General features: G+C 68.0%; 54 protein-coding genes and 1 tRNA gene (1 of these 55 only partly in view). 30 read left to right on the forward strand and 25 right to left on the reverse strand.

Annotated elements, in window-relative coordinates; genetic code table 11:
• The first annotated feature begins 166 nt into the window (after positions 1-166).
• Positions 167-1,063: an alpha/beta fold hydrolase gene (locus ACFV2O_RS18795; RefSeq protein ID WP_379252901.1), complete on the forward strand. Its 897-nt coding sequence runs from the start codon at positions 167-169 to the stop codon at positions 1,061-1,063.
• 46 nt (positions 1,064-1,109) lie between these two features.
• Here the strand turns inward: ACFV2O_RS18795 and ACFV2O_RS18800 are convergent, their stop codons facing one another.
• A complete protein-coding gene (locus ACFV2O_RS18800; protein WP_379252902.1) occupies positions 1,110-2,501 on the reverse strand; it encodes a wax ester/triacylglycerol synthase family O-acyltransferase in 1,392 nt (463 codons plus the stop codon).
• Between the two features lie 196 nt (positions 2,502-2,697).
• Here ACFV2O_RS18800 and ACFV2O_RS18805 point away from each other — a divergent pair, with 196 nt between their 5' ends.
• Genes ACFV2O_RS18805 through ACFV2O_RS18815 form a run of 3 tightly spaced genes read left to right on the forward strand, consistent with a single transcriptional unit; the run spans position 2,698 to position 6,511 of the window.
• The gene (locus tag ACFV2O_RS18805; RefSeq protein ID WP_379252903.1) at positions 2,698-3,600 is read left to right on the forward strand and encodes a metal-dependent hydrolase; all 903 of its coding nucleotides are present in this window, start codon (positions 2,698-2,700) and stop codon (positions 3,598-3,600) included.
• The gene (locus ACFV2O_RS18810; RefSeq protein WP_379252904.1) at positions 3,597-4,700 is read left to right on the forward strand and encodes a PDR/VanB family oxidoreductase; all 1,104 of its coding nucleotides are present in this window, start codon (positions 3,597-3,599) and stop codon (positions 4,698-4,700) included. The genes ACFV2O_RS18805 and ACFV2O_RS18810 overlap by 4 nt, the downstream gene beginning before the upstream one ends.
• Before the next feature lie 32 nt (positions 4,701-4,732).
• Positions 4,733-6,511: an SDR family oxidoreductase gene (locus ACFV2O_RS18815; RefSeq protein WP_379252905.1), complete on the forward strand. Its 1,779-nt coding sequence runs from the start codon at positions 4,733-4,735 to the stop codon at positions 6,509-6,511.
• Positions 6,512-6,513: 2 nt separating this feature from the next.
• Here the strand turns inward: ACFV2O_RS18815 and ACFV2O_RS18820 are convergent, their stop codons facing one another.
• Together ACFV2O_RS18820 and ACFV2O_RS18825 are read right to left on the reverse strand one after the other, a co-directional pair.
• The gene (locus ACFV2O_RS18820) at positions 6,514-7,026 is read right to left on the reverse strand and encodes a hypothetical protein (RefSeq protein ID WP_379252906.1); all 513 of its coding nucleotides are present in this window, start codon (positions 7,024-7,026) and stop codon (positions 6,514-6,516) included.
• A gap of 315 nt (positions 7,027-7,341) precedes the next feature.
• Positions 7,342-7,521, reverse strand: coding sequence for a hypothetical protein (locus ACFV2O_RS18825; RefSeq protein WP_379252907.1), 180 nt, complete (start codon positions 7,519-7,521; stop codon positions 7,342-7,344).
• A 75-nt stretch (positions 7,522-7,596) separates the two neighbouring features.
• Here ACFV2O_RS18825 and ACFV2O_RS18830 point away from each other — a divergent pair, with 75 nt between their 5' ends.
• Both ACFV2O_RS18830 and ACFV2O_RS18835 read left to right on the forward strand, forming a co-directional pair.
• Positions 7,597-8,592, forward strand: coding sequence for a zinc-binding dehydrogenase (locus ACFV2O_RS18830; protein ID WP_379252908.1), 996 nt, complete (start codon positions 7,597-7,599; stop codon positions 8,590-8,592).
• A gap of 64 nt (positions 8,593-8,656) precedes the next feature.
• Positions 8,657-8,821: a hypothetical protein gene (locus ACFV2O_RS18835; RefSeq protein ID WP_355072572.1), complete on the forward strand. Its 165-nt coding sequence runs from the start codon at positions 8,657-8,659 to the stop codon at positions 8,819-8,821.
• Positions 8,822-8,826: 5 nt separating this feature from the next.
• Here the strand turns inward: ACFV2O_RS18835 and ACFV2O_RS18840 are convergent, their stop codons facing one another.
• Positions 8,827-9,255, reverse strand: a complete 429-nt coding sequence (locus ACFV2O_RS18840) for a nitroreductase/quinone reductase family protein (protein ID WP_379252909.1) — start codon at positions 9,253-9,255, stop codon at positions 8,827-8,829.
• A gap of 111 nt (positions 9,256-9,366) precedes the next feature.
• On the opposite strand from ACFV2O_RS18840, the gene ACFV2O_RS18845 reads away from it, so the two are divergent.
• A tRNA-Ile gene (locus ACFV2O_RS18845) sits at positions 9,367-9,440 on the forward strand.
• Positions 9,441-9,518: 78 nt separating this feature from the next.
• Here ACFV2O_RS18845 and ACFV2O_RS18850 read toward each other — a convergent pair.
• The 4 genes from ACFV2O_RS18850 to ACFV2O_RS18865 all read right to left on the reverse strand — a co-directional run bounded on the left by ACFV2O_RS18850 (position 9,519) and on the right by ACFV2O_RS18865 (position 13,941).
• Positions 9,519-10,166: a hypothetical protein gene (locus ACFV2O_RS18850; protein ID WP_379252910.1), complete on the reverse strand. Its 648-nt coding sequence runs from the start codon at positions 10,164-10,166 to the stop codon at positions 9,519-9,521.
• 832 nt (positions 10,167-10,998) lie between these two features.
• Positions 10,999-11,313, reverse strand: a complete 315-nt coding sequence (locus ACFV2O_RS18855) for a hypothetical protein (protein ID WP_379252911.1) — start codon at positions 11,311-11,313, stop codon at positions 10,999-11,001.
• Positions 11,314-11,452: 139 nt separating this feature from the next.
• A complete protein-coding gene (locus ACFV2O_RS18860) occupies positions 11,453-11,950 on the reverse strand; it encodes a toll/interleukin-1 receptor domain-containing protein (protein ID WP_379252912.1) in 498 nt (165 codons plus the stop codon).
• A gap of 875 nt (positions 11,951-12,825) precedes the next feature.
• On the reverse strand, positions 12,826-13,941 hold the full coding sequence (locus ACFV2O_RS18865) for a hypothetical protein (RefSeq protein WP_379252913.1): 1,116 nt from the start codon (positions 13,939-13,941) through the stop codon (positions 12,826-12,828).
• A gap of 497 nt (positions 13,942-14,438) precedes the next feature.
• Between ACFV2O_RS18865 and ACFV2O_RS18870 the strand changes: the two genes are divergently transcribed.
• Positions 14,439-14,684 (forward strand): hypothetical protein, encoded by a 246-nt coding sequence (locus ACFV2O_RS18870; RefSeq protein ID WP_379252914.1) that lies wholly within the window; start codon positions 14,439-14,441, stop codon positions 14,682-14,684.
• A gap of 233 nt (positions 14,685-14,917) precedes the next feature.
• On the forward strand, positions 14,918-15,577 hold the full coding sequence (locus ACFV2O_RS18875) for a serine protease (RefSeq protein ID WP_379252915.1): 660 nt from the start codon (positions 14,918-14,920) through the stop codon (positions 15,575-15,577).
• A gap of 100 nt (positions 15,578-15,677) precedes the next feature.
• On the opposite strand, the gene ACFV2O_RS18880 is transcribed toward ACFV2O_RS18875, so the two are convergent.
• From ACFV2O_RS18880 to ACFV2O_RS18890, 3 genes are all read right to left on the reverse strand, one after another.
• The gene (locus tag ACFV2O_RS18880; RefSeq protein WP_356964971.1) at positions 15,678-15,914 is read right to left on the reverse strand and encodes a DUF6374 family protein; all 237 of its coding nucleotides are present in this window, start codon (positions 15,912-15,914) and stop codon (positions 15,678-15,680) included.
• A gap of 277 nt (positions 15,915-16,191) precedes the next feature.
• Positions 16,192-16,995 (reverse strand): LLM class flavin-dependent oxidoreductase, encoded by an 804-nt coding sequence (locus ACFV2O_RS18885; RefSeq protein WP_379252916.1) that lies wholly within the window; start codon positions 16,993-16,995, stop codon positions 16,192-16,194.
• Between the two features lie 55 nt (positions 16,996-17,050).
• Positions 17,051-17,632, reverse strand: coding sequence for a TetR/AcrR family transcriptional regulator (locus ACFV2O_RS18890; protein ID WP_379252917.1), 582 nt, complete (start codon positions 17,630-17,632; stop codon positions 17,051-17,053).
• 72 nt (positions 17,633-17,704) lie between these two features.
• On the opposite strand from ACFV2O_RS18890, the gene ACFV2O_RS18895 reads away from it, so the two are divergent.
• The 5 genes from ACFV2O_RS18895 to ACFV2O_RS18915 all read left to right on the forward strand — a co-directional run bounded on the left by ACFV2O_RS18895 (position 17,705) and on the right by ACFV2O_RS18915 (position 22,691).
• Entirely contained in the window at positions 17,705-18,280 is a 576-nt protein-coding gene (locus tag ACFV2O_RS18895) for a dihydrofolate reductase family protein (protein WP_379252918.1), read from the forward strand.
• Positions 18,281-18,553: 273 nt separating this feature from the next.
• A complete protein-coding gene (locus ACFV2O_RS18900; RefSeq protein ID WP_379252919.1) occupies positions 18,554-20,107 on the forward strand; it encodes an FAD-dependent monooxygenase in 1,554 nt (517 codons plus the stop codon).
• Between the two features lie 182 nt (positions 20,108-20,289).
• Positions 20,290-21,234, forward strand: a complete 945-nt coding sequence (locus ACFV2O_RS18905) for an ATP-binding cassette domain-containing protein (RefSeq protein ID WP_379252920.1) — start codon at positions 20,290-20,292, stop codon at positions 21,232-21,234.
• A complete protein-coding gene (locus ACFV2O_RS18910; protein ID WP_356964977.1) occupies positions 21,231-21,992 on the forward strand; it encodes an ABC transporter permease in 762 nt (253 codons plus the stop codon). The genes ACFV2O_RS18905 and ACFV2O_RS18910 overlap by 4 nt, the downstream gene beginning before the upstream one ends.
• Positions 21,993-22,046: 54 nt before the next feature.
• Complete coding sequence (locus tag ACFV2O_RS18915; RefSeq protein ID WP_379252921.1) at positions 22,047-22,691, forward strand: DUF4097 family beta strand repeat-containing protein; 645 nt, start codon at positions 22,047-22,049, stop codon at positions 22,689-22,691.
• An 87-nt stretch (positions 22,692-22,778) separates the two neighbouring features.
• Here the strand turns inward: ACFV2O_RS18915 and ACFV2O_RS18920 are convergent, their stop codons facing one another.
• On the reverse strand, positions 22,779-25,928 hold the full coding sequence (locus ACFV2O_RS18920) for a BTAD domain-containing putative transcriptional regulator (RefSeq protein ID WP_379252922.1): 3,150 nt from the start codon (positions 25,926-25,928) through the stop codon (positions 22,779-22,781).
• 467 nt (positions 25,929-26,395) lie between these two features.
• Here ACFV2O_RS18920 and ACFV2O_RS18925 point away from each other — a divergent pair, with 467 nt between their 5' ends.
• The 3 genes from ACFV2O_RS18925 to ACFV2O_RS18935 all read left to right on the forward strand — a co-directional run bounded on the left by ACFV2O_RS18925 (position 26,396) and on the right by ACFV2O_RS18935 (position 28,755).
• On the forward strand, positions 26,396-26,614 hold the full coding sequence (locus ACFV2O_RS18925; RefSeq protein WP_379252923.1) for a ferredoxin: 219 nt from the start codon (positions 26,396-26,398) through the stop codon (positions 26,612-26,614).
• The gene (locus ACFV2O_RS18930) at positions 26,611-27,837 is read left to right on the forward strand and encodes a cytochrome P450 (RefSeq protein ID WP_379252924.1); all 1,227 of its coding nucleotides are present in this window, start codon (positions 26,611-26,613) and stop codon (positions 27,835-27,837) included. Before ACFV2O_RS18925 ends, ACFV2O_RS18930 begins: the two co-directional genes overlap by 4 nt.
• Before the next feature lie 459 nt (positions 27,838-28,296).
• Positions 28,297-28,755 carry a hypothetical protein gene (locus ACFV2O_RS18935; protein ID WP_379252925.1) on the forward strand — a complete coding sequence of 153 codons (459 nt, stop codon included), beginning with the start codon at positions 28,297-28,299 and terminating at the stop codon, positions 28,753-28,755.
• A gap of 11 nt (positions 28,756-28,766) precedes the next feature.
• Here the strand turns inward: ACFV2O_RS18935 and ACFV2O_RS18940 are convergent, their stop codons facing one another.
• A complete protein-coding gene (locus ACFV2O_RS18940; RefSeq protein ID WP_379252926.1) occupies positions 28,767-30,623 on the reverse strand; it encodes a DNA/RNA non-specific endonuclease in 1,857 nt (618 codons plus the stop codon).
• Between the two features lie 202 nt (positions 30,624-30,825).
• Positions 30,826-31,248, reverse strand: a complete 423-nt coding sequence (locus tag ACFV2O_RS18945) for a MarR family winged helix-turn-helix transcriptional regulator (RefSeq protein WP_379252927.1) — start codon at positions 31,246-31,248, stop codon at positions 30,826-30,828.
• Between the two features lie 88 nt (positions 31,249-31,336).
• On the opposite strand from ACFV2O_RS18945, the gene ACFV2O_RS18950 reads away from it, so the two are divergent.
• The gene (locus ACFV2O_RS18950) at positions 31,337-32,062 is read left to right on the forward strand and encodes a glucose 1-dehydrogenase (protein WP_379252928.1); all 726 of its coding nucleotides are present in this window, start codon (positions 31,337-31,339) and stop codon (positions 32,060-32,062) included.
• Positions 32,063-32,116: 54 nt separating this feature from the next.
• On the opposite strand, the gene ACFV2O_RS18955 is transcribed toward ACFV2O_RS18950, so the two are convergent.
• On the reverse strand, positions 32,117-33,985 hold the full coding sequence (locus tag ACFV2O_RS18955) for a potassium transporter Kup (protein ID WP_379253112.1): 1,869 nt from the start codon (positions 33,983-33,985) through the stop codon (positions 32,117-32,119).
• 205 nt (positions 33,986-34,190) lie between these two features.
• Positions 34,191-35,165, reverse strand: coding sequence for a GlxA family transcriptional regulator (locus ACFV2O_RS18960; protein WP_379252929.1), 975 nt, complete (start codon positions 35,163-35,165; stop codon positions 34,191-34,193).
• A gap of 139 nt (positions 35,166-35,304) precedes the next feature.
• Here ACFV2O_RS18960 and ACFV2O_RS18965 point away from each other — a divergent pair, with 139 nt between their 5' ends.
• From ACFV2O_RS18965 to ACFV2O_RS18985, 5 genes are all read left to right on the forward strand, one after another.
• Complete coding sequence (locus tag ACFV2O_RS18965) at positions 35,305-35,730, forward strand: VOC family protein (protein WP_356964988.1); 426 nt, start codon at positions 35,305-35,307, stop codon at positions 35,728-35,730.
• Positions 35,731-35,840: 110 nt separating this feature from the next.
• A complete protein-coding gene (locus ACFV2O_RS18970) occupies positions 35,841-36,320 on the forward strand; it encodes a DUF4254 domain-containing protein (protein WP_379252930.1) in 480 nt (159 codons plus the stop codon).
• A gap of 237 nt (positions 36,321-36,557) precedes the next feature.
• Positions 36,558-36,995: an anti-sigma factor gene (locus ACFV2O_RS18975; protein WP_355072666.1), complete on the forward strand. Its 438-nt coding sequence runs from the start codon at positions 36,558-36,560 to the stop codon at positions 36,993-36,995.
• On the forward strand, positions 36,988-37,797 hold the full coding sequence (locus tag ACFV2O_RS18980; protein WP_379252931.1) for an RNA polymerase sigma factor SigF: 810 nt from the start codon (positions 36,988-36,990) through the stop codon (positions 37,795-37,797). The genes ACFV2O_RS18975 and ACFV2O_RS18980 overlap by 8 nt, the downstream gene beginning before the upstream one ends.
• A 153-nt stretch (positions 37,798-37,950) precedes the next feature.
• Positions 37,951-40,068 (forward strand): MMPL family transporter, encoded by a 2,118-nt coding sequence (locus tag ACFV2O_RS18985; RefSeq protein ID WP_379252932.1) that lies wholly within the window; start codon positions 37,951-37,953, stop codon positions 40,066-40,068.
• Here the strand turns inward: ACFV2O_RS18985 and ACFV2O_RS18990 are convergent.
• From ACFV2O_RS18990 to ACFV2O_RS19020, 7 genes are all read right to left on the reverse strand, one after another.
• Positions 40,029-40,856 carry a sterol desaturase family protein gene (locus tag ACFV2O_RS18990; protein ID WP_379252933.1) on the reverse strand — a complete coding sequence of 276 codons (828 nt, stop codon included), beginning with the start codon at positions 40,854-40,856 and terminating at the stop codon, positions 40,029-40,031. The two genes, ACFV2O_RS18985 and ACFV2O_RS18990, sit on opposite strands and share 40 nt — an antisense overlap.
• Before the next feature lie 4 nt (positions 40,857-40,860).
• Positions 40,861-41,574, reverse strand: coding sequence for a FadR/GntR family transcriptional regulator (locus tag ACFV2O_RS18995; RefSeq protein WP_379252934.1), 714 nt, complete (start codon positions 41,572-41,574; stop codon positions 40,861-40,863).
• Between the two features lie 204 nt (positions 41,575-41,778).
• Positions 41,779-41,952 carry a CsbD family protein gene (locus ACFV2O_RS19000; RefSeq protein ID WP_379252935.1) on the reverse strand — a complete coding sequence of 58 codons (174 nt, stop codon included), beginning with the start codon at positions 41,950-41,952 and terminating at the stop codon, positions 41,779-41,781.
• Positions 41,953-42,152: 200 nt separating this feature from the next.
• Positions 42,153-42,980, reverse strand: a complete 828-nt coding sequence (locus ACFV2O_RS19005; protein WP_379252936.1) for a hypothetical protein — start codon at positions 42,978-42,980, stop codon at positions 42,153-42,155.
• Positions 42,981-43,654: 674 nt separating this feature from the next.
• The gene (locus ACFV2O_RS19010) at positions 43,655-44,950 is read right to left on the reverse strand and encodes a bifunctional o-acetylhomoserine/o-acetylserine sulfhydrylase (protein WP_379252937.1); all 1,296 of its coding nucleotides are present in this window, start codon (positions 44,948-44,950) and stop codon (positions 43,655-43,657) included.
• 48 nt (positions 44,951-44,998) lie between these two features.
• Positions 44,999-45,514 carry an OsmC family protein gene (locus ACFV2O_RS19015; RefSeq protein ID WP_379252938.1) on the reverse strand — a complete coding sequence of 172 codons (516 nt, stop codon included), beginning with the start codon at positions 45,512-45,514 and terminating at the stop codon, positions 44,999-45,001.
• Positions 45,515-45,595: 81 nt separating this feature from the next.
• Positions 45,596-46,735 carry an AI-2E family transporter gene (locus ACFV2O_RS19020; protein WP_379252939.1) on the reverse strand — a complete coding sequence of 380 codons (1,140 nt, stop codon included), beginning with the start codon at positions 46,733-46,735 and terminating at the stop codon, positions 45,596-45,598.
• A gap of 147 nt (positions 46,736-46,882) precedes the next feature.
• Here ACFV2O_RS19020 and ACFV2O_RS19025 point away from each other — a divergent pair, with 147 nt between their 5' ends.
• Entirely contained in the window at positions 46,883-48,343 is a 1,461-nt protein-coding gene (locus ACFV2O_RS19025) for an SDR family oxidoreductase (RefSeq protein WP_379252940.1), read from the forward strand.
• 18 nt (positions 48,344-48,361) lie between these two features.
• On the opposite strand, the gene ACFV2O_RS19030 is transcribed toward ACFV2O_RS19025, so the two are convergent.
• Positions 48,362-49,423 carry an alpha/beta hydrolase gene (locus ACFV2O_RS19030; RefSeq protein ID WP_379252941.1) on the reverse strand — a complete coding sequence of 354 codons (1,062 nt, stop codon included), beginning with the start codon at positions 49,421-49,423 and terminating at the stop codon, positions 48,362-48,364.
• 235 nt (positions 49,424-49,658) lie between these two features.
• Here ACFV2O_RS19030 and ACFV2O_RS19035 point away from each other — a divergent pair, with 235 nt between their 5' ends.
• The 4 genes from ACFV2O_RS19035 to ACFV2O_RS19050 all read left to right on the forward strand — a co-directional run bounded on the left by ACFV2O_RS19035 (position 49,659) and on the right by ACFV2O_RS19050 (position 55,024).
• Positions 49,659-51,080 (forward strand): condensation domain-containing protein, encoded by a 1,422-nt coding sequence (locus ACFV2O_RS19035; protein ID WP_379252942.1) that lies wholly within the window; start codon positions 49,659-49,661, stop codon positions 51,078-51,080.
• A complete protein-coding gene (locus ACFV2O_RS19040) occupies positions 51,077-52,717 on the forward strand; it encodes an MFS transporter (protein WP_379252943.1) in 1,641 nt (546 codons plus the stop codon). Before ACFV2O_RS19035 ends, ACFV2O_RS19040 begins: the two co-directional genes overlap by 4 nt.
• Positions 52,714-53,613: a glucosyl-3-phosphoglycerate synthase gene (locus tag ACFV2O_RS19045; protein WP_379252944.1), complete on the forward strand. Its 900-nt coding sequence runs from the start codon at positions 52,714-52,716 to the stop codon at positions 53,611-53,613. Before ACFV2O_RS19040 ends, ACFV2O_RS19045 begins: the two co-directional genes overlap by 4 nt.
• 124 nt (positions 53,614-53,737) lie before the next feature.
• The gene (locus ACFV2O_RS19050; RefSeq protein ID WP_379252945.1) at positions 53,738-55,024 is read left to right on the forward strand and encodes a VWA domain-containing protein; all 1,287 of its coding nucleotides are present in this window, start codon (positions 53,738-53,740) and stop codon (positions 55,022-55,024) included.
• Positions 55,025-55,108: 84 nt separating this feature from the next.
• Here the strand turns inward: ACFV2O_RS19050 and ACFV2O_RS19055 are convergent, their stop codons facing one another.
• Entirely contained in the window at positions 55,109-55,384 is a 276-nt protein-coding gene (locus ACFV2O_RS19055) for a hypothetical protein (RefSeq protein WP_355072692.1), read from the reverse strand.
• 316 nt (positions 55,385-55,700) lie between these two features.
• On the opposite strand from ACFV2O_RS19055, the gene ACFV2O_RS19060 reads away from it, so the two are divergent.
• Both ACFV2O_RS19060 and ACFV2O_RS19065 read left to right on the forward strand, forming a co-directional pair.
• Positions 55,701-55,994 (forward strand): hypothetical protein, encoded by a 294-nt coding sequence (locus tag ACFV2O_RS19060; protein ID WP_195077704.1) that lies wholly within the window; start codon positions 55,701-55,703, stop codon positions 55,992-55,994.
• A gap of 129 nt (positions 55,995-56,123) precedes the next feature.
• Positions 56,124-56,345: the beginning of a DUF1254 domain-containing protein gene (locus tag ACFV2O_RS19065; protein WP_379252946.1), read on the forward strand. The gene runs 1,200 nt beyond the window's last position; 222 of the gene's 1,422 nt are visible here — the first part of the coding sequence; the start codon lies at positions 56,124-56,126; its stop codon lies off the right edge, out of view.

A 56,345-nucleotide genomic window follows, 5' to 3' on the forward strand; every position in this document is an offset into this window, starting at 1 on the left:
ATGCGCCTGGTGTCGACGCGTCTCGCGACAGTAGCCCAGGCGGTCGGCGGTTACGGCGTGATCGACCACGCGTCCCGGTGAGCGGGCCGTCGATGCCATTCCTGTGCGCCGCAGATGTGGAACGTGTTCTAGAATTGCGGAGGTGTGACCACTCGGGAGGTGCGCTATGACGAACCCCGGCCGAAGCGTGACGCGGTTCGGCGGACGTTTGCGGGTGCCGGATATCGCCGAGGTGCCCGGTGGCCGCCTGGTCGAGCTGGCGGGTCGAGGCCGGACCTACGTGGTCGACATCCCGGGGCCCGAGCACGCGCCCGCGCTGGTGCTCCTGCACGCCACCGCCTGCACCGCGTACCTCACCTGGTTCCCCTCGCTGGCGGAGCTGGCCCGGCGGTACCGGGTCATCCTGTTCGACCAGCGGTGGCACGGGCGCGGCATCCGCTCCGAGCGGTTCACCCTGGAGGACTGCGCCGACGACGTGGCGGCCGTACTCGACGCGTTGCAGATCGACCGAGCCATCTGCGCAGGGTTTTCGCTGGGCGGAATCGTCAGCCTGCTGGCGGGACGACGCCATCCGGACCGAGTGAGCGGGCTGGTGCTGTGCGCGACGCCCTATCGGTTCCGCGAGAAATGGCGCGAGCACGCTTTTCACCGGACGTTCGGCGCTGTCGCCGCCGCTGTGGAGCAATACTCCTACCGTCGTGCCGAGAAGCTCGCGGGCCGTCTGCCCGAGCTTCCCGAGATCACGTGGGCGCAGGGACGCTTGGATCGCTGGGCGCTCGGCGAGTTCCGCAGCACCAGCGGGTGGGCGCTCACCCAGGTGCTCGCCGCGGTGGGGCGCTTCGACGCGACCGCGTGGTTGCCGGAGCTGACGATGCCGACGGCGGTGGTGATCACGACCCGAGATCGCGCGATTCCCGTCTATCGGCAGATGGAGTTGGCGACGATGATTCCAGGGGCGAGCAAGCATCTGGTCGCGGCCGGGCACGCGTCCTGTGTGCTGGAAGCCGATCGTTTCGTACCGGTGCTGCTCGAAGCCTGTGCGGCCGTCGCCGCGAAGATGTGACTCGGCAGGTCCCGTCCGGCGGCGGTGGCGGAACGGGACCCGGCGCTCAGCCCGAGGTGCGTGCCGCGGCGAGCAATTCGGCGACCACGCCGGGAACAGCGTCAGCCAGCGCGGCGATGTCGGGCACCAATTCCTTGCAGGCGATGAATCCGAAATTCAGCTTGTCGTTGTTCGACAGCACGGTCACCGTCAGGCCCGCGCCGTGGAACACCGGTCCGAACGGGTACATCCCGTCCACCCGGATGCCGAGGAAGTACAGCGGCATCGGCGGACCGGGCACGTTGGACACCACCAAGTTGTGCACCACCGGGTGCTTCTCCGCCAGCTTGAGCGAGGAGTACATCCGTGCGGCGAGCCGGAAGGTGTTCGGCGGGGCGTATTTGGACCAGTCCTGCAGGAAGTCGGCGCCCATCACCTCGTGCTCTTCCTTGGCTCCCCGGTTGGCCTCGGCCACCTCGCGCAGGCGTTCCACCGGGTCGGCGAGGTCGGTGCCCAGCCGCGCGAATAGCGTGGACACCTTGTTGATCCCGGCCTTGTGCCGGGTCGACTCGTGCACGGACACGGGTACGGACGCGATGAGCGAGCGGTCCGGCAACTCGTCGCGCCCGGCCAGATAGGTGCGCAGCGCACCGGCGACGACGGTCAGCACCACGTCGTTCACCTTGACGCCGAACGCGGAGCGGATCTCCTTGACGGCGTCGAGTTCGGTCTCGGTGAACGCGACGGCGCGGTGCGGGGTGATGGCGAGATTGAACGGCGTGCGTGGAGCGGAGAACGGGATGGCCATGCCCGTCTTGTTCTGGCGACGGCGCTGCGCGAAACCGGCGACTACGCCGACCGTTTTCGGCAGCATCCCGACGATGCCCGCTCGGGTCGGGAACTTCACTACCGCCTCGGCCAGTAATTGCCAGTCATTCGGTTTCGGCTCGGGGCGCCACTCCTTGTCGGGTACCTCCTTGGCGGCACCCGGCTCCGGATCGCACAGGTGCATCATCAGGTCGGCTCCGGTGACGCCGTCCACGGCGGCGTGGTGGTATTTGCAGATCACCGCGACCTTCCCGTCGTCGAGACCCTCCACCACGGACATCTCCCACAACGGGCGGTCGCGATCCATGGGGCGGCTGGCGATGTCCCCGACGAGTTCGGCCAGTTCGCGGCGTCCGGCCGGCGCCGCGATCGCGATGCGGCGGAGGTGGTAGTCGAGGTCGAAATTCTCGTCCTCCACCCACACGGGATGGTCGAGGTTCAACGGCACCTCGTACACGCGGCGGCGCATCTGCGGAATCAGGGGAAGTCGCCGAGCCAGTTCGGCTTTGAAGCCGTCGAACGAGTAGCCGCCCGACGACGGGTCGAGGATCAGCAGCGCGCAGACGTGCAGATGCTGGGTCCCGGTTTCCAAGTAGAGAAAGCTGGCATCCAATCCGGTCAATCGTTCCATAGCAAAAGACTACTAGAACACGTTCTAATTTTGGGCCGGAAACGGCAGGTGTGACGACTGTCGCGGGTGGTGCCACCGTACAGCGGTGCGTGACGCTTTTGTGTGTTACTGGAAGTTCCATGTATGTGTATGATCCTTGCTACGGATATGTAGGAATCGCGCGGCGACGCGTGCGCGTGAGGATCGAGGAGTATCGATGAAGCTACTTCGCAGGGCCGGGCGGCGGCCCGACGCCGACCCGGGCGCCGTGGCGCTGCACGCCCGCAACGTGCGCTTCGACTGGTCGGACACGCCGCTACGCTGGATGCCCGCCGAACCCATCGCCTCGCATCTGATCAACTCGCTGAATCTCCTGCTGCCCGAAGGGGAGCGCATGTTCTGCGCCGCCTACGCCGAGGCGCTGCCGTACGTGCGGGACGAGCGGCTGCGGGAGGCGATGCTCGGGTTCATCGGTCAGGAATCGATGCACGCCGAGACGCACGACAAGGTGTTGCACGAGGTGCTCGCCGCGCACGGCATCGATCCCGAGCCCTATCTGCGGCACGCCGAGTATCTGTTCCGCCGCACGCTCGGGCCGAGAGATGTCGAAGGCGTCGCCGAACGGCAGGTGATGGTGGAGCGGCTGGCCTTCATCGCGTGCCTGGAGCACTTCTTCGCCTACCTCGGCGACTGGGTGCTCAACGCGGATCTGGAGCGGTTCGGCGCCGACCCGCGCATGGCGGACCTGTTCCGCTGGCACGGGGCGGAGGAGGTCGAGCACCGGCACGTCGCGCACGACGTGGCCGTGTACTTCGGGGCCGGATACGTGCGGCGCGCGGCCCTCATGCTGCTGGTGTTCCCCATCTTCCTGACGTTGGTGGTGCGCGGCACCAAGTTCCTCGTCCACCAGGACCGCGACCTGCCCGATCACGGCTATCCGGGGCTGCTGATGCGGGTCTTCGGTGCGATGTGGCGCGGCGCGTTGCCCGGCGTCCCCTCGCTGCTGTGGAGTGCGTTGAGCACGTTCAGGCCCGGCTACAACCCGGAGACGGTCGGCTCCACCGCTCAGGCGGTGGCCTATCTGGCAAAGTCCCCGGCGGCGCGAGCGATCGCCTCGTGAGATCGCCGGTTCCCGACCAATTGCCCGCAGACCTGTTCGGCAGACGCGAGCGCGACCGCACCGTGCGGGTGCTCGACGCGGTGGCCTCGGCGCGACTGCGCTGGACCGCTCTGATCAATCGGCGCGATCCGCGGCCGAAGACGGACGATCGGCGGCTCGCGCTGGTGGTCACCGAGCGGCGGATCGAGGCGCACGACCAAGACGTGGTGAGCCTGCGGCTGGCCGCCCCCGACGGGCGCGCGTTGCCGCCCTGGCGTCCCGGCGCGCATCTCGACCTCGAGCTGCCTTCCGGCCGTTTGCGGCAGTACTCGCTGTGCGGCGACCCCGCGGACGTCCGCGCCTACCGGGTGGCGGTGCGCCGGATCCCCGAAGGCGGCGGTGGATCTGTCGAGGTGCACGACTGTCTTCCGGTGGGTTCGGCGATCGTGGTGCGCGGTCCGCGCAACGCCTTCCCGTTCGCCGTGCCCGGTCACGGATCGCCCGCCGCGCGTTTGCATTTCGTTGCGGGCGGCATCGGTGTCACGCCGATCCTGCCCATGGTCAGGTTGGCGCACCGGCTGGGTATCGAGTGGTCGATGGTGTACACGGGGCGCAGCCGGGATACCTTGCCCTTCCTCGACGAGTTGTCGGGATTCGGCGACCGGGTCGTGGTCCGCACCGACGACGAACACGGTCTCCCCGATGCGGGCGCCCTGCTGCCCGGCGTCGGACCCGACACCGCCGTCTATTGCTGCGGTCCGGTGCCGATGATCACCGTCGTTGCCGATGCGGTGCGGGAAATCCCCCAGGTGGAACTGCATTTCGAGCGGTTCTCGCCACCACCGATCGTGAACGGTAAGCCGTTCGAGATCGAATTCGCTTCCACGGGGGAGGTCGTCGAGGTCGCCGCGGACCGCACCGCGCTCGACGCCATCCTCGCTTCCCGGCCCGACCGCCCGTACTCGTGCAGACAGGGATTCTGCCGCACCTGCAAGGTCCGGGTACTGGCCGGCGAACCCGACCATCGCGACAGCGTGCTCACCGACGCCGAGCACGAGGCGGGCGCGATGCTCGTCTGCGTCTCGCGCGCCGACGGTGGCCGCCTCGTGCTCGATCTGTGATCCGACCCGCCATTCGGCTGAGGAGAAACTCGATGACCACCACCGAAATCGCCGAACTCCCCGCGGTGGGACGCAGCGTGCGCAGCGGCGAATTCGACCTCGCCGTCTACGAATACGGCGACCCGGCCGCGGAAACCATTGTGCTGGTGCACGGTTGGCCGGACACCCATCACCTGTGGGACGCCGTTGTGCCGCGCCTGGCTCGACGGTTCCACGTCGTCGCCTACGACACCCGCGGGCACGGACGCTCCACCCGCACCAGGCGCACCGCCGACTTCCGGCTCGACCGCCTGGCCGCGGACTTCTACGCGGTCGCCGACGCGGTCAGCCCCGATCGGCCCGTACATGTGCTCGCCCACGACTGGGGTTCGGTGCAGGTATGGGAAGCGGTGTGCGAGCCCGGCGCGGCGGCCCGGATCGCGTCGTTCACCTCCGTCTCGGGACCGAACCTGGACCACGTCGGCAAATGGATCCGCGACCGGCTGACGCGTCCGACACCGCGCAACGTGTGGCAGCCGTTCACCCAACTGCTGTCCTCGGCTTACACCTTCTTCTTCATGACCCCCGGGCTGCCGCGCGCCACCTTCGGACTGGTAGGGACCGAACGCCTCTGGCGGCGGGTCGTCGCGCTGATGAACGAGACCGAGCCGTCGAGCGTGCGTCTCGGCCCCACCTTTCGCGCCGACATCGTCGACGGCCTGCTGATCTACCGTGCGAACATCGTGCAGCGCATGCTCGCCCCGCGCGAGCGGCGCACCGAGGTGCCGGTGCAGCTGATCGTCGCCGGACGCGACGTCGCCGTGCGACCCGCCGGATTCGACGACGAACACAAGTGGACCGAGCGGCTGTGGCGGCGGGACGTCCCCGCCGGGCACTGGATGCCGTTCTCTCATCCGGAGTTGCTGGCCACCGCGACCACCGAACTGATCGACACCCTCGGCGGCTCACCGGCGCCCCGGACCCTGCGCCGCGCCGAGGTGGGGCGGACCGCGCGGCCGTTCGATGATCAACTCGTGGTCATCACCGGCGGTGGCAGCGGCATCGGGCGCGCGACCGCGCTCGCCTTGGCCCGTCGCGGCGCGGAGATCGTCGTCTCCGACATCGATCCGGCGGCGGCGAAGGAGACCGCCGAGCTGATCGCCGCCGAACACGGTCTGGCGCACGCCTATCCGCTCGACGTCGCCGATGAAGGCGCGATGCGCGCGCACGCCGAGGCGGTGCTGGCGACCCACGGCGTCCCGGACATCCTGATCAACAACGCGGGGATCGGTCAGGCCGGTGGATTCTTCGAGACGTCGGCGGAGGAATTCGACCGGGTACTGCGGATCAACCTAGGCGGGGTGGTGAACGGCTGCCGCGCGTTCGGTCCGGCCATGGCCGAGCGCGGTCTCGGTGGACACATCGTGAACCTGTCGAGCATGGCGGCCTACAGTCCGCAGCAGGGGTTCAGCGCCTACGCAACCAGCAAGTCGGCGGTCTTCATGTTCTCCGACTGCCTGCGCGCCGAAGTGGCCGGTCGCGGCATCTCGGTGCACACCATCTGCCCCGGCATCGTGCACACCGACATCGTGCGGCGCACTCGGTTCTCCGGCGTCAGCGCGGAGGAGGAGAAGCGCAAGCAGGAGCGTTACGACAACCTGTACCGGATGCGGCGCTACGGGCCGGAGAAGGTGGCCGAGCGGATCGTGCGCGCGGTGCAGCGGGATCGCGGCATCGTGCCGGTGACGCCGGAAGCCCACTTGCAGTACCACTTCGGCCGGTTCGCGCCCGGCGTCGTCCGATTCCTGGCGGCGCGGGTGAAGCTGACCTGAGATCAGGAGGCGAGAGTGCGGGCCAGCTCCGCCTCGACGGCCACGACCCGATCGGCGTCGATGCCCCACGGGTGCTCGACACCGACTCGCCGGTCCAGATCCCACAGCACGCATTCCTCGCCGGGAGCCGCCACGAACGACCACGCGACCACGGTGCGGCCGAGCTGTTCGTCCATGGTTCCGTGCGCGGGATTCGGCGGCCCGGCGCCTTCCGGGAAGTGGTGCAGGAAGCGGCCGTATGCCCTCGCGCAGAAATCGGCGTAGCGCGTGGTGCACAGGATGAATCCGTGCCATGCCTCGTCGACCGCGTGTGACGGCATGCCGATCACCTGGTTGTCACGCATGGCCGCGCCGCAGCACAGCAGCCACTGGCGCAATCCTTTGTCCACCAATTCCCGTGGCTGCCAAGGGCAGGTCTTGTAGACTGCCTCGGGCAGTTCCAGCGCGTCGACGGCGGCGCGTACGGTCGCCAGGTCGACCTCGCGCACCGGGTTTCGACGGAACCTGAAGTTCACCACAGTTCACTGTACGTGCGCGCCGATGTGCCGCTACCGTTCTGACATGAGCGCACTCATCTTTCTGATCATCCTGTTGATGGTGCTGCTCCTCGTGGCGGCTCCGATCATCGCCGTAGTCGCCATCATCCGTTCGCAGCGCAACCGCTATCAGCCGCCGCCGTACGGTGCGTGGCGCGGTGGGAACCGAAGCGGCGGATATTACGAGGGGGGTTCCACAGATCCGTTCTGGGCGGCCGGCGGAGCCGGTTTGATCGGGGGGTCCGACCAGCCGAGCGGCTGTGGCGGCGGGCATCTGCACCACCACGGCCATCATCACCACGGCAGCAGTTGCGGCGGGGGAAGCGGTTGCGGCGGCGGGGGTAGTTCCAGTTGCGGCGGCGGCAGTAGTTCCAGTTGCGGCGGGGGCAGCAGTTCCAGCTGTGGTGGTGGCAGTAGCTCCAGCTGTGGTGGTGGCAGTAGCTCCAGTTGCGGCGGCGGTTCCTGACGCACCATTTGACCTCAACACGACTTCAGGTTCCATGCTGATCTTCGTCCGAAGACGGCAAGGAACGACGAAGGGTGTGTGACATGCGGGCTGTGCAAGCCGGTGAGTTCGGTGGACCGGAAGTGCTCGTGGTTCGGGAGCTGCCGGATCCGGTGGCGGGACCAGGGGAGGTGGTCGTCGACGTGGCCGCCGCGGATGTGATGTTCCTGGACACCAGGCTGCGGAGCGGTTGGGGAACCGACTTCTTCGCGATCGAGTTGCCCTATGTGCCCGGCGGCGCGGTCGCCGGGGTGGTGGCGTCGGTCGGTTCCGGCGTCGATTCGTCCTGGATCGGCAAGCGGGTGTCGACGCCCACCGCGGCCAGCGGCATCGGCGGCGGCCTGCCGATCGGCGGATATGCCGAGAAAGCGCTGGCCAAGGCGGATACGCTGACTGCCTTGCCGAAGGGGCTGACCGCGACGCAGGCCGTCGCGCTGGCCCACGACGGTCGAACCGCGCTCGCGGTGTTCGACCATGCCGCCGTCCAGCCGGGGGAATGGGTCCTGATCACCGCCGCCGCCGGTGGGCTGGGTGTGCTGCTGATCCAGCTCGCCCGCGCGGCGGGCGCGAATGTCGTCGCCGCCGCACGGGGCGCCGCCAAGCTGGAACTCGCCGAGCGGCTCGGCGCGACCGCGGTGGTCGACTACTCCGCGCCCGACTGGGCGGCGAAGGCGCGCGCCGCGACCGAGGGGGCGGGCGCGCACGTAGTGTTCGACGGCGCGGGCGGCGCGCTCGGCGAGGCTGCGCTCACGGTCGCCGCGGATGGCGGGCGTTTTTTCGGATACGGAGCCGCCGCAGGCCAATTCGCCGTACTGAACCAGGAAACCGCCGCGGCGCGCGGCATCAGCGTCTACGGGCTGTTCGACATCACCGGCGCGGACATCGATTGGCAGGCGATCGCCCGGCGCGCTCAGGAGGAGGTAGTCGCGGGCCGCCTCGAGGTCGTCATCGGTCAGACCTTCCCGCTCGATCAGGCCGACCGGGCGCATGCCGCCATCGAGTCGCGGGCGGCGCTGGGGCGCACTTTGTTAACAGTGTGAACAAACCGGCGAACTGGACAATCGACGTAGTGCGCTGCCCCGGCGACGGCGCTAGGGTGCCGGGGTGGAAACTGTGCTCGTCGTCGCAATCGTCATCGTGGTCCTCGGCTTCGTGGTAGCTGTCGTCCAGTTCGCCAGCAGGCCGCCGAAGGAAGCCGAGCCATGGGACGACCATGACGACGCCGAGGACTACGAGGACGACTGGGACGAGGACTACCGCGAGGGCTGACCCCGCTACGCCGGGGTCAGCACCACGACCGCGATAGGCCGCTTCGTCAGCTTCTGATAGGCGCTGTAGCGACCCTTGTTCACCTCGTCGACGAGCGCCCACCGCCGCGCGTACTCGGGATCATCCGGCAGTGTCGCCCGGGCCCGCACCGTCAGTTTCCGCCGACCGACCTGGATTTCGCACTCCGGTCGGGCCTTCACGTTCGCCAGCCATCCCGGCGGCCGCGGCGATCCGCCGTTGGACGCCGTCACCAGATAGTCCGCACCGTCGCGCGCGTACGTCAGCGCCGAGGTCCGTTCCTTGCCGGACTTGCGTCCCACCGTCCGCAGCAGCAGCGTCGGATTCCCCAGCAGCAGCCGATGCCCCACCAGCCCACCGCTGTTCTCGTACACCCACTGATGCGCCTTCAGCACCTTCGTGAACAGACCGGCCATACCTGACCCTCCAGTAAGTTTCCGACCCACCCACCCTAGGTCATCCCCAGCCGACTGGTCCGCACCCCACCGGACCCGGTAGCATCCCCAACGCTCGCGGTTTCGCGGCACGGGGCGGTAGCTCAGTCGGTTAGAGCCGTGGACTCATAATCCATTGGTCGCGGGTTCGAGCCCCGCCCGCCCCACAAATACCCTCTGATCTGCGGAAACGTCGAACTCGACAGTAGAGTTGATCCAGAACGGCGCTGCGACAGCAATAGATTTCATCTCATCGAGCACCCTGCGGCCGAAGGGCTCATGGATGCGAATCCGCTCTGCAGATGGGCGTGTGTCGCCTCGCGCGCCGCTTCGCAATGGCGTCCGAGCAGTGCAAGAACCCCGCCGCGCCGCACGGCGCCGAACCCGGGAGTCCACCAGTACATCGCCTCGGGTGGTTCGACGCCGTCCGCCGTTTCCGTCGCGGCGTCGGCGTCGGCCATGGCGCGTTGTGTCTCGCGTGTTTCTCCGCGCGGCCAGTAATTCGGCCCGCCGCATCTGTGCGTAGGCGACGAGCACGGGATGCGCACATCGCACGCCGAGTGCGGCGTCGATAGGGCGACGACCTCGCCGTAATCCCCGGTCGCGATCCAGGTGACGTAACCGGAGAATCCCGGGCTGTGCACAAGGCGGTCCGGGTCAAGGGAGTCTGCCGCCAGACCTACCGCCGTGGCCAGGCTGCGCCGGGCGGCGGTGTCGGCTCCGACCGCGTGCTCCAGCCAACCTCGATATTGCGTTACCTCGGACGCGAGCGCAGCCGCATCGGCTCGTGCCGTGCGCGCTTCACGGGCGAAGGTTTCGACCATGGTGGACATGCCGCGCAGCGAGATTCCCGCCGCCTCCCTGGCGGCGCGCAACAGCACCCCAGGTTCCACAACTCCAGCCTAGCCCGGGTGTGGACGCCTGATGACGGCGAAATCGTCGGCCCGAGAACGCAGCTCACTTAACTTCGATTCAGCCCCGCCACTGGGTCGACGGTGTTCCTCGGCGGCGGGAACTCACCAACGCCGAGGGGACGAGGGGCAAAAGGGGAATGGACGCGCTCGGTTGGATCGACCCGTCGTCACCGACGGCGGAAATGGGACTCTGCTCAGGTCCGCCGCTTGGCGCGGCGGCTCGGATGCGAGCTGCACTGGGCGAATATGGATACGGTGCTCGGCCTGGTCGGACAGGTCGAGTCATCCGGGGGTAGACGTGGTGTTACTACCATCGTCCGCGCACGTGGACGCGGTGACGATGGATCGGGCAATGGCTATCGTCGACGTCGAATGTGCCTCGCCACGGGCCTCATTCGGCCGCTGGCCCATTTTCGACGGGGTGCGCCGGTGAGCGCGGCTCGGATCTCGCGTGGCTCGGATCTCGTTCGTGATCGGCCTACCCCTCGCGGTGGTCGTCGCAATGATCGTGTGGCCGTCCGACTACGACGAATGAGAGAAGGACGCGTTATGAGGCTCACGCTGCGCGGGAGAGCCGAATCCGGGAGGGCGTATCCCGTGCGCCGCGAGTTCGGAGGTTGGGCGATCCGCCCCGGTCGTGGCTGGCGTCGGCATCGGTGGGTGACTCCGCCGATTCACGTTACGTGGTCCGTCCCGGCTGACGACGTAGAAGCCGCGACGGATTGGGCGCTGGAACGCATGGGCATGTGACCAGGTAGAGACAGCGCAAAACCCCTCAGATTCGACGCTGAGGGGTTCAGGTGGCTTGCGGTCAGGCGGCGCAGACGCGGTTGAGATCGTCGGTGTAGGGGTCGAGGTCGGTGACGTTGGCATCTACCAGTGCGTCGGCGTAGGCGGTGATGACGTCCTTCTCCGCGCCCTGGGCCAGAAGGGCCAGGCCGCCCAGGCGGTCGGACAGCGCTGTCGCCGTCGCCGTGTCCATGGTGCCGCCGCTCGTGTCGATCGCGATGTTGATCAGCTCGATGGCCTTGGCGCAGAAGGGGGACTGGGCTTGCGCGGGTGCGGCGGGCAGGAAGAGTAGAGCGGCGGCGGCCGCAGCGAGCACGGCGGCGAAGGGCTTGGTCATGATTTTCCTCTCAGAACGTTGGGCTGATCGTAACCAGGCGGGAGAGCCCCTATTTCTGGTGGCTCGGTAGGTATCCGGACGCGGGTGGACACGTCGATTCGACGAAGCTGGTGTGTCGCAGCCGGGTGTGGGGCAGATGTTATTGCTCGCCGAGCTTCGCATCACCGAGTAATTCGATCAGTTCCTGCACCGCCGCTTCGACATCGGACTCGGTGTTGCCGGGCAGCCTGCGGTACTGGACCCCTTTGAGGAACTCGGGTAGCTCCACATGCTGAAGTCGGACGGGTAGCAGTGTCGCGCGGCCTTCGATGCTGGCCTGGTACAGGCGTTGAGCCTCGGTCACGCAATACGGGCTGGCGACGTAGCTGGGCGAGAGCAGCAGGACGCCGACCGCTGTCTTCGCCAAGCTGTCCATGAGTTCGTCCAGCCAGTTCTGCCCGGTGCGTATGGATCCGGTCTTCCGATAGTCGAAGACTTCCTGGAACCTGGCGTGCAGCGCCCGGCTGAACAGTTCCGCCGTGTCCCTGTCCTCGTTGGCGTAGCTGAGAAATACGACTTCTTTGCGAAGCGCGGCCGTGGTGAAATATCGGCTGGCCTGATCGGCGTCGTGGAAAAGCCGGGGCTGATGCCCGATCACAGTGAGGGTTTCCTCGAAAGAGCTTCCGAGGTCGTCGCGATCCTGCCAGGAACAACACCCGCCTACTGTGGCGCGGCTGGACATCCTCGAACAACGCTCCGGAGAGTTGGTCGGGCACTCTATCGGCAGGAGTGTGCGACAGGGGCAGCGTAGGCACGCCGTGGCCTGCGGCAAAGCTCGCCGCGATATATGCCGCCGGGTCGTCGAGTGCGACCACCAGCCAATCCAATTCGCGCAGCCGGCTGACGAACGTCAAATCGAGTCGAGGCGGCCAGGCCAGGTTCACCGGCTGCCACACCGCTTCCTCGAGGCTGCTTTCCAACACATCGCCGATCTCCGCCCTGGTGCTCCGGTTCAGCAGCAGGCCTACTTCTCTTCGGCGGTACGAGCGTGTTCCGGCGCGTGCGGAGATATGCGCCCGCAAACCGTCGGCGAAAGTCTCGAATGCTTTGGTGACGCGCGCGATCAGCGGCGAATAGCGTTCGTCGGTGATCTCCTGGGGGTCGTACTCCACGACTCGTATCTCCGGAGGGCACCGCAACAGGGCGCCGTACCGGTGGTCGCAGAAAACGATGCTGGGATACCGCAGGCGTGCGGCGATGCTCAACTCGAGCAGGAAGTACCGCGCTTCGTGCTGGAGCGTGCGCAGATCCCACGCCGTCTGCGCGTCTCCTGGTAGCGGGTATATGCCCACGAACCCGTCCGCGTCTCGCATCATCCGTTCCAGCCGCGTCGGGCTGGTGAAGGTCAGCCCTTCGTCCACGCGGAAGGCGACCGGTTGCACCTTCCGGATGATTCGCCAGAAGAACAGGTTGACATCGGGTGATCGGTACCGGTGACTGAGAAAGACGTTCGGCCTGCTGGAAGAGTCTGTCTCAGTTGCCATTCTGATCCGCCTGCGGCTCGGGAAGGACCGAACGCAGGCCGGATGTGTCGACGACCTGCTGTTGGCGGATCTTGGCGTACACCGCGTCGAAGGTGTAGCCCGCGATGAAACCGACGGACAGCACGAAGAACAGGAGCCGTCGCGCGCCGGGGCCCGTCAACAGATCGGGCGAGGTCGCCAGTTGTGCCGAGATGAACAAGAGGACCGCGATCGCACCTGCCGACATCCCCAGTACCGAACTTCGCGCCCAGTCCTCCCTGCGGTCGACGGCAGTGCGGATTATCGCCCCTGACGTCGCCGCCAGCAGGGAGCCCGCGATCAGCCCGACCAGGGTGAGCGATGCGTTGCCGTCCACCGCGTAAACCAGCGGGATCATCGCGAACCCGCCGATCAGCAAGAGCGCGCCGAAGAGCAACCCGATTCCGGACTTGTACTCGGCATGCCGCTCGGCGCGCGACCGCATCGTCTCCGCTGATTGTTTGCGTTCCTGCTGAGTGCGCAGGATCGCGACGACATTCTCAGCGGCGCCGGCGTTCCACTCCCCGCCCAGGATCGAAAGCTCCTCCGGCGTGGCGAGATTGCCGGTGCGTCCCATCGATACCCATGCCTTACGCGCGGCACCACCGAAAGCGGCGACGGGCGCGAGGGGAATATCGAACGCCATCGCCACCATCGCGGTGATCAATGTGGTGCGGCCGCCACCGATGAGTACGACACCGTCGGCTTCACGCAGCGAACGGTAATAAGAGACTTCCCAGTCGTCTTCCGCTTCATGACGAATTTCGAAGGCGCCGGACTTATGTGGTGGATGCGGGAAACTGGTTTCGGAAGATCCGTACGGTGGCCGGACATGGATGGAACCGGCTCTGCACGGCTCGACGGAAAGGTATCCGGCTACCACATCGCGTTCGACGAATCGCGGCGCGCTGGAATAGACGAAGAGGTCGTAGCCTGCCCTTGCCAGTTCGGCGCCGACCTCCCGCGCGGCTCGGGCGCCGTTGTCCTCGGTCCACGACGGACGGTCCTCCACCCCGCAAGGGCGTATCCCGCCGACGATCGCGATCGTGCGGCGCTCGCCGATCGAGCCGTTTCTGCCTGACTGCACCGAACATCCCCTCGTTGATCAGGTAACAGTAGGTTGGATAGTAGCGACCGGGCGGCCGTTCCCGCCGAAAATCGTTGTGCCGTAATCCGGTGCAGCGAGATTCCCGCCGCCTCAACAGCATCCGGTTTGCTCGGAATCTGCCCCCTACCGCGGAAGACCGGCTATCACACATGATCTGGCACGGACAAGAGAAACGCCTCTGTTTCGACGCTGAGTGTTCCCGGTGCGGTCGGCACGGTGCTGCCGACTGGGCAATTCGGGCCCATCTTTCGCAGGCGTCGGGTCGGCGAAGTCGACGTGCGGACGAGATTTCGACCAGTAGTGCACGGGGGTGGTACGCGAACCCCGTACTCACCTCGGGATTCACACCGAGGGGTGAGTGTTTCCGACCCGTGGGACGATGATCTTGCGAGCTTCCTGAGAGAAGAGTTAGAGGGGTCATAAGAGGGAGCCTTCAACGGGCGAAGGCATCCCAACCGTCAGTTGAAGGAAGCACAATGACCAAAAACAAGATTATCGCAGCCGCAGCTGCGGCAGCCTGTGTGCCAATGATCGCTTTCGGTTCGGGTGTTGCTACCGGGTCCCCGGACGTAGCGCCTGTGCCTGCCCCTCCTGCAGCCGTAGATGTCTCCCAGCACGGGCAATTGCAGACCGATGACGCCGTTCTGTTCTGGGCTCCGTTCTTCTGGCCGGTCTGCTTCATCCCGCCGCTGCTCTTCGTCTTCCCGATCTGCATCGCATGATCTGCTGGACGGCATCGCTGAGGAAACGACGAACGCCGCGCGTCACGCACCCTCGCCAGATCGTGGCGTGACCGTCGGCGTTTCGTCACCTAGGAGGCGCACTCGACCAGGCTCGATCCCGCAAGATTGGTGACGACGTCTGGATGCCTGGTCTTCGAGTTCTTCAAGTAAACAGCAGTACTGTTCGCGCGGCATGGGGGGACGATTTTCCCCTTCGACCGATTGGATGCGGCATGTTCGAGAAACTTGCGGGAACAGCTGCTGCGCTCGCGGCATGCGCAACGCTGATCGGGGCGCACGCGGGCATGGTGCGCGCCGCCGCTCCGGTCGTGCTGGGCGGCGGCTCCGGCATCGTCGTCAACGATCAGGGCATCTGTACGCTCACCACGATCGGGCACGATGGCGCAGGCCGGTTGGTCGGATTCACCGCGGCTCATTGTGGTGGTGCGGGTACCACCGTCGCCGCGGCGGCCGATCGCGACGCCGGCGTGGTCGGCACCATCGCCCAGGCCAACAACGACATGGACTACGCCGTCATCGTGTTCGAACCGGACAAAGTCGTACCGGTGAGCCGCGTCGGCAACACGACGATCGCCCAGGTGGGCGGTCCCGCGCAGTTCCCGGATATCGCGTGCAAGGAAGGCTATAGCACCGGCCACACCTGCGGACTGACCTACGGAGACGTGCTGGAGTCCGGGTGGACCTGGACGCAGATATGTGTCGTCCCTGGTGACTCCGGTGGGCCGGTCGTGGTCGGAACGACACTCGTCAGCATGGTGAACGCATACGTGACGGTGCCCTGCCTCGGACCTCAGCTCGGGACGAAGATGACCGCCATCATCGACGACGTCGACGCGCGCGGTGGTCCCGGAGCCGGTTTCCGTCCGATCTAGCCGGCCTATCGACCGAGCGGGACCGCCGACATCCCCGCTCGCCGCCGGATCCGTCCGGTCCCGCGCTCGGGATGAATACGGAATTCGCGGACACCGACCGTCATCGGAGACGGCCGCGGTAGTCGAGGCAGGCGCGCCCGTCGGTGGGCGGGGTCGCGGGTGGGGTCGCGGCCGTGATGGCCTCGGTGTAAGCGCGCAAACCCTCGGCCAGCCTGCCCGCCATGTTCTCCAGCTGTTCGGGTCGCAGATGCTTGCCGAACGCGGCCGCATCCAGCAGCTGCCTGCGCACCTGGTCGATCTGCGTTCCTGCGAAGGGGATGGGCTCGTGGTCCGGCATACTCCGGCACCTTACCTCGAGTCGAACGTATGTTCCCATCGGTCTGGCTGGGTGTCCTTGATGTAGTCGACGCCAGAATCGGCTGCCAAGTCCGGCTCGGGCACGCATCGCCGTCCCCTCCGAGTCAGCGCCGCACCAGCCACCTCAGGATTCGCCGATCAGGCCCGGTCAACGGGTCCGTACCGGGCTGCAACGACATGGTGAACCCGCGGTCCACCGACATCGACGCCCTGCCTTGGTGCCGCGTAGTCAGTGGTGGGAGTGACCTTTTGCTCGGCTACCGTCCGGCGAGCTCGGCGACGACCGGAGCGAACCGGTCGGCGAAGTCGGCGCCGAAGATGAAGTAGGAGAAGCCGATCTCCTCTCGGCGCCGCTGGATTTCCTCGGCGGCGGCCGCCGGATCATCCGGAAGTACGGCCAGTGCGTCCGCCGCGCGAAGCGCGGCAGGGTCGGTGTCGGGTGGCGCCATGTGCGGCGCGACAGTGTCGCCGATGACCGGCACGGCGAGCGCGAGCTCGACGTTCCCGATGGTGCGGAAGTCGCGTGCCAGCCGCTCTACTTCGCCCCGAGACTGATCCCCCAGTGCGAACGTGACCGTGTCCGCGACCTCCGCCGCCAACGACCGGGCCTTTGGACCCAGTACGGCCATCGCCACGGGCGTGTGCAGGTCGGGGCCGTCGAGTTCGCGCAGCGTTTCGACGGTCTCACGTACCTGCGCCAGCCGCTCGTTCGGTGGCACGACGGGCAGTCCCTTGTCGCGGAGTTCGTCCTCGATTCCCGGTCTGCCGGTGCCGATGCCCATCTCGAAGCGTCCGTCGGTGAGTAGCGACAGCGAGTGCGCTTCCCACGCTGTCAGCCAAGGCGGGCGTAGCGGAGAGGCGTACACCCAGGTGCCCACGCGCAGGTCGGTCAGGGCCGCGGCGGTGGCCAGCATGGGGCCGGGCGCCGGTTGCGTCTGCGGGAAGTCGGGCACCAGCAGCGTCGAGTAGCCGCTGTCGGCGATGCGGCGCACGCGATCTCGCCACGTCGGCAGGTCGGTCCTGAGCGGGGCGACGACCCCGAATCGAAACGGTCTCGTCATGCCTGACTTCCTCTCGGAGAGCGTCGGTTCGAACAATGGATGGATCGTTCCGGGTTTACCTGACCTGGGCGGGTATTGCCCGGTCCACGATCGTCCGCACCAGTTCGGCGGCCCGCTGCTCGTCGAAAATGCCGGGCAGGGTGAGTCGTTCGAGGATGAGCCAGTTCAGAGCGAGGTAGAGCAGCACAACGGCGTCCTCGTCGCCGGGCAGCTCCGACTCCCGATAGTTGCTGATATTGAAGTCGAGATCCGCGCGTACCCGCTCGGTGAGCAGCGCCTGCAGTTCGGGCCGCCGGGTGGCCTCCAGTCGCAGTTCGAGGATCGCGAGATAGCCGGTGCGGAAATGGGAGACCCGGTCGACCACCTCGGTCATGAGTTCGGTCATGGATTCGCGGGTCTGTGGGCTGCGGGATTTCGCCATGGCGGCGTCGCTGGGGATCAGCCGCTCGTAATAGCGGTGTCCGACCTGGACGAGCAGTGCGTCCCGGTTGGGGAAGTAATTGGAGGCGGTTCCGGCGGGCACTCTCGCCTCCTGATCGACCGCCCTGAAGGTCAGGCCACGTGCCCCTTCGCGGGCCAGGACCTCGATTGACGCATCCAGCAGAGCCTGCCGGCGTTCCGGATTCGTGCGCACCACTTGACACCACTCCATCTGTAGTACTACGGTTCAAATCACTTCGCACAGAGTACTACAGTTGAGGCGGTTAAGATGCGAAAGCTTGTCTACTACGTGGCGGTCTCCCTCGACGGCTACATCGCGGGGCCGCAGGGGGAATTCGACTTCTATCCGATGTGTGAGGACATGACGGCGTGGATCAACGAGCGCTATCCGGAGACGGTGCCGACGCCTCTGCGCGAGTCCGTCGGCATGCCCCTCGACACGCCGAACAAGACCCTGGACACCCTGGTCATGGGTCGCGGCACCTACGAACCGGGCCTCGCGATCGGCTGCACCAGCCCGTACAACCACTTGAGGCAGTACGTCTTCTCGAGCACCCTCGCGCCGGTGGACAACCCGCAGGTGGAGGTCGTCGACGCCGATCCGGTCGAGCTGGTCCGGCAACTGAAGAAGGAAGCGGGCCTGGATATTTGGCTCTGCGGCGGCGGCAATCTGGCCGGACAGCTCCTCGGCGAGGTCGACCAGCTGATCATCAAGAGCTACCCCGTGATCGCGGGCGACGGCATCAGGGCATTCACGGGCAATTTCGAGCCGACGCGATTCGAGGTCACCCAGCGCCAAGAGTTCAGCACCGGCGCGCAGGTCACCTGGTTCGACCGCGCCTGATCCGGCGCCAGACCCGCCGGAGTTCCGGCATCCCGTGGCTTCACATGAGTATTCGAAAAGGCGGAACCGATATGCGAAAGCAACGCAGCACCTTCCCGACCGAGACCAACCAGCAGCGCTTCGTGACTCGCCCCGTGCCTCCGCGCGCGGTCACCAATTCCAAGGGCGGGTGGCCCCGGCACGGCAGGTACGGGGCGCGGTAGCGCCCGATCGGCGACCTGGGCTGTCCGAAATCGTTTGCCGCGGCCAGAATCGGCTGGGATGGGAGTAACAATGCATACCGACGTGATCATCGTGGGCGCGGGCCCGACCGGCCTGATGCTGGCCGCCGAGCTGCGCTCGGCCGGAGTGCGGCCGCTGGTGCTGGAGCGGCAGTCGCAGCCGCGGGACACCCCGAAAGCCGGTGGTCTCGGCGGGCAGATCCTGGAGTTGTTGCGCTACCGGGGCTTGCTGGATCGGTTCGAAGCGGCCTGCACCGATCCGATTCCGGCTCCCCGGTTCCCGTTCGGCGGTGTGCACGTGGACCTCACCCAGCTGGACGAATCCCCGATGCATGCGCTGCCGCTGCCGCAACAGCAGCTGGAGCGACTACTCGGCGAATACGTCGGCGAACTCGGCGTCGATATCCGTCGCGGACACCAGGTGCTCGATGTGCGGCAGGACGCCGACGCGGTCACCGGGGAGGTCAACGGGCCGGTCGGGCCGTACCGGGTGACCGCCCGCTACCTGGTGGGCTGCGACGGTGCGCGCAGCCGGGTTCGTGACCTGGCCGGCATTCCGTTCCCCGGCACCGTATATCCGGAGGTGAATCGGCTGGCCCAGATCACCGTGCCCGATTCGGTCACCCGGCTCGACAACGGCGACCTCGAGGTTCCCGGGTTCGACGCCATCCGTGCGGGTTTCACGCGGACGGATCGCGGTCTGTTCGGGATGGGTGTGTCACCCGCCTCGGAGGCGTTGTCCGTCTACACGATCGAGGACGAGACCGTCGAATACGACGATGACGTGCCGATGACCGTGGCAGAGTTGCGCGACAGCATCCGTCGCGTGCTGGGAGTGGATCTGCCTGTGGCGGAGACGTTCCGGCTGTCGCGATTCACCTTCAAGGCCCGCCACGCCGAACGCTATCGCGCGGGCCGGGTCCTGCTCGCCGGTGACGCGGCCCATCTGTTTCCCGCCACGGGCGTGGCGCTCAACGCCGGAATGCTGGATGCGGTCAACCTGGCCTGGAAGCTGGCCGCCGAGGTCAACGGGTGGGCGCCAGCCGGCCTGTTGGACACCTATCACGAGGAACGCCATCTCGCCGGGGAGCGCACCATGCTGCACACCCGGGCACAGGTCGCGCTGCGGCGCGGGCACGACCCGGCCTCCGAAGCGCTGCGGGCGGTCTTCCAGGAACTTCTCACCGACGAACAGCCCCTGCGGCGCATGGCGGCCCTCATCGCCGGCGCCGATATCCGCTATCGACTGCCCAATCCCAACGACCACATCTCGACCGGAACCTTCGCGCCCGACCTCACCCTGCACACCGACGACGGGACGACCAGCGTCGCCGAAGTCATGCACGCCGCACGGCCCGTCCTGCTCGACCTCGCCGACCGCGCGGACCTTCGTGATACCGCCCGAGACTGGCGGCACCGCATCGACATCCGCTCCGCCAAAGCCGAGAACCGCGAAGCCGATGCCCTCCTGATCCGCCCGGACGGCCACATCGCCTGGGCCGCGACCATCGACGAACCCGCCGACACCGCCGAGGACGGCCTGCGAGCAGCGCTGTCGTTATGGTTCGGCACACCCGCGGAAACGACGATCCCGACCAGCGATTGACGAGGGCAGGTCGTCACCGCCGATGGAGGGCTGCCGCTTCCGAACCTCCGTCGGCGAAGACGATCTGCACGTGCACGGACATCTGCTCGTCGGATGCGGCGCTGACCAGGCCGAATGCCGTGTCAGCGGACGTGTCAGGCCGGTGTCAGGGCGGTATCAGCGGGGCTCGCGACAGTATCCCTGTGAACAGTTCAGCGATTGCGGCTTCCGGGCTGCGAAAGACATACGGGGACAAGACGATCCTCGATGGTATCGACTTGGATATCGGTGCGGGCACGATCTTCTCTCTGCTCGGCCCGAACGGGGCGGGTAAGACGACGACGGTGAACGTGCTGACCACGCTGTCGAAAGCCGATGGCGGCACGGCGCGGGTCGCCGGGCACGACATCGCGACCGATGCCGAGGCGGTGCGCGCGGCGATCGGCGTCACAGGTCAGTTCGCGGCGGTGGACGATCTGCTGACGGGGGAGGAGAACCTGCGGCTGATGGCGGATCTGCACCATCTGCGGGCACACGAGAGCAAGCGGGTGATCACCGAATTGCTCGAACGGTTCGATTTGGCGGAGTCGGCGCGAAAGCAGGCGTCGACCTATTCCGGGGGTATGCGCCGGAAACTGGATCTGGCGATGACGCTGGTCACCAAGCCGGACATCGTCTTCCTGGACGAGCCGACAACGGGATTGGATCCGCGCAGCAGGCGCACCATGTGGGAGATCGTCCGGGAATTGACGAACGACGGTGTGACGATCTTCCTGACCACTCAGTACCTCGAGGAGGCCGATCAGCTGGCCGACCGGATCGCGGTGCTCGACCAGGGCCGCGTAGTCGGCGAAGGCACACCTGACGACCTCAAGCGCCGGGTGCCCGGCAGCCACATCCGGCTCCGATTCACCGACGTCACGCAGCTCGATGCGGCGGCGCGAATCCTGCCGGGGGCCACCCGCGACGACGAGGCCCTGACCCTGCGGGTCCCCGGCGACGGCGGGACGAAAGCACTGCGGGACCTGCTGAATCGGCTCGCCGAACACTCGGTCGACGCCGAGGAGGTCTCCGTCCACACCCCTGACCTCGACGATGTCTTCTTCGCCCTGACCGGTCACGCCACCAAGGAGGCTGTCGCACCATGAGCACCATTTCCGCGCCGCTGGCCGATTCGTCGATCATGTTGCGCCGCAACTTCAAGCACATCGCCCGGACTCCGGTCACGATCTTCAACGCGGCCCTGATGCCGGTCGTGATGATGCTGATCTTCGTGTACGTGTTCGGCAACGCGTTCGATGTCGGCGAACAGTACATCGACTACGCGACACCGGGCATGATCCTGCTGGCGATCAGCTACGGGTTGTCGGGCACCGCGGTATCGGTGAGCTCCGATATGGCGAAAGGCGTCATCAACAGGTTCAAGGTCATGAGCGTCTCTCGTGGCGCCGTACTGACCGGCCACGTCGCGGCCACCGTACTGACCAATGTGGTGGCCATCGCGGCCGTCATAGGTGTGGCCTTCGCGCTGGGGTTCCGGCCGCCCGCGACCGCACTCGACTGGCTGGGCGCGATCGGCATCATGGCGGCGACGTCGTTCGCGGCCGCCTGGCTCACGGTCGCACTGGGGATGGCCGCGAAGACTCCGGAGTCCGCGGGCATGACCGTGGTGCCGCTGATCATGCTGCCGTTCGTGAGCAGCGCGATCGTGCCCGCCGACCAGATGGGGCAAGGTATCCGGCAGTTCGCGCAATACCAACCTTTCACGCCGATCATCGAAGCGTTGCGCGGGTTTCTCGCCGGACACCCTTCGGGTGGCTACACGGCCGCCGCGCTCGCCTGGTGCGCCGGGTTCGCCGTCGTCGGATACCTGTGGTCGCGTGCCACTTTCAACAAGCGCGTGTAGTCGCGACCAGCCGCGCATTTCACACGCCAACCAATTCACACACAGGAGACAGCCATGCCGACGTTCGAGACCCCGGAACCGATCGCCGTCACGATCGACGTGCTCTCCGGTGCGGTCACGGTGATCGCCTCGGACCGCATCGACACCGTCGTGGAGGTCCGTCCGGCCGACGCGTCCAAAAAGGGTGACGTGCGCGCCGCCGCGCAAACCCAGATCGAATTCACCGCAGGCGCTTTGACCGTGCGAACGCCGAAAGACTGGCGGACCTACACCCCGTTCGGCGGCAACCCGTCGATCGAGCTGACCATCGAGGTACCCACCGGCTCCCGGCTGAAGGGCACCGCCGCGGTGGGCCGATTGCTGGGCGCAGGCGGACTCGGCGAATGCGACCTGGAGATATCCGCGGGCGACATCACCATCGAGCGCCCGCGTGATTCGGTAACCGCGAAAACCGCCAAAGGCGACATCCGTATCGGTGAGGCGTCGCGCGGCGTGCTCCGCCTGGAAACGTCCATGGGCGAGCTCCAGGTCGGAATCAGCCCGAGTAGCGCGGTGCAGCTGGAAACCAACGCCCAGCACGGGACCGTGCGCAACCGGATGCAACCGGTCGACCGGTCGCAGGGCGAGGAGGACATCGTGCGGGTGTACGCGCGCAACTCCTACGGCAACATTGTCATCCAGCACGCCACGGCCGCCTGATACTGCGCTCCCGCCACCCCGTCCCGCGCACATTGTCCAACAGGTGTGCGACACCACGTCGGTGTCGCACACCTGTTTGCGCCATGTTCAGCAAGCGAGCGCAGTGGCGACCAGTTCACGCCAGCTCGCCTGCCCACCCTCCTTCGTCGCCTCGCTGAACCGCACATCGCCGAGGCGACGTCGTGCTGTCTGCTCGATCCGGTCCACATCCGGTTGGGAACGGTCGGACAGCCCGCGCACCGCGGCACTCGCCGCGAGCAGCCGCACGGCCTGCTCATCGTGGGCGGCGCGCTGCGCCAGGTCGGCGATCCCGACGAGCACCTGAGCGATCAAAGGCGCGTATCCCGCATCGGATACCGCCTGGAAGGCCGCGTCGTGGTGTTCGCGGGCTTCGTCGAGACCGTCGGCGAGGTAGCCGAGCAGGTTGTGGGTCCGCGCCCTGACGTAGGGCTGCTCGGCATCGCTGCCGAGGAGGGTTGTCGCGAGATCGATCTGCCGGTACGCCTGCTCGGTGTCGTCGCTCCAACGAGCCAGCTCCGCCCTGGTCAGGGCGAGTTCGGCCAGTGCGTTCGGCCAAGCTGAGCGATCCGCGTGCCGCTGCGCCTCGGCCATGGCGGCCGCACTCGCCTCCGCATCGCCCAGCAGCCAGTACAGCTGAGCCTGCCGCGCCCGCATCAAGAAAACGTCCTCGATCGCCCCGACCTCGGTGACCACCGCGATCGCCTGGTCGAGATGCTCGCACGCACCGGCGAACTCACCGCGCATGGCGATTCGATTCGCCAGTTCGGTCAGAGCGAACGAGATTCCCCAGCGCTCGCCGATGGTCCGGAACTCGGCGAGCGCCGTCTCCAGATACTCGTCCGCCTCCCGCCCCTGCTGTCCCAGCGCGATCCGCGCCTTGCCGAGCTGGAGCCGGGCCAGCGCCCGCACCCAAGGGTCGTCATCGGTGAGCAGCGGTTCGAACGCGGGCAGCAACGCGTCCGGCCCCTGCAACATGCGTTCCAGCGCTGCGACGAACGCCAGCAGCGGGTATCGCCCCCGACTGCGTCGGCTGAACAGGTATGCCTTGTGGATCCATTCCTCCACTTGGTGCTCGTCACTCGGCCCGGAGCTCATGAAGTGCACGACCAGCCCGTACACCCTGGCCCTGATCTCGTCGTCCACCTCGCCGGACGTGTCGGCAGCCGCGGTGATCAGCTCCATGCCCTCGGCCTTGTGGCCACCGAGCCACCAGTACCAGCCCGCGGCCGCCGCGAGCCGCATCGCCCCGGTCGCGTCCGCGGCCGCGAGCGCGCCACGCATCGCGACGGCGATGTTGTCGTGTTCGACCTCGAGCGTGGCGAGCCACTCCAATTGCTCGGCGCGGCGCAGGTGCGGCTCCGCGATGTCGGCGAGTTCGGTGAAGTACGCGAGATGCGCTCGACGCGCCGAATCCGATTCGCCCGACTCCTCGAGCCGGTCCCGGGCGTACTGCTTGATCGTGTCCAGCATCCGGTAGCGCGGCCCGCTGTCCTCCACGGTGCGCAGCAGCGATTTCTCGGTCAGCGTGGTCAGCAGCCCGAGCACCTCCCACCGCTCGACCGCCATGTTCTCCTCGCCCTGGGCTTCGGGCCCCGCGCAGACCTGCTCGGCCGCCTCCAGGCTCGCGCCGCCGGAGAACACCGCGAGCCTGCGCAGAACCATCCGTTCGGAGTCGGTGAGCAGCTCCCAGCTCCAGTCGACCACCGCTCGCAACGTCCGGTGTTGCGGGATCGCGGTACGGCTGCCGCCGGTCAGCAGGCGGAATCGATCATCGAGGCGGTGGGCGAGCTGGTCGAGGGACATGGTGCGCAGTCTGGCCGCGGCCAGTTCGATCGCCAGGGGGATTCCGTCGAGGGCCCGGCAGACGCGCGCCATGGTCGACAAGGTGGGAGCATCGGCCGCGAGATCCTGGCGCACCGCACCGGCCCTGTCCCGCAACAGCTGCACCGCCGGGGAGGACTCGATCTCGCCGGGATCCGCGTCCTGCGCGGGCAACGCCAACGGCTCGACCTGCCATAACGCCTCGCCCACGATGCCGAGCGGTTCGCGGCTGGTAGCGAGGACCCGCAGCCGCCCGCACTCTCCGAGCAGCCGGTGGGCGAACGCCGCCGCGGACTCGATCACGTGCTCACAGTTGTCCAGGATCAACAGCGTTTCGCGCTCGCGGATCGCCGCGACGAGCCGGTCCATCGGTTCCGCGTTCGGTGCGCCGCCGAGCAGCGCGTCGCGGAGTCCGAGCGCGGCGAGCGCGGATTGCGCCACGTCGCCACTCGCGCCGACGGACGCCAGTTCCACCAGCCAGGCCCCGTCGGGCAGGTCGTCGAGCATGGTCCGCGCGGTTTCGAGGGCCAACCTGGTCTTGCCCGAGCCGCCAGGACCGGTCAACGTGGTGAGCCGATGGTTCGCGATGAGTTCGCGCACGGCGGCGATATCGGCGTATCTGCCGACGAATTCGGTCAACTCGGCCCGCAGGTTCGTATTGCGGTGGTTCTCCTCCGTTCGCACTTCGCCGCGCAGGAGCGCCACGTGTAATGCGGAGAGTTCCGGCGAAGGATCGACGCCCAGCGTGTCGGCGAGTGCCTCCCGTGCGCGCTGGTACGCGATCAGCGCCTCGGCGCCACGACCCGCGGCGCCGAGCGCGCGCATCAGCGCGGCGACGAGCCGTTCCCGCACGGGGTGCCGGGCCACCAGCTCGGTCAGCTCGGCGATCAGCTCCGTACCCCGGCCGAGGCGGACCTCCGCTTCGTACCGATCCTCCATGGCGGCGAGGCGCAGCCCCTCCAGCCGGGTGACCACCGCGTCGAAAGCCTCGCTGTCCGGTATTCCGACGTCCTGCATCGGCGCACCGCGCCACAGCTCGACGGCCTCGCGCAGGAGCTGGGCCTGTCGCGCGTCGTCACCGCCGCGGGCCTGGTCGAGAAGCCGTTCGAACCGCAGGGCGTCGACGGCGTGGGGTTCCACCGTCAGCCGGTATCCGCCCGGCTGCCCGTCGAGCGCCCCGTCCGGCAGCACCCTGCGCAGCCGGGAGACCAGTGCCTGCAAGGCATTCGCCGCGTCGGCGGGCGGTTGCTCACCCCAAATCCAGTCGACCAGCGTCGCTTTCGGGACGACGCGACCTGGTTCGAGCGCGAGCGCGATCAACAGCGCCCGCAACCGAGCGCCCGGTACCTCGATCAATCCGCCGTCGTCTAGTCGGATCTCGAGCGGTCCAAGCATCCCGATCTGCACCGGCCCATTCTGCCGTGGACTCTCGGCGGTGAACCGGGCCGCCCGTCCCCGGGGTGACAACCGCTCCGATGGCGGCGACCGACACCGGTCGGCCGCAGCGTGCGGAGATGTCGGCCGGCCGGAGAGCAGGCGCATACGCGCTCTGATCGGCTCTGCGCGGAGGCGATGCGCGTCGAGATACCTGCCGGTGCTGTAGGGCCGTTCGCTGTGTGCGCGAACGGCGCGTGCCAGGCAGTGGGTAGTGAAGGCGACCTTTTCGCCCTGACCAGGGCGAACGTCGTATCGGCGGCGTGTCAGGCCGGTATCAGGTCGGTGTCAGCCAGTCGGGCGACAGTTCTCCTGTGAACAGTTCAGCAATGACAGGGCTCAGGAAGGTGTTCCGGACGCCGCTGTGCAGCAGTGCACTTGCCCACGGTGTGCGCGCTCTCCCGGTCACCTCGGAAAAGGGGTAGCCGGTGGAACTCAGAGTGGACCGTGAGCGCTGCGTCAGCGCCGGAATGTGCGCACTGACCGCCCCTGGAGTATTCGACCAGGACCCGGAGGACGGCCGGGTGGCGCCGCTGGACCTCACACCCGCGCCCGAGTGGGAGCAGGCCGTCTGTGAGGCGGCCCAGCTGTGCCCGTCCGGCGCGATCACCATCGTTCGACAATCGCAGCGAGAGGAAACCCGATGAGTCAGACGGCCCCCATCCCGCACGGCCTCCCCCTGGAGCGCGACGCGGGACCCTTCGACCCACCCCGCGAGATCACCCGGCTGCGAGAGCTTCGCCCGGTCAGCCCCCTGATCTTCCCCGACGGTCACGAGGGCTGGCTCGTCACCGGCTACGACGCGGTCCGCCGGCTCATGGCCGACACCCGGTTCAGCTCCCGCCAGGACATCGGCATCGTCCACGTGCCGTACGAGACACCCGGCATGCCCGTCGCCACCGAACCGTCACCGCAGGTGCCGGGCTTGTTCATCGCCATGGACCCGCCGGACCACACCCGGCTGCGGCGCATGCTGACCGGCGCGTTCACCGTCAAACGGATGAGGCAGCTCGAGGAGCACATCATCGACATCGCCGAGCGGCAATTGGACCAGATGGCGCGGCTGACCCCGCCGGTCGACCTGGTCGAGGAGTTCGCGCTGCCGGTGCCTTCGCTGGTGATCTGCGAGCTGCTCGGTGTGCCGTACGCAGACCGGGAGACCTTCCAGGTCAACTCGGCCAAGTTCTTGGTCAAGGACCAATCGCTCGAGGAGAAGATGGCGGCGTACGGCGCGATGACGACGTACCTGGCCGAACTGGTCACACGCAAGCGCGCCGAACCCGGCGAGGACATACTGTCCGACCTGGCCCGCCACGACGACCTCACCATCGAGGAGCTGACCGGCATCGCCTTCCTGCTGCTGCTCGCGGGCCACGAGACCACCGCGAACATGCTCGCGCTCGGCACCTTCGCGCTGCTGGAGCACCCCGAGCAGCTGGCCGAACTGCGCGCGGACCCGGATCTGCTTCCCGACGCCGTCGAGGAACTCATGCGCTACCTGTCGGTCGCCGACATCTTCTATCGCTACGCCACCGACGACATCGAACTCGGCGGTGAAACGATCGGCAAGGGTTCCACCGTGGTCGTCTCGCTGCTGGCCGCCAACCACGACCCCCAGCGTTTCGACCATCCCGACACCCTGGACCTGCACCGCAAGGCTCGCGGCCACCTGTCCTTCGGCCACGGCGTCCACCAATGCCTCGGCCAGCAACTGGCCCGCATCGAGATGCGCGCCGGTTTCGCCGGACTGCTGCGCCGCTTCCCGACGCTCGAGCTCGCCATCCCCGCCGGTGCGGTGAAACTCCGGACCGACATGAATATCTACGGCGTCCACGAACTGCCGGTCACCTGGACGGAGACGGCACGGTAGAACTGTCGGCCGAGCGCATGGGAACGCGCCTGCACGGCCTGTCTGTCAGCCCTGGCCGTATCGGTTGTCGGCCAGGGCGGGCATGCCCATGACGAGTCGGATCGCTGGGGCCAAGGCGCGCGGCGGGGTGGTTCGAGCCCATGCGAAAGAACACGAAGTAGGCCGTGTGGGCCGTGACGGACCGGTGGCATGAATACCGCTCACGGACAGAATGAACACCCTTGCCACGGTTGGATCGGCATATCGCACACGAGCACCGCGGCGAAACTCTTGCGATCCCACTTTTATACTCGCCGGTAACAATTGGAATCCAGAATAGCCAACTGGTAGCTGGCGACTTATTTTTGGCTCTGACATCGCTCTTTGCGACGGAATGCTGGTTGCGAGGCGAACGCGTATTGACGGATGGGAAGCGACACGGGCAGAATCGGCCGGGTTGATCCCGGGGGTGGAGGAGTTATGCGCGTAAAAACCGATATCCATTTCACCGTCGGCGTCGATCCCACCCGGGTGTTCGATGCGGTCGCCGCGATCGAAATGCTTCCCGAATGGTCGACGCATTCGGATGCGCGCGTGGCCACCCGCGGTGAATCCGGTCGTCCGCAGCGGGTCTACGTCACCGCGGAGACTCCGCTCGGCAAGTCCGATCTCCAGGTGCTGGAATACGACTGGACCGCGGACCGAGTGTCGTGGCAGGTCGTGGACAGCTGTGTCGGCGTCGGCGGCGGTGGCTGGTTCGAAGTCGCCGAGGATCGCGCGGGCTCGCAGGTCTGGTATCACACCGAGCTGCAATCCTCGCTCTTGCTGCCCGGACTACTCCTCAAGCGCAGTGTTCGGCGGGAGGCCGAGACCGTCGTGCAGAACTTCATCGAATTCGCCGAGGGATATACCGCGCCCCCGAAATCACGCGCCGTATAGGTCGCTCCGCTTCACCATTGGATATCCGCGACCGAGTTCAAGGGGGCGGCCACTTCCTCCGGCGCCAGTTGCAGGTCCGCGTCCCGCAGCGCTTGCGGGAAGTGGAAGCGGGCTCGCTGCTCGATCTCGGTCAGCGGCACCTGGAAGACGCGGAACTCGTCGAGATCGAGCACTTCCAGCTGGTCCAGGTTCTGGCTCAGCAGGAAGCCGCGGGCCTTCAGTTCGCCGTTCTCCCGGAACGCGATGACCTTCCAGAACTCGCGCGGAATCCTGACCTGCCGGAATTCCTGGTCGTCGTCGGTGAAGACCGGGCCGCCGAACGCGCTGACCTTGAGGTCGTCGACGGTGACGTCGGCGAAGACGGCGTCCTCTAGCCGCCCCCAGACCCCATCGCGCATGCTCTGGTTGAAGTCGTCCATCTGCGGGGTGATGTTGGTGTAGAAGAACGAATCCTCGTTGGCCTTCTTGGCTTCGGGCAGGCTGCCCCACAGCAGGTCCGCGCGGCGGGCGAGGTGGCCGCGATCGAGCCGGTTGTCGCGGTACAACTCGTTGCCGACCTGGGCGTCCGCGTCGAGCCGCGCGTCCTTGACGAAGTCGATCTTCTTCCGCGACAGCTTCTTGATCGAGCCGCCGTCGATGTTCCAGGCCACCCAGATGGCGAAGCGGCGCGAGCGGCGCATCGCGAGGGAGAAATGCGTGTAGTGCAGGACATCGGCGCCGTCCAAGGTGGTCGCCACGTCGGGGCGGACCTCGGCGTCCACCTCGGGGGCCGGAATCGGCGACGCGAGGAAATTCGGGTCGTATCCGGCGACGGCCGCGGCTTCCTCCGTGGCCGGCGGGGTCAAGGTGATGCCGAGCTTCTCGAACACCGATTGCGGCAGGCAGGCGAGCGCGTGCTCGTCGGTGTCCGCGCCCGTCTCGCCTGCGAAATGCAATCCGGCCAGCACGGTGCTGGTCTTGCCGTCGGGGAGCTCGAAAATCCACGCCGATCCGGAGTCGCCGCCGCTGCTGATCTCGCCGTCGACCGCGGGATGGTCCGGGTCGGGCCCGATCTCGAAGCCGCCGATGCTTCTGGTGCCCACGCCGTGATAGTCGATCTTGGCGACCACGTCGACGCGCCGCACCATGCCGTGGGTGACCTGGGTGGTCCGGCCGCTCTTGATCACCTTGTCGCCCAGCTCGGGTTCGCCGAGGCGGTCCGGGACGACGTCCAGGCCCATGATCGCGGCGCTGAACCGCCGGTTCTCGATGTCGGCGACGGCGCAGTCGCCCGCCGTGCCGAGATGGGATCGGATCAGCTTGCCGAGCCGGTTGCGGTCGACCCGGTTGTCGTCGCGCGGGCCCGGCTGCACGACGTCGTCGCCGAGCTTGCCCGCCGCGGTGTTCAGGACGTGCCAATTGCTCAGCACATACGGTGTTCCGTCGTCCCGGTCGTAGACGACGCAACCGATCGTCCCCGCCGTGGTGCTCGGGTGGGCAACGCTGATTCCCGGCACGATCGGGTCGAGACGCGACTTGCGCTCGGGCGCGGCCGCTTCGGTGACCAGCCGGAAGGCCGGCTCGAACGTGCGCTGTAGCACGTCGGTCGGTACCTCGATCCCGTCGACGGTGACGGTCTCCGGAATCGCCGACGTGCCAAGCGCTTCCAGCGCCTCCGGTTCGGACACCTTCTCGTGCACGGTGAACTGCACCGCGATCTCGCCGGTCGATTTTCCGTCGACTTGCTTGTGGCCGATGCCGATCGAGGAGATATTGGGGTCTTCGAGGAAGTTCTCTCCCTTGCTGCGGATGAATTTGCGCAGGGCGGCGAGAAGGTCATCGTTTCCGGTGTGCGTCCGGCGGGCTGGTGAATTCTTTTTGGCAGGCATGGTGACTCCGTGATCGAGGTGAGCGTGGCGTCGACGGCGTTGTCGCACCAGCTATCGCCATTCTCTGGTCACAGTCGTGCCCGCACACGAGTAGCGAACTACTCGAACGACGGGTGCCGCAATGCTGCGCAAAAGTTAGTTCGCATAACCAAAACAGTAGGTATGGCCTATGCGTGCTGTCGGTTTCAGCGACGTTAGATTTTCACCGATGTTCGGCCAAGGCTGTCGCCGTCGCGGTCACGAGGCCGATCAATCGACTTCGGTCGATGCCGGGAAGCCTGCGGGCCAGTTCGTGCTCCAGCTCCGCGCGGAACTTGTGCCGCACCGCCGAGCCCTGTTCGGTGGGAACGGCGCGAGTCACGCGGCGGTCTCCCGGGTCGGTCTCCCGGACGAGTAGCCCTCGCCGCTCCAGCCGGTCGACCATGCCTGTCACATTGGTCTTGTCACAACCGAGCGTCGCGGCCAGCTCGCCGAACGACGGCGGCCGGTCGGCGCCGAGCAGGCACAGCAATTCGGCTTGCTGACTCGTCAATTCCAGGCGTCGCGCGATCGAGGTGTAGAGGGCGCTGATCTCGCGGTACAGCCGTGCGAAAGCGGGCGCGAGCCCCTGATCGTCGGTCGACATGGGGAAAGTCTATGTCATCAACAGTTGACATCCTCACTGATTTAGTTGATGATCTCGACTATCGCCATGGTCATCAATGGGAGGTGAGATGCCGGTCGCGATCGTCACCGGAGGATCCCGCGGCATCGGTCGCGCCATCGCCGAGCGCATGGGCGCGAGGGGAGCCGCCGTCGTCGTCAACTACCGATCGAACCGGCCGGCCGCCGAACAGGTGGTGGCCGCCATCGAGGGCTCCGGTGGGCAGGCGTGGGCGGTGCGGGCCGACGTCGCCGACCCGGCGGGCCCGCGCAGGTTGTTCGACGCCGCCGAGGAGCGTTTCGGCGGCGTGGACGTCTTCGTGAACAACGCGGGCGTCGCGCGTTTCGGCTCGATAGCCGAGGCCACCGACGAGGACTTCGAGCTGATGTTCGCGGTCAACACCAAGGCGACGTTCGTCGCCCTGCGGGAGGCCGCGAAGCGGTTGCGCGACAACGGCCGCATCGTCGTCGTGTCCTCCGGCGCGACACTGACCCACCGGCCGGGCTCGGGTGTCTACGGCGCCAGCAAGGCCGCCGTAGAGCAGCTGGTTCGGGTGCTGGCCAGGGAACTCGGCTCGCGCGGCATCACGGCCAACAGCGTGCTGCCCGGTGCGGTGCGCACCGACGCACTCGCCGCGTCAGGGGTGATCGGGGCGAATCAGCAGACCCTCCAATCTATTCCGCTCGGCCGCATGGGCGAGCCCGACGACATCGCCGACGTGGTCGGCTTTCTGGCGTCGGAGGAGGCCCGCTGGATCACCGGGGCGAGCGTGCCCGTCGGTGGGGGAGCCTTCTGAACCGCGAACGCACCGGGACGGAGACGGTCCGAGACGGAACCAGGGTGTGCGCGCCTAGATCTCGATGTGAGCGCCCATGATCACCGTGCGCTCGCGGGGTAAGCCGAACTGCTCGGCGGCGTCGGCGGTGATGTAGGAGGTGGCGATGAACAGCCGCTTGCGCCACTGGGCCATCGTCGGCTCGGTACCGGGGCGCAGCTCGATCTTCGACAGGAAGTAGGACGCACGGTCCAGCTGCAACGGTCCCTCGGTGACAGCGGGGTCGAGCAATGCCAGCGCACCGGGCACGTCTTGCGACTCCATGTAGCCGAACCGGGCGCACACGTGGATGATGCCGTCTTCGGTGTAGCCGAGGGAATCGACGCTGATCCGTTCGTCCGCCGGAACCCGCGGCACGGGTTCGGTCTCGATCGACATGATCACGACGTGCGCGTGGCGCACGTGGTTGTGTTCGGCGTTGGCCCGCAAGGCCAGCGGCGCGGTTCGTTTGCCTCGGTTGAGGAAGACGGCCGTGCCGGGGACCTCGAGTATCGACGGGTCGCCCGCGTGCAAGTGGTCGACGAACTCGCGCAGCGACCCCTCCCGCCGTTCGCGTTCGGCGGTGACGATGTCGCGCCCGCGTTGCCAGGTGGTCATGATGGTGAACGCGGTGAGACCGATCAGCAGCGGCAGCCACGCACCGTGCACGAGCTTGGTCAGGTTGGCCGCGACGAACAGCAGGTCCACCGACAGCAGGGGGACGGCGCCAAGGGCGAGCAGCCAGAGCGGGATATTCCAGCGGGCGCGGGCGACGTAGAAGAACAACAGCGTGGTGATGGTGATCGTGCCGGTCACCGCCATGCCGAACGCGTAGGCCAGCGCCGCCGAACTGCGGAAGGCGAACACCAGGGTGAGCACCGAGACCATCAGCAGCCAGTTGATCCACGGCACGTAGATCTGGCCGACCGTCGCCTCCGAGGTGTGCGCGATGCGCAGCCGTGGCAGGTAGCCGAGCCGGGCGGCCTGGGATGCCACCGAATACGCGCCGGTGATCACCGCCTGCGACGCGATCACCGTAGCGGCGGTGGCCAACAGCACCAGCGGCAGGCGGCCCCATGCGGGCATGAGCAGGAAGAACGGGCTGCTGACGTGACCGGGATCGTCGAGGATCAGCGCGCCTTGGCCGAAATAGCTGAGGATGCACGCCGGGAACACCAGAAACAGCCAGCCACGGGTGATCGCCCGGCGACCGAAATGACCCATGTCGGCGTACAGCGCCTCGGCTCCGGTCACCGCGAGGACGATCGCGGCCAAGGCGAAGAAGGCGGTGCCGAAATGGCCGAACAGGAAGCCGAGCGCGTAGGTCGGTGACAGGGCTCGAAGAATCTGCGGATGATCGGCGATGCCCGCCACCCCGCACGCGCCGATGACGGCGAACCAGGCGATCATCACCGGCCCGAACACCCGGCCCACTGCCGCGGTGCCCCGGCGCTGCACCAGGAACAGCGTCACGATGATGACCGCGGTGATCGGTACGACGAAATCCGCCAGCGACGGTTGTACGACCTCGATTCCCTCGACGGCGGACAGCACGGAGATCGCCGGAGTGATCATGCTGTCGCCGAAGAACAGCGAAGCGCCGAAGATGCCCAGCGCCGCCAGCGCCGCGGTCTGCCGTCGGCCGTGCTGCGAGCCCCACCGCCGCAGCTGCGTGATCAGCGCCATGATGCCGCCCTCGCCGTCGTTGTCGGCGCGCAGGGCCAGCAGGATGTAGGTGACGGTGACGATGATGGTGACCGACCAGAAGATCAGCGAGACCACGCCGTACACGTTGTCCACGCTCACCGGCACCGGATGTGGGTCGGCAGGGTTGAACACCGTCTGGATGGTGTAGATCGGACTGGTGCCGATGTCGCCGAACACCACGCCGAGTGCGGCGACCACCACGCCGAGCCGCGCGGTGTCGTGTGCGCTCGTCGCGGAGGGCGCGGGGGGCCGCTCCTCGTCGGATGTGGTCGTGTGCTGCCGATCGGTCACCGAGTCCTCCTAGCGCGGGCTGTCCGGCCGCCCGTGCGGACGATACCGTTCCCGGAGTTGGGCCGTCGGGCAGTAGCCGCCGCATGACATCCGGCGTCGTGCCTACCGCGGCTCAATACGACACGCGCGTCATGCGGATCTCGGAGATCGACATGCCCCGGCGGCGGCGGAACAATCCGCGCAGTGTTCCGGCGTTGAGATAACCCACCTTGGCGGCCACCGCGTCCACCGTGAGCGAAGTGGTGCGCAGCAGTTGCACGGCGCGTTCCAGGCGGATGTCGTGCACGAATTCCGTGGGGGACATGCCCAGTTCGGCGTGGGTGGCCCGTTGCAGGCTGCGTTCGGTGACGCCGACGGCGCGAGCGGCCTGGGATATCCGGAAATTCTCGCCGAGGTGTGCGCGAACCCAGCGTTCGAAGGCGGCGGTGACGGAATCGCCGCGGGCGATGATCTCGGGGACGATGAACTCGCGTTGCGGTCGGCCCGCGCCCACCGCCAGGTAGCGCATGGCGCGTTCGGCCAGGGCCGGGCTCTTGCTCGCGATCAGCGACAGCGCCAGGTCCATGTGCGAGAGCGCGGCGCCCGCGGTGGTGACGCGTCGACCGCGACACAGCGTGCGCCCCTCGTCGAGTTCCACGTGTGGGTAGCGGCGCCGGAAGCTGGGGCCGAGCCACCAGCTCGTGGTCGCGGGGGAGCCGTCCAGCACGCCCGCCTCGGCCAGGAAGAACGTTCCGGTGCAGGCGCCGGCGAGGTGAGCGCCCCGATCGCGGGCCGCGACCAGCCGGTCGAGCACCGGACGGCTGGCGGGTGCGGAAACCAGGTCGATCAGCGCCGCGGCCTCCAGGACGTTCACGGCGGGCACGATCATCAGATCGAATCCGTCGCCGAGCTCGTCGAGCGGGGTCGTCGGCACGGTGTGGCCGTTGCCCGACCGCACCGTGGCGCCGAACGACGCGCTGTGCACCCGCCACGGCTGCGGCGGGTCGGGCAGCTCGGTGCGCACGGCGTTGGCGGTGTTGAAGGTTTCCAGTAGGGCGGCGTATCCGAAATCGGCTACGCCGTCCACCACGAAGACGACGACGTCCATGTCGGAAACGGTACCGAAGATGTCGTTTGCGACACTCGGTTCCGCCGGAATTCTGTCCTACCGTCATCGCGAGACGGCTCGCCGCCGAGCGAACCGGGGAGCCGATCGAACCCGCCGTACCTCGTTTGGGAGCGTGACCATGATCGAAACGACCGGGACGCATCACATCCGGTTGACCGTGACCGACATCGCCCGGTCGCGTGCCTTCTACCGAGATGTGCTCGGTTTCCCCATCGCCGCCGAATCGCCCGGCAGCCCCGACGATCCGGAGGTGCGCGTCGACCCGATGCGACTGTTCGGCGGGGTGGTGTTCCAGGCCAACGGCATGTTGCTCGGCCTGCGTCCGGTCGCCGATCCGGCGGACCGATTCGATTCCGAACGTGTGGGTTTGGACCATCTCAGCTTCACCGTCCCGGCGCGGGACGATCTGGTGGCCGCGGCCGCTCGCCTGGCCGATGCGGGCATCGAACACGGGAAGATCACCGAGATGGCCGATTTCGGCATCGCGATCCTGTCGTTCTCCGATCCCGACGGCATCCATCTCGAACTCACTGCGCCCCTGTGAGTTTGCGTCCGCCCGCAGCGGGCATGCCCGATCCGGAATGAACGCTGTCCTGATGAAGGCTTGGCCGACCGGCCGTACGAGCGGTGCGGTCGTGCCGGGGAGGTAGGCCGATGCTGGTCCAGCGTGCGCGACCGCGGAAGCTGTCCGAGGATTCGGCGCTGCCGAGTCCGAGCGCACTGCTGTGCGCGCTGGGCGGCCAGCACGTGCATGGCCCGGTGAGCCGGTGGGCGCGCGAGCTGACCGAACTGCACCGGCGGCGCCGGGAGGACGCACGGGAATCGGTCGGGACGCGGCGGCGCGCCGAGTTGGTCGAACGGATCGACACCTGGGCGGCGCTGCACCTGCCGTGCGCCGACCCCGCGGTGCGGGTGCACCACGAGAGCCTGGGGGAGATGATCGACCGGATGGCCGCCGTCGCGGAAGACGCGTTCCATCTGCTGATGCACGACGACCCGGGAGGCGAGCGCATGCACGCGGCATGGACCCGGCTGGCCGAACTGGAGATCGCCTACGCCGATCTGGTGCGCGCCATCGGGGACGGCCGTCGGCGTCTTCCCCCAGGACGAACCGGCGCTTCGGGGGCCCAGTGATGTCGGGGGTGCCTACCGGCGGTCGATCGAGTGGCCGAGCCGGTCGCATCGGACGAACGCGCTGGTCAACGTTGTCGGCAGCCGTTGTGGGGAGTGCGCGCGTCCGCGTCGCGGCGCCTCGCGATCAGCCGTCCCCGGACGAAGACGCGCGCGCCGAGCCGTGGCCGATCGAGTTCACTACGGAGGAGGGCGTAGGCTTGGCGCTCCGACGGACGGCGCGACTTCTGGGAGCGGTGCATGAGCAAGGGTGAGGGGACTCCTCCCGCTACGACGCGGACCGGCACGATCAGCGTGCGGGTGCCCGCGGTGTCCGAACAGCTCGCGATGTTGCGTGCCTTGGCCGAGACCGTCGTGCTCATGGCCGATTTCGGCATCGACGAGGTGACCGACATCCGGCTGGCCCTCGACGAGGTGGCCAGCGCCCTGGTGCTGGACGCGGTGGACGGGGCGGAGCTGGAGTGCGCGTTCGGCTTCGAGGACGACGCGGTGGAGGTGCGCGTCTCCACCGTCACGGTGTCGGACGCCAGCCCGGACGAGTCCGGCTTCGGCTGGCACATCGTGGCGACGCTCACGGATTCGGTCTCGGCCACCCGAGGCGCACACGACTCCGCTGTGGGCGGCTACCCGACCGTCGTCGACTTCCGGTGGGTGCGCGGCGGCTCGAATAATGAGTAACGAGTCGAATCAGGTCGCTTCCAAGCGCAAATCGCGGGGAGACACCTACGACAATATCGAGCCGCTCTTCGCCGAACTGGCCGCGCTGGCCCCGGACGATCCACGCCGGGACGCCGTGCGCACCGAGCTGATCGAACGTTGCCTGCCGCTGGCCGAACACATCGCCCGCAAGTTCAGCGGCCGCGGCGAGAGCTTCGAGGACCTGTTGCAGATCGCTCGGGTGGGCATGCTCGCCGCCGTCGACCGCTTCGATCCGGGGCACGGCGCGACCTTCCTGTCGTTCGCGGTGCCGACGATCATGGGTGAAGTGCGCAGGCATTTCCGCGACTACGCCTGGTCGGTGCGAGTGCCACGGCGGCTCAAGGAGATCCAGTCCACCATCGGTCCGACGGTGGAGATCCTGTCGCAGCGGCTGGGCCGGATGCCGCGGGCGCGGGAGATCGCAGAGGAACTGGGCGCGGACCTGAACGAGGTGACCCAGGCGCTCATCGCCCGCAACGCCTACCAGACCTCCTCGATCGATGCCGCCTCGGACACCGACGACTCCGAATCCGGCGGTCCCTCGCTGCTGGACTCGCTCGGCGCCGAAGACCCGGACTTCAGCACCGTGGAGAACTACCTGGCGGTCAAGCCGCTGCTGGCGGCTCTGCCGGAACGTGAGAAGCAGGTGCTGGTGATGCGCTTCTTCGACTCGATGTCCCAGGAGCAGATCGCCCAGCGCATCGGGTGTTCGCAGATGCAGGTCTCACGGATTCTGTCGAAGACCTTGAAATCGCTGCGCGAGCAGGCGCTGCGGGACTGACCCGCGCCCCGGCGGAGGCGTTCACTCGCCGGTCAGCCCGTGGTGATGGTCGCGCATCGCGTGGACGACGGCGACCAGCAGGCGGTGCGCGGCGCGCGGGTCCGCGTCGGGCAGTTCGGCCATCGCGGCTCGGTTTCTGAGAGAGTTGGCGGGGTGAGCGCTTGGGATCGCTATGCGTCGGTGGTGACCGCCCGGACCTCGTGGGTGCTGCTCGTGGTGCTCGCCGCGGCCTCCGTCGGCCTGATCGGCGCGGTGGGCGAGAACGAGTCCGCCGGGCAGGCCCCTACCGCGCTACCGGCCTCCGCCGAATCGGCGCGAGTCGAACAGGCGCTCGAGGAGTTCCCGGACGCGGGGTCGGCCGCCGCGATCATCGTGGTCACGCGCGCCGATGACGGCGAGCTGACCGAGGACGACCGCAACGCCACCGTGGCGGCGGTGGCCCGCGCGTCGGGACGGACACCCGGCCCGAGCGACCTGCTCGCTTCGCCGGACCGGAAAGCGGCGATCGGGCAAGTGCCCGTGGACGCCGCCCTGAGCGGATTCCCGCTGACCGACCGGATCGGGGACATCCGTGCCGTCGCGCGGGAGGGCCTGCCCGACGGACTCGTCCTGCAGGTCACCGGCGGTCCGGCGTTCGGCGCCGATATCGCCGACTCGTTCTCCGGCGCCAACGTCACCCTGCTGGCGGTGACCGCGATGGTCGTCGCCGTGCTGCTGATCGCGACGTACCGCTCCCCGGTGCTGTGGCTGGTGCCGCTCGCGGTGGTCGGCGCGGCCGATCGGGTGGCCACCGGCGCCGGAACCGCGCTGGCGCGTGTGACCGCCCTGACCTTCGACGGCTCGACCTCCGGTGTCACGAGTGTGCTGGTGTTCGGTGCGGGCACCAACTACGCGCTGCTACTGGTGTCGCGTTATCGGGACGAACTGCATCGGGAAGCCGACCACCGAACGGCATTGCGACACGCGGTGCGGCGCGCCGGGCCCGCGATCCTGGCCAGCAACATCACGGTGGTCGTCGCCCTGCTCGTGCTGGTGCTCGCCTCCGTGCCCAGCACGCGCAGTCTCGGTGTGATGGCCGCGCTGGGATTGCTGGTCGCGGTGGTGTTCGTCCTGCTCGCGCTGCCCGCCGCGCTCGCGTTGTGCGGACGCAACGTGTTCTGGCCGTTCGTGCCGGAGGCCGACGATCGCGACACCGCGAACGAGGGAGTCTGGCACGCGGTCGCCGCGTGGGTGGTGCGCAGGCCCGCGGTGGTCGCCGGAACCGCGCTCGTGGCGCTGGCCATCTGCGCGACCGGATTGCTGTCGACGCAGGTGGGCCTGTCGCAGACCGAGCAGTTCCGGGTTCGCGCGGAGTCGGTGGAGGGATTCGACGCCCTCGCTCGGCATTTCCCCTCCGGCGCTTCCGATCCCGCGATCGTCCTCGCGCGCAGCGACGCGGTGGTGGAGGTCGACGCGGCGTTCCACCGCACCGAGGGCGTGGTGATGACCTGGCAGACCGGCACCTCGCCGACCGGGCAGACCCGGTGGGCCGTGGTGATCGACGCGCCGCCGTCTTCCGCACGTGCCTTCGACACGATCGAGGCGCTGCGCGCGTCGGTGGCCCAGGTGCCGGGCGCCGACGCGATCGTCGGCGGCGCCGATGCCCAGGCGCTGGACGTCCAGACGGCCGCGAGTCGCGACCGCAAGCTGATCATTCCGCTGATCCTGGTCGTCGTGCTGGTGGTGCTGCTGGTGCTGCTGCGCGCGGTGCCTGCCGCGCTGCTGCTCGTCGCGGTCACGGTGTTGAGCGCGCTGGCGGCGCTCGGGCTGGGCAGCTGGATGAGCGAGCACGTGTTCGGGTTCCCGGCGCTGGACATCAGCGTGCCGCTGTTCGCGTTCCTGTTCCTGGTCGCGCTCGGCGTCGACTACACGATCTTTTTGGTGACCAGGGCCCGCGAGGAGACTCCTGGGCACGGCACCACGCATGGCATGGTGCGGGCGGTGTCGGTGACCGGCGCGGTGATCACCAGTGCGGGCATCGTGCTCGCGGCGGTGTTCTGCGTGCTCGGCGTGCTCCCGCTGATCACCCTGACTCAGGTCGGCATCGTGGTAGGCCTCGGCATCCTGCTCGACACGTTCGTCGTGCGCACGGTCGTGATCCCCGCGCTGTTCAGCCTGATCGGGCGCAAGATCTGGTGGCCGAGCGAGCTGCGGCTCGTCGAGGAAGAGGGCGACGGGCGCGGTGGCGCGGATCAGTCGGCGGGCGTCCAGCCCGGGCCGCGGAACAGGTAGCCGCCGCGGGCGCGCCACGAAGGTGCGCTGCGCAGGTCCCGCCAGATCGAGGCGAACTCGTGGGTGGCGACCTTCGCCGGATTGAACGTCTCGATGCTCTTCGTCAGCCCGTAGCGGACGCGTTCGTCCTCCGGCTCGAAGGTGCCGAACAGCCGATCCCAGATGATCAGGATGCCGCCGTAGTTCTTGTCCAGGTATCGATCGTTGGAGCCGTGGTGCACCCGGTGATGGGACGGGGTGTTGAACACGAATTCCACGGGACGCCACAGCCTCGCGACCCGCTCGGTGTGGATGAAGAACTGGTAGACGAGGCTGACCGACTGTTGCAGCAGGATCATCCAGGGCGGGAAACCGGCCAGCGCCAGCGGCAACCAATAGGGCAGCGAGCTGAACGGGGTCCACGGCTGGCGCAGCGCGGTGGAGAGGTTGTAGAACTCGCTGGAGTGGTGCACCACGTGGCTGGCCCAGAACACGCGCACCGTGTGGTGCGTGCGGTGGTACCAGTAGTAGGCGATCTCGTCGGCGAAGAACAGCGCGACCCAGGTCAGCGGATGGTCCGCCGGGAGATGGACAGGAGCGGCCAGGTACGCCGCGGCGTACACCGCGACGACCGCGAGTTTCCAGCCGAGGTTCACCACCACGTTCCCCAGACCCATGAGCACGCTGGTGCGCGCGTCGCGGAACTGGTAGCCGAGTTGGTCGTCGTCGGGCAGCAGGTGGAAGGAGGCCGCTTCGAGGGCAAGGCAGAGCACGAAAACCGGTATGGCGTGGGCGATCAGGTCGAACAATGGGTCAATCTTTCGGTGCTGCTTGGGCGTCCACCAGGCGGGTGAGCAGGGCGTAGGCGGAGTCGTAGGCCGCGGCCGAATCGCGGCGGGCAATGTGTTCCGCGAGCGCGCGATGGGCGCCGGGATCGATGTATTCCTTGTTCAGGCCCAGTTCGGCGACGACTTCCATACCGATCCCGAAATAGCCGGAGACCAGGGTGTTCAACGCCAGCCGGTAGGCGAGATTGCCGGAGCCGTCCAGGATCGCCACCCAGAACGCCAGATCGGCATCGACCACGGCGCCGAACGGGGCGGTGGCGTCCGGATAGGCCGCGGCGGCGCGTTGCACCGTCGCCAGTTGGTCGGCGTCGGCGTGCTCGGCGCACAACCGGGCCGCGTCGGCGGCGACCGAACGCCGCATCACCGCGATGTCGTGCAGGATCCGTCTGGCCGGTACCGCGCCGGAGCGAGTGAGCGCGGTCAGGATGTCCAGGCCCGCGTGCGAGCGCCAGTCGAGAACCCGGGTCTTGCCGCCGGGCGTGACGCGGACCAGCCCGCTCTGCTGTACGCGCTTGAGCGCTTCGCGGACGGCGTGGCGATTCACCTGGAACATCTCGGCCAGCTCGCGCTCGGAGGGGAGCGACGCCTCGGGGGCGAGCCGGCCGCTCAGGATCGCGTCGATGATCTGACCGAAGACCACATCGGAGACGGCGGTGCGGGCGACCGCGGCGAATTCCATGCCCCGAGTGTCGCGCACTGCGGTCAACAGGTCAACTGGTTGGACCAGTTGCTTCGAAAGGGAGGCGGATGACCGCTCGCTGCGGCCATCCGCCTGCGCCCTACCTAGCTATGCTTTCGCAACGCCGTGCGGGTAGTTTTCCCGCGTTATGTCCGGCCGCGCGCCGCCCGGGACGGACTGCGTCCGGCAGCGCACAAGCGGCGGTCAGTGCCGGAAAGCGTCTTTGACCTTCTCGCCCGCGTCCTTCAGATCGGACTTGATCTGGTCGGTGCGGCCTTCGTCGCGCTTCCCCCGGTCACCCTTGGCCTCGCCCAGCTTTTCCTTGGCCTGACCAGCGATTTTATCGGTCTTGTTCTTCGCCTTGTCGACTGTGCTCATGTCACAACCTCCTTTTGAAGCGACCGGCCGGCCATCTTCAGCCGGTCTTCTTCGCAGTAGCCCGTAATCGGGCGGCCAAACATCGGCCATTCCGCGTAAAAGCAGAAGACCCGGCGGAAAACCGGGTCTTCGCGGAATCGTGCGTATTCGAAATCGCCGCCGAATCCGCATACTGCGTGCGGTCTCCGGCGCGCCGGGAATTACGCGGCCGGAACCGTGGGCGGCGTCAGAAGGCCTTGCAGCACACCGACACCCGCGCCGAGGGCCGCACCGACGGCGATGGCAGGCGAGGCGACGAATCCATAACCGATGGCGGCGCCGAAGGCCATGACGGCCACCGTCCCGGTCGGGAACATCGGCAGGCCCGCGATGGCGCCGCAGATGGCGCCGATGACCGCTCCGATCGAGGCGACCGGCGCGGCCACCATGCTGCCCGCCGAGGCGCCGATGGCGGTGGAGCCGATCAGGTCGGCGGCGATGCGATCGGAACGCGACGGATCGAAGCCCGCCGAATCCAGGGTCTGCGCGATGCCTGCTTCCGGGCCCGCGATCGCGTCGTTGAACATCTTGCCCTGCTCGGGAGTCATGAAATCCGGGCGGCCGATCACCACCGAACCCACGCGCAGCGTGCCGGGCGGCGCCTCGATCGGCGCGACCGCGGGAGCCGGGGCGGCGGGGTTGGGCAGGTGCAGCCGCTGCGGCTCGACCGGCGCGAGCAGGTTCGGATCCGGCATCGGCCGGTTGACGCTCAGGTCGTTGCGGCCCGCGGAAACCGGGGGCGCGGGCGGAAAAGCCTCGGGCGGAAAGGCTCCGGGGTCCGCGGGATCGGCCGCCGGGGTGATGAGGCCAGGGCCGGGCGCCGGGGCGAACGGGATCTGGACGGAGATCTGCGGCAACAGCGGGTCGGCGGTGGCGGTCGCGGCGGCGCCGACCAAGGACAACGGAATGGCGCCCGCGACGACCAGAGTGGCGGCGCGGCGGAAGAACGGGTGTGCTGGAGTTTCGATTTCGGGTACTGCTATGCCCATGGACTTACCCACCTCATTCTGAAGAGGACATGTACCTACCCTTCTAGTTCGATTCAGAAAGCCCCACGGATGCGCGGAAGTTCGAATTATTTTCCATTGCGGCGAAACGCGCCCCTGCCAATCGAATCCGCGTGACAGCGCCGAATAGTCCTGTCGCTGTGGTCAACCGATCGCGACTGCGCGACTGCCGGTTTTCTTCAACCGAAATCAGGGAAACTACCCCCGAAACGGGGCCTTGCCCCGCTGTGCGGGCTCCGAGCCACGCAGCGGCCTGATCAAGAGCCCATCCGATCCCCGTCATGTGGGGGCGTTCGAGGTGGTCGGCGAACTGGTCAGCACGACACTCCGCGACGGCTACCTCACCTCGGAGCGGATGCGCTTCTTCGCGGCCAACTTCCGCGAAGCGGCCCAGGCATCCGACAAAGCGGTCGAAGCGCCCCGCAGTGACATCGACACTCGGGTATCGAGCACGTTGAAGCAGTCTGGCTACTGGTCCTGGGCATGTACGGTGACCGTGTACGGGGTGCTGAGGAGGGGCTGCGTTCGCGGACTCCAGCGAGTTTGCGCGCAATGTTTTTCGCGGTTAGCAGCGCGCCCAAGGCGGGGGTGCGGCTCCCGTGCGGGAGGAGTTGACCACCCGATCCCCGCCGGGCAGACCCGGCGGGGACAACGCGTCAGGATGCCGCGTCGAATCCGGCGCGCAGGTCGGCGAGGATGTCGTCGATTCCCTCGATGCCGACCGCGAGCCGGACCAGGCCGGGGGTGACGCCGGCGGCCAGCTGCTCTTCCGGCGTCAGCTGCGAGTGGGTGGTGGAGGCCGGGTGGATCACCAGCGAGCGGACGTCGCCGATGTTGGCGACGTGGCTGTGCAGGCGCAGCGCCTCGACGAACCGCTTGCCCGCGTCCACGCCGCCCGCCAGCTCGAAGCCGATCACCGCGCCGGCGCCCTTCGGGGCGAGGGCGCGGCCCCGCTCGTACCACGGCGACGACGGCAGGCCCGCGTAGGACACCGAGGTGACTTCCGAACGGGTGGTGAGGAATTCGGCCACCGCCTGCGCGTTCTGCACGTGCCGCTCCACCCGCAGGCTCAGCGTCTCCAGGCCCTGGCTGATCAGGAACGCGTTGAACGGCGAGACCGCCGAGCCGAGGTCGCGCAGCAGTTGCACGCGCGCCTTCAGCGCGTAGGCGGGCGCGCCGAGTTCGGCGTACACGACACCGTGGTAGCTCGGGTCGGGTTCGGTGAAGCCGGGGAAGCGGCCGCCGGTCCAGTCGAACTTGCCGCCGTCCACGATCACGCCCGCGATGGCCGCGCCGTGTCCGCCGAGGTACTTGGTGGCCGAGTGCACGACGATGTCGGCGCCATGGGCCAGCGGCTGGATCAGGTACGGCGTGGCGACGGTGTTGTCCACGATCAACGGCACACCGTTGTCGTGGGCGACGCCCGCGATCCCCGGGATGTCGAGGATGTGGTTCTGCGGGTTGGAGATCGTTTCGCCGTACAGCGCCTTGGTGTTCGGGCGGATGGCGGCTTTCCACTGCTCGAGGTCGTCGGGGTCGTCGACGAACGAGACCTCGATGCCGAGCTTGGGCAGCGAGTAGTGGAAGAGGTTGTAGGTGCCGCCGTAGAGTCGGGGGCTGGACACGATGTGGTCGCCCGCTCCGGCGATGTTGAGGATCGCGAAGGTCTCCGCGGCCTGTCCGGAGGCCAGCAGCAGAGCGGCCACGCCGCCTTCCAGGGCGGCGATGCGCTGCTCCACCGCGTCCTGGGTCGGGTTCATGATCCGGGTGTAGATGTTGCCGGGCTCGGCCAGACCGAACAGCGCCGCCGCGTGCGCGGTGTCGCGGAAGGTGTAGGAGGTGGTCTGGTAGATCGGCAGGGCGCGGGCGTTGGTCGTGCCGTCCGGAATCTGTCCGACGTGGATCTGCTTCGTCTCGAAGCTCCAGTCCTGCGACAGGTCGGGTTCGGTCATCGGGAAGGTCCTCCTTCTGGTGAGTGATCGAGCTGGTTGGGACGGCGGCTAATCGGTGATCAGCCTGGTGTCGACCGGAGTGCGCCCGGTCGTGAGATCCAGTACGGGGCAGTGCGCGTCGACGGCCTGCTGGAGTTCGGCATAGCGCTGCTCGGTCTCGGGCCCGCTGAGGCGGACGGTCACCCGCACCGCCTGGAAGCCGGGGCGAACGTTCTCATCCAAGCCGAAGAACCCGCGCACGTCGAGATCGCCTTCGGCGCTCACCGCCAGTTCGCCGATCGTGATGCCGAGGCGCTGGGCCCAGAACCGATAGGTCACCACCTGACAGGCGATGAGCGACGCCAGGTACACCTCGACCGGATTGGGCGCGGTGTCCGCGCCGCCGAGCGCGGGTGGTTCGTCCACGCGCACGGTGTGCTTACCGAGCGTGATCGCGCTGCCCACTGTCCCTTCCGGAGTCCCGGAGGCACGGAACACCACCAGCGCGTTCGCCGGGTCGTCGGCCACCGCCTTCGCCGTCGCGTCGGCGATGTCGTTGAGCGGGGTGCCCACATCAGTTGTCATGTCCACTGACGCTAGAAACCGCAGGGGGCGACGGCGATAGTTACATTCGGACTGAGTGCAAGGATGGTGCGCGGTGCTGCGTCAGTCCGCGGGTTCGCTCTCCGGTTCCTGCGGTGGCGCGGTGGCCGCGTCGATCTGCTCGCCGAGGTAACGCAGGACCACCGCGGCGATCGCGACGACCGGCACGGCCAGGAACGCGCCGACGATCCCGTAGAGCGAGCCGCCCGCGGTGACCGCGAGCAGCACGATGACCGCGTGCAACTGCATGCTGCGACTCTGCAACACCGGTTGCAGCACGTTGCCCTCCAGTTGCTGCACGGCCACGACGATGCCGAGCACGATCAGCGCGGTGACGAAGCCGTTGCCCACCAGCGCGACCAGCACCGCGAGGGCGCCCGCGACGAACGCGCCGACCATCGGCACGAATCCGCCGAGGAAGGTGATCACCGCGAGCACCAGCGCCAGCGGTACCCCGAGGATGACCAGACCGGCGCCGATGAGCACCGCGTCGACCAGGCTGACCAGCGCCTGGGTCCGGATGAACCCGCCGAGCACGACCCAGATCCGGCTGAGCACCTCTTCCAGGTGCCTGCCGCCGCGGCTGCCGGAGACGCTGTGCAGCCAGGGCAGGAAGCGCGGCCCGTCCTTGACGAAGAAGAAGCTCAGTACCAGCACGAGGAACAGGGTGATCAGCGCCGACGTCGCAGTGGTCACGCCGCTGAATACGCCGGTGGCGATCTGCGCGGAACTCGACTGCAACCGGGACACGATGGCGTCGACCGCCGAATTCAACTGCTCTTCGCGGATTCGCAACGGCGGCCCCTGCAACCAGTCGCGCACCTGGTTGACGCCCGCGCTCGCCTTGTCGGCCAGTTCCGGGACCTGGTCGACCACCGAGGGCACGATCAGCGCGATGACACCGGCGAGCACGCCGAGGAAACCGAGCACCGCGAGCGAGGCCGCCGCGGCGGGCGGCAAGCCGCGGGCGGTGAGCCAGCGCACCGGCGGCCACAGCACGGTGGCGATCACGATCGCCAGCGCCACCGGCAGGATCACCACCCACAGCCGGGCGACCAGGAAGCCGAGCACCCACGCGCCCGCCGCGATCGCGACGATGCACACTGCCCACTTGGCCAGCCACAGCAGGCCCACACCGATGACATCACCGCGATCACGCGGCGTGAGTTCGTCCGGTTTGTCGCTTTTGCTGCGTTCGCTCACCGGCCCAGTCTGGCACGCGCCACGAGATCGAGCGGGACTCGTGATCAGGCGACGCGGTCGATTCCGGGTCCTGTGCGCACTGGAGTCGCTGTTTGGCCCCGGCATCCCCGGTCATCACCTGAGCAGGTCATCGGAAGGGTGGTTGCCGTGCGGTGTGTGGTGTTCGGTGCGACCGGCTACATCGGCGGACGACTGGTGCCGGAGTTGCTGCGCGCGGGTCATTCGGTTCGCGTGCTGGCACGCACACCCGGCAAGCTCGCCGAGGCCCCCTGGCGCGATCGCGTCGAAGTGGTGGCGGGCGACGTGACCTCGGCCGCCGACGTGCGCGGCGCGCTGGCGGGGCAGGAGGTGCTGTACTACCTGGTCCATTCGCTGACCCGCGCCGACTTCGACACGGTGGACCGGGAGGCCGCCACGCTGGTCGCGGCCGAGGCGGCGCACGCGGGGCTGACCAGGATCGTCTACTTGGGCGGCATCGTCCCGGGTGCGCAGCGGCTGTCGCGGCACCTGGCCTCCCGCACCGAGGTCGGCGAGATCTTGCAGGCGGGCGCGGTACCCGCCCTGGTGCTGCGGGCCGCGGTGATCATCGGTTCCGGTTCGGCCAGTTTCGAAATGCTGCGCTATCTGACCGAGCGTCTGCCGCTGATGGTCACCCCGCGCTGGGTGCGCAACCGGATCCAGCCGATCGCGGTGCGTGACGTGCTGTATTACCTGACGCGGGCGGCGACGCTGCCCGAAGGCGCGGGCGGCGCGTTCGACATCGGCGGCCCGGACGTGCTGACCTACGTGCAGATGATGCGCGCCTACGCCGAAGTGGCCCAGCTGCCGCGACGGCTGATCGTGCCGGTGCCGGTGCTGACGCCGTGGTTGTCGGCGCAGTGGGTGAATCTGGTGACCCCGGTGCCGCGCGCGATCGCCGTTCCGCTCATGGAGTCGCTGATCAACGACGTGGTCTGCCGCGACCACGCGATCGCGGGCCTCATCCCGGACCCACCGGACGGACCGACCGGTTACCGCAGAGCAGTGGCGTTGGCGCTGGAGAAGATTCGCGATCTGGACGTACCGACCAGGTGGTCGGACGCCCATCCGCCGGGCGCGCCGTCGGACCCGCTGCCCACCGACCCGGCGTGGTCGGGCGGGTCGCTGTACCGGGACGTGCGCGAACGCCACACCGATGCCGACCCCGCCACGCTGTGGCGGGTGATCGAGGCTATCGGGGGCGAGCACGGCTGGTATTCCTTCCCGCTGGCCTGGTCGCTGCGCGGTTGGATCGACCGGCTCGCCGGCGGCGTCGGTCTCGGCCGTGGACGCCGCGATCCACACCGGCTGCACGAAGGGGAGGCGTTGGATTGGTGGCGGGTGGAGCGGATCGAACGACCTCGGATGCTGCGCCTGCGCGCCGAGATGCGGGTACCGGGACGGGCGTGGCTCGAGCTCGCGGTCGAGCCGGACGGTCCGGGCGCCACCTACCGCCAGTGCGCGGTGTTCGAACCGCACGGACTGGCCGGACATCTGTACTGGAAATCCATCGCGCCGTTCCACGCGGTCATCTTCGGCGGGATGGCGCGCAATATCACCGGCGCCGCGGAATCTTCCCGCGCGCGGTGACGCGGCCCGCTCACCCGGCTATCCGGTGGCGGGGGTCGCCAGCGCCGCGGCGATCAGCGGCCACGAGTTGTGCAGGTCCTCTTGCCAGTAGCCCCAGGAGTGCGTGCCGGAGGGACGGAAGTCGAACGTCGCGGGGATGTTCAAGGCGCGCAATCGATCGCTCAGCTCGTGAGCGCACTGGTTGATGATCGCCTCCAGGAAGCCGCCGGTGACGAGCTGGCTGACCAGTTTGTCGCGATTGCCGTCGATGCCGGGCCCGTCGGGCCGGTCGAACGGTCCCGGCATTCCGGTGCCGGTGGAGACGTAGATGGCAGTGCCGCGCAGTCGATCCGCGTGCAGGTACGGGTCGTTGGCGGCCCATCGGGGATCGGTGGGCGGGCCCCACATGTTGAGGGCGTTGCCGCGCCAGCGGGTGACGACGGCGGCGACCATGGCTTGGCCTTGCGGATCGCTGGTGCGGACGCACCCGCTGTAGGAGCCGACGGCTCGATAGAGCCCGGGTGCCTTGAGGGCGAGCTGGAATACCGAGGTGGCCGCCATGGAGATTCCGGCGACGGCGTTGGCGCCGTTGCCGGCGAAAGTGGCGTCGATCAGCGGCGGCAGTTCTCTGGTGAGAAATGTCGTCCAGCGTTGCCTGCCCAGCACCGGATCGTCCGTCCGCCAATCCGCGAAATAACTTCCTTCGCCGCCCATGGGCACGACGACATTCACTTGTTTGTCCCGGAAGAAATCCTCGATATCGGTCCGATCGGTCCAGTTGCTTCCTTCCGAGCCGCCGCTGGCTCCGTTGAGCAGATACAGCGTCGGCGCGGGTGCCGAATTATCCGGTGCGCGGATGACTTTCACCGGGATCGTGGTGCTCATCGCGGCGGAATGGATCCGCACGTCGGTCAGCCGACCGGTGCCCGGCTCGATGCCGACCACTCGGGCGTCATCCGCGGTCACCGTGTCCGGTGGCCGGGCCGTAGGTTCCGCTGTCGCCGCAGGCCAGGCCGGTGACAGCGGTGTAGCGGCGAGCGCGAGCGCGACGGCGATCGAGGTGATGATCGCGCCTGGCCTGCCTGTCGTTCGTGCCCGCACGCAAGACCTCCGAACCTGCTTCGTGCACCGTAGTGGTGGCGAAAGTAGGGCGCGGTCACGCTGTCCGGCAAGCGCTCGCGGGCATTCTTGGGAAACTCGACGACCCGCCCGCGCCGTCTGCTGGTGGTGGTCACAAGATTCCGTGCTACCCATGGTCGTCGGATGATCGAAGTCGTTAACTTTCATGGGGGTTCAGCCGAGGATTTCTCCTCGCCGGCACGAATCGAGAACACCTGTGGTCAATTTCGGTTTCATCGACGAATGGCATCCCGCCGCGGGAAAGCTCACCAGTTGGCGCGCGGCACCGGAATCGCTCGCCGCGGCGCGCCGTGCCCCGGCGCATCCGGCGCCGCCGTCGCATCAGCAGGAGGAATACCTGCGCACCACATACCGCAATGCCGATGCGGGTTTCCGCGTTTCGCGGGTGTGCATGCTCGCGTTCACGATTCCCGGCGTCCCGGACCATGCCGCGCTCACGCGCACGGTCGACGCTTTCCTGCGCAGGCACGACACGTTCTGGAGCTGGTTCGTCCGCACCCCGGAGGACCGGGTGGAGCGCCGGGTACTCGACCCGGAGGACATCCGGATGGCGCCGACCGAACACGGCGTCCACACCGAAAGCGACACCATCCGAGCGCACGTCTTCGCCGAGACGCCCGGCCCGCTGGACTGGGACTGCTTCAGTTTCGGCGTCATCGAGCACGCGGAGTCGTTCACGATGTACGCGGCGGTGGATCACCTGCACACCGACGGTGTGGCACAGGCACTGTCGTGCGTGGACCTGCTGACGCTCTACGGCAGCGAATTGTCCGGCGGCAGCCTGACTCCCGCGCCGGTGACCGGCCACATCGCGTACTGCGAGCGCGAGCGCCGCCACAGCGCCGAGCTGACCGCCGACTCACCGCAGATCTCCGTCTGGCTGGATCTGCTGCGGCGCAACGGCGGTGACGTGCCCGGTTTCCCGGTGGACCTGTGGGTCGACGGAGACGAGCACGTCCGGGGCGCGCAGGTGACCACCGTCCTCATCGACGAACCGGGTGCGCTGCGCTTCGAGGAGGCCTGCCGGGCGCACGACGGCCGGTTCACCGGCGGACTGTTCGCCGCGGCCGCGCTCGCGGAGATCGAATTGGCGGGTGGCGACTGGTATTTCGGTCTCACGCCGGTGAACACGCGCCGCACCGACGGCGAGGCCGCCTCGGTGGGGTGGTACACGAATCTGATCCCGGTGGCCTTCTCGGTGGGCGCCGAGCAGTCGTTCGCGGACGTGGTAGCCGCGGCGCAGCAGGCATATGACCAGGGCAAAGACCTGACCGACGTGTCCCTGCACCGGGCACTGCAACTGGCGCCGCCCGAACTCGGTATCCGCACTCGGCCGGGTTGGAACGCACGCATGCTGTCCTACCTGGACATTCGCAAGATGGCGGGCGTCGAGATGTTCGACAAGATCGACGGCGGCATGTTCGCCAACCGCGGCAGTTCGCGCGAGGTCTACATCTGGATCAACAGGTTCACCGACGTCACCACCCTCAGCCTGCTGTTCCCCGACACGCCGCAGGCGCACGAGGCGATCGGGCGCTACGTCACCGCCATGCAGGCGATCGTGGCCGACGTCGCCGCGAATGACGACCGCGCGGTGCGGGTCGGCGCCCTTCCATGAGTACGCGGGCGAGCATCGCCACCGGCACGCCTTCGGTGGTCGTCGGCCCGGCGGAGTGGGCCGCGCTGGGCGCGTGCCTGCTCGCGGTGTTCATGCAGATGCTGGACATGACGATCGTCAACACCGCGCTGCCGAGCATCGCCAAGGACCTGGCGGCGCCCGGTTCGGCGCAGGTGTTCGTCGTGGCGGGCTACAGCCTGGCCTTCGCGGGCACGCTGATGACCGCCGCGCGGATCGGGGAGTCGATCGGGCGGCGGCGCGTCTTCCTCGGCGCCATGGCGGCGTTTACCATGGCCTCGGTGTGGTGCGGCCTGGCCCACCTGCCCGGCGAGCTGATCGCGGCGCGCGCTGTCCAGGGCCTATCCGCCGCCGCGATGTCCGCGCAGGTCATCGCCATCATCAGCGCGGTGTTCCCGAAGGGCAAGCAGCCGTTGGCCTTCGGGTTCTACGGCGCGGCCGCCGGTCTGGCGGCCATCGTGGGGCCGTTGCTCGGCGGCGCGGTCATCGCTTCCGATCCGTTCGGCCTGGGCTGGCGCGCGATCTTCCTGCTGAACGTGCCGCTGTGCGTCCTGGGGTTGCTGCTGGCGCACCGGCATCTGCATGTCGGCAGGCCCCCGACCAGGGAACGGCTGGATGTCGCCGGCGCGCTGCTGGCGAGCAGCGGACTGGTCGCTCTGCTGTATCCGCTCGCGGCCGGACGGGAACAACACTGGCCCCCGCAGCTGTTCGGGCTGCTCGGCGTCGGGCTCGGGCTGCTCGTCGTATTCGTCTGGCATCAGCGCAGGCGGCTGCGGGCCGGGGAAAGCCCGCTGCTGCGGATCGATCTCTTCGCGGACCGGGGTTTCGCGGTCGGCTCCGTGCTCACGCTGCTGTTCTTCGGGATCTTCGCCGCGTTCTTGTTCACCGTGTCGGTGATGGCGCAATCCGGGCTGGGATTCACCGCCTTGCGAACCGGAATCCTGGTGCTGCCCTTCGCGATCGGCGGCGCGTGTGGCGCGCTCGCCTCGCCGATCCTGGTGGCGCGGCTCGGCAGTCGCGGGCTCACCCTCGGCGTGCTGGTGTTCGCGGTCGCCATCGGGGTCATCGCGCTGACCGTCGACCCCGAGGACGCGGCGATCGATCTGGGGCGGCTCGCCGTACCGGTCTTCGCCGCCGGAGCCGGGATGGGGCTGTTCGCCGCGCCGCTGCCCGCGGCCATGATGGCGGGCGTCGCGGAACGGGCGACCGGTTCGGCGTCCGGAACGGTGCCGACCGTGCAGCAGGTCGGCAGTTCGCTGGGCGTGGCGGTGCTCGGCGCGCTGTTCTTCCGCCGGGTCGACGCCGACACCGACCTCGGCGTCGGTCATGCGAAAGCCGTTCTGGCGGCGTCGCTGACGAACTCTCCGGCGACGACCGCCCAGCGCGACGGTGTCGTCACGTCGTTCGCCGACTGCGCCGAATCGGCGCTGCGTTCGCCGACCCCGCACCTCGACGCGCACACCTGTCCCGGCGCGGGGGCCGACGTGGCCGGACAGATCGCCGCCGCGCACACCTTCCTCGCCGCCTGCGTCACTGTGCTGTGGATGGTCGCGGCGATCGCGCTGGTGCTCGTCGTGCTCAGTCTCGCGCTGCCGTCGCGGAACGGGGAGCCACGGTGACGGCAACCGGCGTTGTGCACTACGACCGCGCGTGGTCGCACGACGAGCTACTCGAACGCAAGCGGCACCGCACCGTCTCGGTGGTCGTTCCCGCTCTGAACGAGGAGGACACCGTCGCGGATGTGGTGGCCTCGATCCGTGACCTGGTCGGCACCTTGGTCGACGAGCTGATCGTGCTCGATTCCGGCTCCACCGACCGGACCGCCGCCCGTGCCCGAGCGGCGGGCGCGACCGTCTATTCCCGCGAGCAAGCGCTGCCCGCCGTGCCGCCGTGTCCGGGCAAGGGGGAGGTGCTGTGGCGGTCGCTGGCGGTGGCGTCCGGTGATCTCATCGTGTTCGTCGACGCGGATCTCGTCGCTCCCGACCCGCGGTTCGTGCCGTCGCTGCTCGCACCACTGCTGTCCGACGACCGACTGCGGTTGGTGAAAGGGTTCTACCGCCGCCCGTTCGGCGACGCTCCCGACGGCGGCGGACGCGTCACCCAACTCGTGGCCCGGCCGCTGCTCACCGCGCTCGCGCCGGAGCTGGCCGAGTTGCGCCAGCCGCTGGGCGGCGAGTACGCGGCCACCCGGGAACTGCTGCGGTCGTTGCCGTTCGCACCTGCCTACGGCGTCGAGATCGGCATCCTGATCGACACCTGGCGCAGGCACGGGGCCGGCGCCATCGGGCAGGTCGATCTCGGCGCCCGCGTGCATCGCAATCGGCCGCTGCACGAATTGGCCGAGATGAGCAGGCAGGTGATCGCGACGCTGCTCGACCGGTTCGGAATCCCCGATTCGGGCGTCGCGCTGACGCAGTATCTCCCGGACGGCTCGAGCTGGCATGCGGTGCCGGGCGCGGCGCCCGCGGCCGATCGGCCGCCGATGGCCACGCTGAGCGGCACCGGTATCCGCTGACGGCGATAGCGAATTCGGCGGCGGGTGAACCGGTATCGCCGCGGCGAACACTCCGCATCCGGCCCGGGCCGGCCTTACCCTGATCCCGGTGACGATTGCGGAGTGACGACGGCTGGGAGCTTCGATGGGCGCGGCATTGGTCAAGGGGCAGAACGGTGTGCTGGACCTGGCTCACCTACTGGTGTCGGTGCGCACCGAGGCGGCGGTCGATGTGTCGGCGCTACTGGTGACCGAGGTGGGGCGCGTGCGATCCGACGCGGATTTCGTGTTCTTCAACCAGCCCAGCGCGCCCGGTGTCTCGCTGGCGGCGGGAACGCCCGGAGCGCTGTCGGTTTCGCTGGGTGATCTGCCCGCGGACATCGCCCAGTTGCGTGCGGTGCTCACACTCGACGATCCGGCGCAGACCTTCGGCCGGTTCGCGCCGCCGGTCGTCACGGTCGCCGACGCCGCGGGAAACGTTCTGTACGAGTACCGCATCGAAGGGTTGAGCAGCGAATCCGTGGTGATCGCGCTCGAGCTGTACCGCCGCCATGGGGCGTGGAAGGTGCGTGCGGTCGGGCAAGGCTATGCGGGTGGGTTCGCCGCGCTGGTCACCGATCACGGGGTGAGTGTGGACGAGGAACCCAGCGGTGCGAACGTTCCTTCTCCGGATCGGCCGGTGCCTGATCTCGCCCCGGCGGCGGACGTGTTCACCGTTCCCGGCGAGGCGAAGCTCTCCTTCGAAAAGCGCGCGAAACTGGACCTGCGCAAGCGTGAGGTCGCGAAGGTCCTCATCGACAGGAACGCTTTCGGCATCCGTGCCCGCGTCGTGCTGGTCATCGACAAGACCGGCAGCATGCAACGGCAGTACCGCGATCAGGTGGTGCACCGCGTCGTGCAGCGGATGATTCCGGTGGCCACCCAGCTCGATGACGACGGCACCCTGGAGGCGTACCTGTACGCCCTCTCGTTCGCCAAGCTGCCCGACATCACCGTCGAGCACGGTGACGACTGGGCACGGACCTATCTGCATCTCGGCGGAACCCACGGCGACATCGATTACGACCGGCTCGGCGGCCGCAACGACGAACTGCCGGTCATGCGCGACATCATCGACTCGTTGCGCCCTGGTGGCCGTCCCACGCTCGTGTTGTTCTTCACCGACGGCGGCTTCGCCAAGAAGCGCGAGATCACGGCGCTCATGCGCGAAGCCGCGCGGTTGCCCGCCTTCTGGCAGTTCGTCGGGCTCGGTCGCGCCAACTACGGTCTGCTGCGCGCTCTGGACGAATTGCCCGACCGGGCGGTCGACAACGCGGGTTTCTTCGCCCTCGACGACATCGATCAGGTCGACGACGCGCAGCTCTACGCCCGTTTGCTCGGGGAGTTCCCGGACTGGCTGCGCGCAGCGCGACACGCGGGCATTCTGCGCTGACAGCGCGAACCTGCCCTGCTCACCGCGCATCGCCCGCTTGTCATAGCGAAAAGCTATAGCGGTTCGCGATTCGTCCGCGGCGGATCAGCCGATGACGGCGTTCATGATGGTGCCCGCGCTGGTGGCCACCACCCCGCCGATCATGGCTCCGGCCACCATCTTCGGTGACTCGAGCCCGCCGCCGGTCCACTTCTCCCAGGCGAAGCGGCCACCGGCGTAGATGATGCCGCAGATGCCCGACAGGAGCACGAACCACGTCAGGTAGCGGACCAGTTGGAGGAACTTGTCGGAGATCGGCGGTGCCTCGGGGCTGGGATTGCCGATCTGCGCCAGGGTGTCGTAAGCGGCGGCCAGGATCATCGTCGTTCGCTCATTCTGGATTCGGGACAGGGGCAAGTGATTCGCTGAGAAGATCGTATCCGTTCGCTCGCCGCGATGCAGTCAGGTCCATGTAGCGCAGGGAAGTTCGTGTTTTCTTCGCCCGCGCCCGGGTAGCCGAACTTCTGAGCCTGCTGCCTGTTCCGCCGCTGGGCGCGAAGGTTCCGCGCAGTGCGCACACCGCGGCGGCGTCTGGGCCCGTATCCTGGTTCGTGGCCGAATTCATCGGTGGTCGAACGGCTTTCGCAAAGCGGCTGGTCGGCGGCAGGGTTGTATTCGAGCGTAGAGGGAGTAGACGGTGAGCATCATTCTGGCGTCGGTCGGCGATTCGTTCACGACGTTGGCGCAGATCGGCAATCCGACCCCGGAGGCGCCGCCCCTGGCGGACAAGCTCTTACAGTTCGTCCGGTACCTGACCTGGTTCGCGCTCGCGTCGGGCATCGTCAGCATCATCTACGCGGGCGGCAGATTCGCCTGGGAGAAGTGGAGCGGCGGCGGATTGCAGTCGCCGAAGATGATCGCCGGCGCGATGATCGGCGGGGTGGTGGCCACCAGTGCGGGCACCATCATGAACACCGTCCTGGAATTCTGAGCGAGGGCGGCGCTCCTTCCCGCGTGTTCTCGCGGCGAACCTCCGCAAACGCCCTCGAGCTGCGATTTCCGTCGCGGAGTGCGGTCGCGCTCCGGTGCGGTGCCGATAGGATCGGAGGCGGAGCGGATCATGGACGAGAGGACCGAGGGCAAGCCCACGATGTCGCGGCGCACGGCGCTCGGCATCGCGGTGTCGTCGGTGGCCGCGCTCGGATCGGCGGCATGCGGCGGATTCGGCCAGGATTCCGGGCCGCATCCCGTCCCAGGTGACGCCGCCACGATCGCCAAAGACGCCTACATATTCGGCTACCCTCTGGTGCTGCTGGACGTCACCCGGGTGGCTGCGGAGATG

The organism is Nocardia sp. NPDC059691 (genome assembly GCF_042733915.1).
Classification (GTDB): Bacteria; Actinomycetota; Actinomycetes; order Mycobacteriales; family Mycobacteriaceae; genus Nocardia; species Nocardia sichangensis.

Bases quoted from the DNA above. Each gene is read 5' to 3' on its own strand.
- ACFV2O_RS18940 (WP_379252926.1), bottom strand. From the start codon at position 30,623: ATGCCTGCCAAAAAGAATTCACCAGCCCGCCGGACGCACACCGGAAAC.
- ACFV2O_RS19055 (WP_355072692.1), bottom strand. From the start codon at position 55,384: ATGATCCTGGCCGCCGCTTACGACACCCTGGCGCAGATCGGCAATCCC.
- ACFV2O_RS18795 (WP_379252901.1), top strand. From the start codon at position 167: ATGACGAACCCCGGCCGAAGCGTGACGCGGTTCGGCGGACGTTTGCGG.
- ACFV2O_RS19000 (WP_379252935.1), bottom strand. From the start codon at position 41,952: ATGAGCACAGTCGACAAGGCGAAGAACAAGACCGATAAAATCGCTGGT.
- ACFV2O_RS18880 (WP_356964971.1), bottom strand. From the start codon at position 15,914: ATGCCGGACCACGAGCCCATCCCCTTCGCAGGAACGCAGATCGACCAG.
- ACFV2O_RS18965 (WP_356964988.1), top strand. From the start codon at position 35,305: ATGATCGAAACGACCGGGACGCATCACATCCGGTTGACCGTGACCGAC.
- ACFV2O_RS18800 (WP_379252902.1), bottom strand. From the start codon at position 2,501: ATGGAACGATTGACCGGATTGGATGCCAGCTTTCTCTACTTGGAAACC.
- ACFV2O_RS19050 (WP_379252945.1), top strand. From the start codon at position 53,738: ATGGGCGCGGCATTGGTCAAGGGGCAGAACGGTGTGCTGGACCTGGCT.
- ACFV2O_RS18950 (WP_379252928.1), top strand. From the start codon at position 31,337: ATGCCGGTCGCGATCGTCACCGGAGGATCCCGCGGCATCGGTCGCGCC.
- ACFV2O_RS18815 (WP_379252905.1), top strand. From the start codon at position 4,733: ATGACCACCACCGAAATCGCCGAACTCCCCGCGGTGGGACGCAGCGTG.
- ACFV2O_RS18830 (WP_379252908.1), top strand. From the start codon at position 7,597: ATGCGGGCTGTGCAAGCCGGTGAGTTCGGTGGACCGGAAGTGCTCGTG.
- ACFV2O_RS18895 (WP_379252918.1), top strand. From the start codon at position 17,705: ATGCGAAAGCTTGTCTACTACGTGGCGGTCTCCCTCGACGGCTACATC.
- ACFV2O_RS18935 (WP_379252925.1), top strand. From the start codon at position 28,297: ATGCGCGTAAAAACCGATATCCATTTCACCGTCGGCGTCGATCCCACC.
- ACFV2O_RS18960 (WP_379252929.1), bottom strand. From the start codon at position 35,165: ATGGACGTCGTCGTCTTCGTGGTGGACGGCGTAGCCGATTTCGGATAC.
- ACFV2O_RS19040 (WP_379252943.1), top strand. From the start codon at position 51,077: ATGAGTACGCGGGCGAGCATCGCCACCGGCACGCCTTCGGTGGTCGTC.
- ACFV2O_RS18910 (WP_356964977.1), top strand. From the start codon at position 21,231: ATGAGCACCATTTCCGCGCCGCTGGCCGATTCGTCGATCATGTTGCGC.
- ACFV2O_RS18840 (WP_379252909.1), bottom strand. From the start codon at position 9,255: ATGGCCGGTCTGTTCACGAAGGTGCTGAAGGCGCATCAGTGGGTGTAC.
- ACFV2O_RS18885 (WP_379252916.1), bottom strand. From the start codon at position 16,995: ATGACGAGACCGTTTCGATTCGGGGTCGTCGCCCCGCTCAGGACCGAC.
- ACFV2O_RS18920 (WP_379252922.1), bottom strand. From the start codon at position 25,928: ATGCTTGGACCGCTCGAGATCCGACTAGACGACGGCGGATTGATCGAG.
- ACFV2O_RS19015 (WP_379252938.1), bottom strand. From the start codon at position 45,514: ATGACAACTGATGTGGGCACCCCGCTCAACGACATCGCCGACGCGACG.
- ACFV2O_RS18975 (WP_355072666.1), top strand. From the start codon at position 36,558: ATGAGCAAGGGTGAGGGGACTCCTCCCGCTACGACGCGGACCGGCACG.
- ACFV2O_RS18980 (WP_379252931.1), top strand. From the start codon at position 36,988: ATGAGTAACGAGTCGAATCAGGTCGCTTCCAAGCGCAAATCGCGGGGA.
- ACFV2O_RS18825 (WP_379252907.1), bottom strand. From the start codon at position 7,521: ATGGTGCGTCAGGAACCGCCGCCGCAACTGGAGCTACTGCCACCACCA.
- ACFV2O_RS18805 (WP_379252903.1), top strand. From the start codon at position 2,698: ATGAAGCTACTTCGCAGGGCCGGGCGGCGGCCCGACGCCGACCCGGGC.
- ACFV2O_RS19005 (WP_379252936.1), bottom strand. From the start codon at position 42,980: ATGGGCATAGCAGTACCCGAAATCGAAACTCCAGCACACCCGTTCTTC.
- ACFV2O_RS18900 (WP_379252919.1), top strand. From the start codon at position 18,554: ATGCATACCGACGTGATCATCGTGGGCGCGGGCCCGACCGGCCTGATG.
- ACFV2O_RS18855 (WP_379252911.1), bottom strand. From the start codon at position 11,313: ATGACCAAGCCCTTCGCCGCCGTGCTCGCTGCGGCCGCCGCCGCTCTA.
- ACFV2O_RS18870 (WP_379252914.1), top strand. From the start codon at position 14,439: ATGACCAAAAACAAGATTATCGCAGCCGCAGCTGCGGCAGCCTGTGTG.
- ACFV2O_RS18875 (WP_379252915.1), top strand. From the start codon at position 14,918: ATGTTCGAGAAACTTGCGGGAACAGCTGCTGCGCTCGCGGCATGCGCA.
- ACFV2O_RS18930 (WP_379252924.1), top strand. From the start codon at position 26,611: ATGAGTCAGACGGCCCCCATCCCGCACGGCCTCCCCCTGGAGCGCGAC.
- ACFV2O_RS19010 (WP_379252937.1), bottom strand. From the start codon at position 44,950: ATGACCGAACCCGACCTGTCGCAGGACTGGAGCTTCGAGACGAAGCAG.
- ACFV2O_RS18995 (WP_379252934.1), bottom strand. From the start codon at position 41,574: ATGGAATTCGCCGCGGTCGCCCGCACCGCCGTCTCCGATGTGGTCTTC.
- ACFV2O_RS18970 (WP_379252930.1), top strand. From the start codon at position 35,841: ATGCTGGTCCAGCGTGCGCGACCGCGGAAGCTGTCCGAGGATTCGGCG.
- ACFV2O_RS18915 (WP_379252921.1), top strand. From the start codon at position 22,047: ATGCCGACGTTCGAGACCCCGGAACCGATCGCCGTCACGATCGACGTG.
- ACFV2O_RS18945 (WP_379252927.1), bottom strand. From the start codon at position 31,248: ATGTCGACCGACGATCAGGGGCTCGCGCCCGCTTTCGCACGGCTGTAC.